This is a genomic window from Actinomadura sp. 9N407, from assembly GCF_044326315.1.
Classification (GTDB): domain Bacteria; phylum Actinomycetota; class Actinomycetes; order Streptosporangiales; family Streptosporangiaceae; genus Spirillospora.
Genome location: NZ_JBIRAW010000037.1, coordinates 1 through 56,190, shown reverse-complemented (window position 1 = coordinate 56,190; position 56,190 = coordinate 1). Strand labels below are relative to the sequence as shown.

57 protein-coding genes and 3 tRNA genes (1 of these 60 only partly in view) are annotated in these 56,190 nt (G+C 69.3%); 35 read left to right on the top strand and 25 right to left on the bottom strand.

The features are described from left to right. Positions 1-715 carry the 5' portion of a ParA family protein gene (locus ACH34Q_RS39465; protein WP_395988304.1) on the bottom strand. 155 nt of this gene lie to the left of the window's left edge, so 715 of the gene's 870 nt are visible here — the first part of the coding sequence; its start codon is at positions 713-715; its stop codon lies off the left edge, out of view. Positions 716-936: 221 nt separating this feature from the next. After that, on the bottom strand, positions 937-1,590 hold the full coding sequence (gene rsmG / locus ACH34Q_RS39460) for a 16S rRNA (guanine(527)-N(7))-methyltransferase RsmG (protein ID WP_395988303.1): 654 nt from the start codon (positions 1,588-1,590) through the stop codon (positions 937-939). A gap of 176 nt (positions 1,591-1,766) precedes the next feature. Between rsmG and ACH34Q_RS39455 the strand changes: the two genes are divergently transcribed. Beyond that, positions 1,767-2,222, top strand: coding sequence for a DUF6458 family protein (locus ACH34Q_RS39455; RefSeq protein ID WP_395988302.1), 456 nt, complete (start codon positions 1,767-1,769; stop codon positions 2,220-2,222). 192 nt (positions 2,223-2,414) lie between these two features. Here ACH34Q_RS39455 and ACH34Q_RS39450 read toward each other — a convergent pair whose 3' ends face one another. The 5 genes from ACH34Q_RS39450 to rpmH form a co-directional block, all read right to left on the bottom strand. Beyond that, positions 2,415-2,900, bottom strand: a complete 486-nt coding sequence (locus tag ACH34Q_RS39450) for a protein jag (protein WP_395988301.1) — start codon at positions 2,898-2,900, stop codon at positions 2,415-2,417. 36 nt (positions 2,901-2,936) lie between these two features. Then, positions 2,937-3,917 carry a membrane protein insertase YidC gene (yidC, locus tag ACH34Q_RS39445; RefSeq protein ID WP_395988300.1) on the bottom strand — a complete coding sequence of 327 codons (981 nt, stop codon included), beginning with the start codon at positions 3,915-3,917 and terminating at the stop codon, positions 2,937-2,939. Next, positions 3,910-4,191, bottom strand: a complete 282-nt coding sequence (gene yidD / locus ACH34Q_RS39440; RefSeq protein WP_395988335.1) for a membrane protein insertion efficiency factor YidD — start codon at positions 4,189-4,191, stop codon at positions 3,910-3,912. The genes yidC and yidD overlap by 8 nt, the downstream gene beginning before the upstream one ends. Before the next feature lie 71 nt (positions 4,192-4,262). Beyond that, positions 4,263-4,631 (bottom strand): ribonuclease P protein component, encoded by a 369-nt coding sequence (rnpA, locus tag ACH34Q_RS39435; RefSeq protein ID WP_395988299.1) that lies wholly within the window; start codon positions 4,629-4,631, stop codon positions 4,263-4,265. Between the two features lie 12 nt (positions 4,632-4,643). Then, positions 4,644-4,781: a 50S ribosomal protein L34 gene (gene rpmH, locus ACH34Q_RS39430; RefSeq protein ID WP_378280534.1), complete on the bottom strand. Its 138-nt coding sequence runs from the start codon at positions 4,779-4,781 to the stop codon at positions 4,644-4,646. 714 nt (positions 4,782-5,495) lie between these two features. Here rpmH and dnaA point away from each other — a divergent pair. The 9 genes from dnaA (at position 5,496) to ACH34Q_RS39385 (ending at position 18,801) form a co-directional block, all read left to right on the top strand. Next, the gene (gene dnaA / locus ACH34Q_RS39425; RefSeq protein WP_395988298.1) at positions 5,496-7,664 is read left to right on the top strand and encodes a chromosomal replication initiator protein DnaA; all 2,169 of its coding nucleotides are present in this window, start codon (positions 5,496-5,498) and stop codon (positions 7,662-7,664) included. 846 nt (positions 7,665-8,510) lie between these two features. Beyond that, the gene (gene dnaN, locus ACH34Q_RS39420) at positions 8,511-9,638 is read left to right on the top strand and encodes a DNA polymerase III subunit beta (RefSeq protein WP_395988297.1); all 1,128 of its coding nucleotides are present in this window, start codon (positions 8,511-8,513) and stop codon (positions 9,636-9,638) included. 157 nt (positions 9,639-9,795) lie between these two features. Continuing rightward, positions 9,796-10,716 carry a phosphogluconate dehydrogenase (NAD(+)-dependent, decarboxylating) gene (gene gnd / locus ACH34Q_RS39415; RefSeq protein WP_395988296.1) on the top strand — a complete coding sequence of 307 codons (921 nt, stop codon included), beginning with the start codon at positions 9,796-9,798 and terminating at the stop codon, positions 10,714-10,716. 63 nt (positions 10,717-10,779) lie between these two features. Further along, complete coding sequence (gene recF, locus ACH34Q_RS39410) at positions 10,780-11,904, top strand: DNA replication/repair protein RecF (RefSeq protein ID WP_395988295.1); 1,125 nt, start codon at positions 10,780-10,782, stop codon at positions 11,902-11,904. 40 nt (positions 11,905-11,944) lie between these two features. Further along, positions 11,945-12,442, top strand: coding sequence for a DUF721 domain-containing protein (locus tag ACH34Q_RS39405; RefSeq protein WP_395988294.1), 498 nt, complete (start codon positions 11,945-11,947; stop codon positions 12,440-12,442). Between the two features lie 490 nt (positions 12,443-12,932). Further along, entirely contained in the window at positions 12,933-14,873 is a 1,941-nt protein-coding gene (gene gyrB / locus ACH34Q_RS39400) for a DNA topoisomerase (ATP-hydrolyzing) subunit B (protein ID WP_395988293.1), read from the top strand. A 106-nt stretch (positions 14,874-14,979) separates the two neighbouring features. Then, the gene (gene gyrA, locus ACH34Q_RS39395) at positions 14,980-17,541 is read left to right on the top strand and encodes a DNA gyrase subunit A (protein ID WP_395988292.1); all 2,562 of its coding nucleotides are present in this window, start codon (positions 14,980-14,982) and stop codon (positions 17,539-17,541) included. Positions 17,542-17,628: 87 nt separating this feature from the next. Further along, on the top strand, positions 17,629-18,636 hold the full coding sequence (locus ACH34Q_RS39390; protein ID WP_395988291.1) for a DUF3566 domain-containing protein: 1,008 nt from the start codon (positions 17,629-17,631) through the stop codon (positions 18,634-18,636). Positions 18,637-18,724: 88 nt separating this feature from the next. Then, positions 18,725-18,801 (top strand) — tRNA-Ile (locus tag ACH34Q_RS39385). A 111-nt stretch (positions 18,802-18,912) separates the two neighbouring features. Here the strand turns inward: ACH34Q_RS39385 and ACH34Q_RS39380 are convergent. Then, positions 18,913-19,497 carry a dihydrofolate reductase family protein gene (locus tag ACH34Q_RS39380; RefSeq protein WP_395988290.1) on the bottom strand — a complete coding sequence of 195 codons (585 nt, stop codon included), beginning with the start codon at positions 19,495-19,497 and terminating at the stop codon, positions 18,913-18,915. 75 nt (positions 19,498-19,572) lie between these two features. Between ACH34Q_RS39380 and ACH34Q_RS39375 the strand changes: the two genes are divergently transcribed. Beyond that, positions 19,573-19,836: a hypothetical protein gene (locus ACH34Q_RS39375; protein WP_395988289.1), complete on the top strand. Its 264-nt coding sequence runs from the start codon at positions 19,573-19,575 to the stop codon at positions 19,834-19,836. A gap of 23 nt (positions 19,837-19,859) precedes the next feature. Next, positions 19,860-20,213, top strand: a complete 354-nt coding sequence (locus ACH34Q_RS39370) for a hypothetical protein (RefSeq protein ID WP_395988288.1) — start codon at positions 19,860-19,862, stop codon at positions 20,211-20,213. A gap of 237 nt (positions 20,214-20,450) precedes the next feature. Here ACH34Q_RS39370 and ACH34Q_RS39365 read toward each other — a convergent pair whose 3' ends face one another. Next, positions 20,451-20,978: a hypothetical protein gene (locus ACH34Q_RS39365; protein ID WP_395988287.1), complete on the bottom strand. Its 528-nt coding sequence runs from the start codon at positions 20,976-20,978 to the stop codon at positions 20,451-20,453. A gap of 31 nt (positions 20,979-21,009) precedes the next feature. Next, entirely contained in the window at positions 21,010-21,576 is a 567-nt protein-coding gene (locus ACH34Q_RS39360) for a hypothetical protein (RefSeq protein ID WP_395988286.1), read from the bottom strand. 212 nt (positions 21,577-21,788) lie between these two features. Here ACH34Q_RS39360 and ACH34Q_RS39355 point away from each other — a divergent pair, with 212 nt between their 5' ends. The 6 genes from ACH34Q_RS39355 (at position 21,789) to ACH34Q_RS39330 (ending at position 27,735) form a co-directional block, all read left to right on the top strand. After that, the gene (locus tag ACH34Q_RS39355) at positions 21,789-22,502 is read left to right on the top strand and encodes a DUF4253 domain-containing protein (RefSeq protein ID WP_395988285.1); all 714 of its coding nucleotides are present in this window, start codon (positions 21,789-21,791) and stop codon (positions 22,500-22,502) included. A gap of 75 nt (positions 22,503-22,577) precedes the next feature. Then, a complete protein-coding gene (locus ACH34Q_RS39350; protein WP_395988284.1) occupies positions 22,578-23,873 on the top strand; it encodes a GDSL-type esterase/lipase family protein in 1,296 nt (431 codons plus the stop codon). Between the two features lie 145 nt (positions 23,874-24,018). After that, positions 24,019-24,735, top strand: a complete 717-nt coding sequence (locus ACH34Q_RS39345; RefSeq protein ID WP_395988283.1) for a hypothetical protein — start codon at positions 24,019-24,021, stop codon at positions 24,733-24,735. Positions 24,736-25,501: 766 nt separating this feature from the next. Further along, positions 25,502-25,735 carry a hypothetical protein gene (locus ACH34Q_RS39340; RefSeq protein ID WP_395988282.1) on the top strand — a complete coding sequence of 78 codons (234 nt, stop codon included), beginning with the start codon at positions 25,502-25,504 and terminating at the stop codon, positions 25,733-25,735. A gap of 124 nt (positions 25,736-25,859) precedes the next feature. Beyond that, positions 25,860-26,702, top strand: coding sequence for an AraC family transcriptional regulator (locus ACH34Q_RS39335; protein ID WP_395988281.1), 843 nt, complete (start codon positions 25,860-25,862; stop codon positions 26,700-26,702). Positions 26,703-26,736: 34 nt separating this feature from the next. Further along, on the top strand, positions 26,737-27,735 hold the full coding sequence (locus tag ACH34Q_RS39330) for a DMT family transporter (protein WP_395988280.1): 999 nt from the start codon (positions 26,737-26,739) through the stop codon (positions 27,733-27,735). Here ACH34Q_RS39330 and ACH34Q_RS39325 read toward each other — a convergent pair. The 4 genes from ACH34Q_RS39325 to ACH34Q_RS39310 all read right to left on the bottom strand — a co-directional run bounded on the left by ACH34Q_RS39325 (position 27,716) and on the right by ACH34Q_RS39310 (position 31,770). Then, positions 27,716-29,587, bottom strand: a complete 1,872-nt coding sequence (locus ACH34Q_RS39325) for a M64 family metallopeptidase (RefSeq protein WP_395988279.1) — start codon at positions 29,585-29,587, stop codon at positions 27,716-27,718. The two genes, ACH34Q_RS39330 and ACH34Q_RS39325, sit on opposite strands and share 20 nt — an antisense overlap. Before the next feature lie 140 nt (positions 29,588-29,727). Continuing rightward, the gene (locus ACH34Q_RS39320) at positions 29,728-30,600 is read right to left on the bottom strand and encodes an aldo/keto reductase (protein ID WP_395988278.1); all 873 of its coding nucleotides are present in this window, start codon (positions 30,598-30,600) and stop codon (positions 29,728-29,730) included. An 83-nt stretch (positions 30,601-30,683) separates the two neighbouring features. Further along, entirely contained in the window at positions 30,684-31,481 is a 798-nt protein-coding gene (locus ACH34Q_RS39315; RefSeq protein WP_395988277.1) for an SDR family NAD(P)-dependent oxidoreductase, read from the bottom strand. 79 nt (positions 31,482-31,560) lie between these two features. Further along, the gene (locus ACH34Q_RS39310) at positions 31,561-31,770 is read right to left on the bottom strand and encodes a hypothetical protein (RefSeq protein ID WP_395988276.1); all 210 of its coding nucleotides are present in this window, start codon (positions 31,768-31,770) and stop codon (positions 31,561-31,563) included. Between the two features lie 211 nt (positions 31,771-31,981). Between ACH34Q_RS39310 and ACH34Q_RS39305 the strand changes: the two genes are divergently transcribed. The 3 genes from ACH34Q_RS39305 to ACH34Q_RS39295 all read left to right on the top strand — a co-directional run bounded on the left by ACH34Q_RS39305 (position 31,982) and on the right by ACH34Q_RS39295 (position 35,015). Then, on the top strand, positions 31,982-32,101 hold the full coding sequence (locus ACH34Q_RS39305) for a DLW-39 family protein (protein WP_211245696.1): 120 nt from the start codon (positions 31,982-31,984) through the stop codon (positions 32,099-32,101). Positions 32,102-32,379: 278 nt separating this feature from the next. Next, positions 32,380-32,452 (top strand) — tRNA-Ala (locus ACH34Q_RS39300). Between the two features lie 1,006 nt (positions 32,453-33,458). Further along, positions 33,459-35,015, top strand: coding sequence for a DEAD/DEAH box helicase (locus ACH34Q_RS39295; RefSeq protein ID WP_395988275.1), 1,557 nt, complete (start codon positions 33,459-33,461; stop codon positions 35,013-35,015). A 66-nt stretch (positions 35,016-35,081) separates the two neighbouring features. Here the strand turns inward: ACH34Q_RS39295 and ACH34Q_RS39290 are convergent, their stop codons facing one another. Continuing rightward, positions 35,082-35,822, bottom strand: a complete 741-nt coding sequence (locus tag ACH34Q_RS39290) for an acyltransferase (RefSeq protein WP_395988274.1) — start codon at positions 35,820-35,822, stop codon at positions 35,082-35,084. 76 nt (positions 35,823-35,898) lie between these two features. Further along, the gene (locus tag ACH34Q_RS39285; protein WP_395988273.1) at positions 35,899-36,216 is read right to left on the bottom strand and encodes a hypothetical protein; all 318 of its coding nucleotides are present in this window, start codon (positions 36,214-36,216) and stop codon (positions 35,899-35,901) included. Positions 36,217-36,430: 214 nt separating this feature from the next. Here ACH34Q_RS39285 and ACH34Q_RS39280 point away from each other — a divergent pair, with 214 nt between their 5' ends. Together ACH34Q_RS39280 and ACH34Q_RS39275 are read left to right on the top strand one after the other, a co-directional pair. Beyond that, complete coding sequence (locus ACH34Q_RS39280) at positions 36,431-36,964, top strand: peptidylprolyl isomerase (RefSeq protein ID WP_395988272.1); 534 nt, start codon at positions 36,431-36,433, stop codon at positions 36,962-36,964. Positions 36,965-37,001: 37 nt separating this feature from the next. After that, positions 37,002-37,883, top strand: a complete 882-nt coding sequence (locus ACH34Q_RS39275; RefSeq protein WP_395988271.1) for a rhomboid family intramembrane serine protease — start codon at positions 37,002-37,004, stop codon at positions 37,881-37,883. Positions 37,884-38,152: 269 nt separating this feature from the next. Here ACH34Q_RS39275 and ACH34Q_RS39270 read toward each other — a convergent pair whose 3' ends face one another. Further along, on the bottom strand, positions 38,153-38,410 hold the full coding sequence (locus tag ACH34Q_RS39270) for a cell division protein CrgA (protein WP_395988270.1): 258 nt from the start codon (positions 38,408-38,410) through the stop codon (positions 38,153-38,155). Between the two features lie 139 nt (positions 38,411-38,549). Between ACH34Q_RS39270 and ACH34Q_RS39265 the strand changes: the two genes are divergently transcribed. Genes ACH34Q_RS39265 through ACH34Q_RS39250 form a run of 4 tightly spaced genes read left to right on the top strand, consistent with a single transcriptional unit; the run spans position 38,550 to position 40,703 of the window. After that, entirely contained in the window at positions 38,550-39,215 is a 666-nt protein-coding gene (locus ACH34Q_RS39265) for a DUF881 domain-containing protein (RefSeq protein WP_395988269.1), read from the top strand. A 15-nt stretch (positions 39,216-39,230) separates the two neighbouring features. Beyond that, positions 39,231-39,863 carry a class E sortase gene (locus ACH34Q_RS39260; RefSeq protein ID WP_395988268.1) on the top strand — a complete coding sequence of 211 codons (633 nt, stop codon included), beginning with the start codon at positions 39,231-39,233 and terminating at the stop codon, positions 39,861-39,863. A gap of 10 nt (positions 39,864-39,873) precedes the next feature. After that, positions 39,874-40,050 (top strand): hypothetical protein, encoded by a 177-nt coding sequence (locus ACH34Q_RS39255; protein ID WP_395988267.1) that lies wholly within the window; start codon positions 39,874-39,876, stop codon positions 40,048-40,050. Between the two features lie 5 nt (positions 40,051-40,055). Next, on the top strand, positions 40,056-40,703 hold the full coding sequence (locus ACH34Q_RS39250; protein WP_395988266.1) for an anthranilate synthase component II: 648 nt from the start codon (positions 40,056-40,058) through the stop codon (positions 40,701-40,703). 130 nt (positions 40,704-40,833) lie between these two features. Here the strand turns inward: ACH34Q_RS39250 and pknB are convergent, their stop codons facing one another. From pknB to ACH34Q_RS39215, 7 genes are all read right to left on the bottom strand, one after another. Then, on the bottom strand, positions 40,834-42,624 hold the full coding sequence (gene pknB, locus ACH34Q_RS39245; RefSeq protein WP_395988265.1) for a Stk1 family PASTA domain-containing Ser/Thr kinase: 1,791 nt from the start codon (positions 42,622-42,624) through the stop codon (positions 40,834-40,836). 22 nt (positions 42,625-42,646) lie between these two features. Further along, positions 42,647-44,242 (bottom strand): serine/threonine-protein kinase, encoded by a 1,596-nt coding sequence (locus ACH34Q_RS39240; RefSeq protein ID WP_395988264.1) that lies wholly within the window; start codon positions 44,240-44,242, stop codon positions 42,647-42,649. After that, entirely contained in the window at positions 44,239-45,714 is a 1,476-nt protein-coding gene (locus ACH34Q_RS39235) for a peptidoglycan D,D-transpeptidase FtsI family protein (protein ID WP_395988263.1), read from the bottom strand. The genes ACH34Q_RS39240 and ACH34Q_RS39235 overlap by 4 nt, the downstream gene beginning before the upstream one ends. 99 nt (positions 45,715-45,813) lie before the next feature. Continuing rightward, complete coding sequence (locus tag ACH34Q_RS39230; protein ID WP_395988262.1) at positions 45,814-47,397, bottom strand: FtsW/RodA/SpoVE family cell cycle protein; 1,584 nt, start codon at positions 47,395-47,397, stop codon at positions 45,814-45,816. Then, positions 47,398-48,978 (bottom strand): protein phosphatase 2C domain-containing protein, encoded by a 1,581-nt coding sequence (locus ACH34Q_RS39225; protein ID WP_395988261.1) that lies wholly within the window; start codon positions 48,976-48,978, stop codon positions 47,398-47,400. Next, positions 48,975-49,451 carry an FHA domain-containing protein gene (locus ACH34Q_RS39220; protein WP_395988260.1) on the bottom strand — a complete coding sequence of 159 codons (477 nt, stop codon included), beginning with the start codon at positions 49,449-49,451 and terminating at the stop codon, positions 48,975-48,977. Before ACH34Q_RS39220 ends, ACH34Q_RS39225 begins: the two co-directional genes overlap by 4 nt. Positions 49,452-49,462: 11 nt before the next feature. Next, on the bottom strand, positions 49,463-50,215 hold the full coding sequence (locus ACH34Q_RS39215; RefSeq protein WP_366618524.1) for a DUF3662 and FHA domain-containing protein: 753 nt from the start codon (positions 50,213-50,215) through the stop codon (positions 49,463-49,465). 127 nt (positions 50,216-50,342) lie between these two features. On the opposite strand from ACH34Q_RS39215, the gene ACH34Q_RS39210 reads away from it, so the two are divergent. Further along, positions 50,343-50,425, top strand: a tRNA-Leu gene (locus tag ACH34Q_RS39210). A gap of 512 nt (positions 50,426-50,937) precedes the next feature. Here the strand turns inward: ACH34Q_RS39210 and ACH34Q_RS39205 are convergent. Then, positions 50,938-51,294, bottom strand: a complete 357-nt coding sequence (locus ACH34Q_RS39205; protein WP_395988259.1) for a winged helix-turn-helix transcriptional regulator — start codon at positions 51,292-51,294, stop codon at positions 50,938-50,940. A 65-nt stretch (positions 51,295-51,359) separates the two neighbouring features. Here ACH34Q_RS39205 and ACH34Q_RS39200 point away from each other — a divergent pair, with 65 nt between their 5' ends. From ACH34Q_RS39200 to ACH34Q_RS39170, 7 genes are all read left to right on the top strand, one after another. Next, positions 51,360-52,259 (top strand): LLM class flavin-dependent oxidoreductase, encoded by a 900-nt coding sequence (locus ACH34Q_RS39200; protein WP_395988258.1) that lies wholly within the window; start codon positions 51,360-51,362, stop codon positions 52,257-52,259. After that, positions 52,256-53,575: an FAD-binding oxidoreductase gene (locus tag ACH34Q_RS39195; protein WP_395988257.1), complete on the top strand. Its 1,320-nt coding sequence runs from the start codon at positions 52,256-52,258 to the stop codon at positions 53,573-53,575. The genes ACH34Q_RS39200 and ACH34Q_RS39195 overlap by 4 nt, the downstream gene beginning before the upstream one ends. A 166-nt stretch (positions 53,576-53,741) precedes the next feature. Continuing rightward, the gene (locus ACH34Q_RS39190) at positions 53,742-53,870 is read left to right on the top strand and encodes a hypothetical protein (RefSeq protein WP_395988256.1); all 129 of its coding nucleotides are present in this window, start codon (positions 53,742-53,744) and stop codon (positions 53,868-53,870) included. Between the two features lie 21 nt (positions 53,871-53,891). Next, complete coding sequence (locus ACH34Q_RS39185) at positions 53,892-54,014, top strand: hypothetical protein (RefSeq protein WP_395988255.1); 123 nt, start codon at positions 53,892-53,894, stop codon at positions 54,012-54,014. 15 nt (positions 54,015-54,029) lie between these two features. Then, the gene (locus tag ACH34Q_RS39180; RefSeq protein WP_395988254.1) at positions 54,030-54,275 is read left to right on the top strand and encodes an alpha/beta fold hydrolase; all 246 of its coding nucleotides are present in this window, start codon (positions 54,030-54,032) and stop codon (positions 54,273-54,275) included. Between the two features lie 160 nt (positions 54,276-54,435). Continuing rightward, positions 54,436-55,071, top strand: a complete 636-nt coding sequence (locus ACH34Q_RS39175) for an SDR family NAD(P)-dependent oxidoreductase (RefSeq protein WP_395988334.1) — start codon at positions 54,436-54,438, stop codon at positions 55,069-55,071. A gap of 36 nt (positions 55,072-55,107) precedes the next feature. Then, positions 55,108-56,037 carry an NADP-dependent oxidoreductase gene (locus ACH34Q_RS39170; protein WP_395988253.1) on the top strand — a complete coding sequence of 310 codons (930 nt, stop codon included), beginning with the start codon at positions 55,108-55,110 and terminating at the stop codon, positions 56,035-56,037. Positions 56,038-56,190 lie beyond the last annotated feature (153 nt).

The window sequence follows — 56,190 nt, the reverse complement described above, 5'->3', positions numbered from 1 at the left end:
CGCCGAAGTGGGTACGGACGTCATCGGCGACCTGGGCCGCCAGGCGGGTACGGGCGTCGTACATCGTGAGCAGGATCGTCGAGACGATCAGGTTCTGGTTGAGGTGCGCCTTGACGAGGTCGACGGTACGGACCAGCTGCCCCAGGCCCTCCAGCGCGTAGTACTCGCACTGGATCGGGATAAGCAGTTCGGCCCCGCCGACGAGGGCGTTCACGGTCAGCAGGCCCAGCGAGGGCGGGCAGTCGATCAGGACGTAGTCGAACTTGTCGGTGTCGTACGCCTCGATCGAGCGGCGCAGCCGGGACTCCCGGGCGACCTTCGACACCAGTTCGATCTCGGCGCCGGCCAGGTTGAGGTTGGCGGGAGCGCAGAACAGGTTGGGGATATCGGGTGCCGGCACCACGATGTCGTCCAGCGGCAGGTCCTCGATCAGGACCTCGTAGATGGACGGAACGTCCGCGTGGTGCTCGACCCCGAGCGCGGTGGAGGCGTTGCCCTGCGGGTCCAGGTCGACGACGAGGACCTGGGCGCCGTGCATCGCCAGCGAAGCGGCCAGATTGACGGACGTGGTGGTCTTGCCCACGCCGCCCTTCTGGTTGGCGATGGTGATGATCCGGCACCCGGCCGGCCGGGGCCACTCCTTCTCGCGCCGGATCGGGCTCGCCCGCCGGCTTGTTTCATGTGAAACCTTCGCGTCCCTCAGCGCTTCACGCACCAGTTCTGACTCCCCCTGAGATGGTCCCTTGCGCGGACCCGGCGGCTCCTGCGTGCCACCGTTCGTCGGTACGTACCCGACGTTCTCCGCGGTTCCGGACGTCGTACTTCCCCACATCGCGTGGCCGGAGGGGAGTGCCTCCCCCTCATCGCCGGCTACGGGCCGTTCTTCTCGGGGGGATTCGTCGGAGCGGTCAGGCCAGCCCAGTCCTGGTCCCGTGCTCATGAAGACCTCTTCTTCCTCGACCCTTGGGCGCGCCGGGGCACGCTTTCGGCGACCACACGGACAAGCGTCGTCGGCGGGTCGACCCTACCGCGCCCGACTTGCAGCAGTTCGGCCGTGCGGACACCGAAGCGCTTCAGGACGGGCTGCGCCTCCTCCAGTTCGACCGCGGCGCGCTCGCCCTTGAGCGCCAGCAGTTCCCCGCCGGGCCGCAGCAGCGGCAGCGCCCACCTGGCCAGGCGTTCGAGCGGTGCGACGGCGCGCGCGGTCACCACGTCGGTGTCGAACTCGTCGACGACCTCCTCGGCGCGGGCCCTGCGCACCTGGACGTTCGGCAGCTCCAGCATCTCCACGCACTCGTCGAGGAAGGTGGTGCGGCGCAGCAGCGGTTCGAGGAGGGTGACCTCGAGGTCCGGCCGTACGATCGCCAGCACGATACCGGGCAGGCCCGCGCCCGAGCCGATGTCGACGACACGCGCCTTGTCCGGGACGGCCTCGGCGACCACGGCACAGTTGATCAGGTGGCGCTCCCAGAGCCGATCGACCTCGCGTGGACCGATCAGGCCACGCTCCACCCCGGCATCCGCGAGGAACACCGCATAACGTTCCGCGACCGGCAGCGCATCCCCGAAAATCTCGCTCTGAATCCCCACCGTACGAATCGTTCCACAAAAGACAGGGGCGGCGCACAGCACACACTGCTCGACGGGCCACAGGAACCTTACGGACCGGCCTGCGGGCAGGGCCGCACGCATACTCCGCGCTGTCCGGGTAAGGGGGAGGCAATGCCGACCGCTCGGAAACGGAAACGGAAGGAGGCTCCGAAACCATGGGGATCGGAGTCAGTCTCGCCTTCATCGCCATCGGCGCGATCCTCGCGTTCGCGCTCCACGTCGATCTCAGCGGGATCAACATCGACCTCGTCGGGTGGATCCTGATCCTGGTGGGCCTCGTCAGCATGTGGTTCACGCACAAGTACACCCGGCCGCGCCGGCGGGCGAACATGATGGCCGGGGCCGACCCCGGTTACGTGGAGGCCGAGGGAGGCGTACCCGAGACCGTCGTCCACGAGGAGCGGATCATCGAGCGTCCGGTGGACGGGCCGGTGGAGCGGGTCGAACGTGTGATCGAACGCCCGGTGTCGCCGCAGGGCCGCGCGGGCCACTCCCAGCCCACCGGACACGCGTCACAGGATCCATCCATAGCTCAGGACCCCGCGATCGCTCAGGACCCCGCTCAGGAGAATCGCTCTCAGCCAAGCCGCCGGCCGCGATTCCGGCGCTGATCTCTCCTCGCGCTCGCCCTCGCGGCCGATTCCGGAGTGGTCGTCGATCGCGTACGCGATGCCTCATGTTCTTCCACAGGCCGGCCCGGCGTGCTGGGCGGCGGCATATTCGGCGCGCCGGACCACGACAGAGGCCCCGCACCCGGTGGGGGTGCGGGGCCTCTGTCACGCTCTCCGGCCGGACGCCCTGCGTCAGGCGGGGTAGACCACCACGTACCGGTCGGGCTCCTCGCCCTCGGACTCGCTGCGGAGGCCGGCGGCCGCGACCGCGTCGTGCACGATCTTGCGCTCGAACGGGGTCATCGGGGCCAGTGGCTTGGCCTCGCCGCCCTGCTTGACCTCGTCCGACACGTCCTGGCCCAGCTTGGTCAGCTCGGCCCGGCGGCGCTCGCGGTAGCCGCCGATGTCGAGCATCAGCCGGGACCGGCCGCCGGTCTGCCGGTGCACGGCCAGGCGGGTCAGCTCCTGGAGCGCCTCCAGGACCTCGCCGCGCTTGCCGACCAGTTCGTCCAGGTCGGCGCCGACCACGGCGACCATCGCGCGCTCGCCCTCGACGTCCATGTCGATGTCGCCGTCGTAGTCGCCGATGTCGAGCAGGCCCTCGATGTAGTCGGCGGCGATGTCGCCTTCCTGCTCCAGGGCCTGGACGTCGACCTCAGTGGTGTCGGTCTGGCTCAACGGGGTCTCCTTCGTCGGCGAGGTCACGGGTCAAAACTAACGCTTCGGGCTGCCGCTTCGCTTGCTCCGCGGCTTGCGCGTCGGCTGGTTGCGAACGACCTTGGCCTTGGGCTCCGGCTCCGGAACGGGCTCCGGCTCCTTGTCCTTCTTGAGCTTGCCCTTGATCCCGTTCGAGCTCGCCGGGGCGGCCTTGGCTCCGCCCTTGCCGACCTTGCCGCCCTTGCCCGGCGGCGTGTCGGCCGCGTCGACGTTGGTGCCCAGCGGCGGGTACTTGGAGTAGATGTAGTGCTGCTGGACGAGGGTCCAGCTGTTGGACGTCACCCAGTAGATGAGGACACCCAGCGGGAAGCCCAGGCCGAAGAGGCCGAACACCGGCGCCAGGAAGACCATCATCTTCTGCGCCTGCATCATCGGGTTGTTCTCGTCGGTGACCGGCTGGCGCTGCATGCTCGCCCGCACCGTGAAGAAGGTCGTGCAGGAGCTGATGACCACCGCGATGGCGGTGACGGTGAGGGCGCTCCAGTTGCGGGGATCGGTGCTCCACGCGTTCAGGAACGTGTCGGGGATGTGCGCGCCGAGGATGTTGGCCTTCTGGGCGCTCTGCACGAGCTCCGCCGACATGGCGAAGACGCTCTCGCCCTCGTTGGCGTCCGAGATCTGGCGCAGCACGTTGAAGAGGCCGATGAAGACCGGCATCTGCACCAGGAGCGGCAGGCAGCCCGACAGCGGGTTGGCGCCGTTCTCCTGGTAGAGCTTCATGACCTCCTGGTTCATGCGCTGCTTGTCGTTCTTGTACTTCTTGCGCAGCGCCTGAACCTTGGGGTTCAGCTCCTGCATCTTCCGCGAGGCGTGGATCTGCTTCACGAACAGCGGCACCATCAGCAGCCGCAGCAGAACGGTCAGCAGGAGGATGGCGCCCGCCCAGGCCCACCCGCTGTCCTTGGGGACGACAGTGCTCAGACCGCTGTGAATCCAGACGATCAGTTGAGCGACGATTCCGTACAGCCAGTCAAGCACCGGGCAGCTCCTTGGGCTCTGCTAGGGCGGGGCCGCTCTCCGCGCGGCCGAAGGTCGTGGAGGGGGCAGCGCCCTTCGCCGGCGGCACGGGATCGTGCCCACCGCGATGGAAGGGGTGGCACCGGCCGATCCGGCGAACGGTCAGCCAGGTGCCGCGCAGCGCGCCGTGGACCTGGAGTGCCTCCAGGCCGTACGCGCTGCAGGTGGGCTGGAAACGGCACTGCTGTCCGAGCAGGGGGCTCAAGAAGCGGCGGTAGGCGCGGACGAGGAGCATCAGCGCGCGTGCCGCGGGACTGATGCCCGCGACCGCGTGCTCCGAGGGGGAACGCCCCTCTGGATGGCTCGTCATCTCCGCCCCTTGGACGTGGGCCGCAGCAGTCGTTCGATCGCCGACTCCAGATCCGCGGCCAGTTCGTCGTGGCGCGCCGTTCCCGAGGCGGGATTGGCGCGCACTACGAGCAGGCTACCCCGCGGCAACCGATGGAGGTGATCCCGCATCAGATGCCTGAGGCGCCTGCGTACCCGGTTGCGGACGACGGCGTTGCCCACCGTGCGCGCCACGATGAAACCGACCAGGGGGCCGGTCTCGTCGCCCGGAACGTCGTCCCGGCGAAGCAGGTGTACGACGACGGTCGGCCGCCCCGCGCGTCGACCGCGCCGGACGGCCAGGGTGAACTCGTCCCGCCGCCGCATCCGATTGCCGGCGGGCAGCATGTAAGGGAGAGGTCAGACCGCGATGCGCGAGCGGCCCTTGCCGCGCCGCGCGGAAATGATGGCGCGCCCGGCACGGGTGCGCATGCGCAGCCGGAAGCCGTGCTTCTTGTGGCGACGACGGTTGTTCGGCTGGAAAGTACGCTTGCTCACTCGAGGCTCCAGTGCTGCGGTCGGCGTGATTGTCAGGCGCGAAAACTCGCATCGAGGGCCGCGTCCGGTCCCCCGCAGCGGGGGCCCACCCGTGTTGGCGTGCTACCTCACGGCGGGCACGCGTCATCTCCGTCGATGCGACTCGACCTCAGAACATTACGGGCGACCAGGGGCCCAGGTCAAACCGAGGACCGCGCACATCGCGGTCGAAAACCCCGGTATCCCTGCTTCCTGGGCCCGGGACCTCAGTTCCTGGGACGCGGCGCTCCCTGTTCCTGGGACGTTTCTGGGACGCGAATCACACATATGCCGACACGGTCCCGTACGCAATGAACACCGCGAACTCGTGTTGCGAGTGGGGTGGGGTGCCGCTAGTGTCTTCCGGGCCAGTCGGTGGACGTTCGACGCGAACGAGCCGGCTCCCACGTCTTCCCCAGTCCCCGCCGCAGCCGCGGGTACCACGCCCCCCTGAAGATCACCCTGAGTCCGAGTGCCACCCCTGGTGGCGCTATTCGCGCCTCCGTCGAGGCGGCGAGTCGACTTATGCACAGGGCCCCGCGTGTTCATGCACAGCATGTGGACAACTCTGTGGACAACTCGTGAGAGAGTGAGTTCTCCGCGGCGCAGCGAGCCCATCGTGGCGGGTCGCGCCCATGGGGAGACCGGGCAGTCAGATGCTCCGGATACGGAGTTGTTGGGGAGGGGACCTTGCGTATGGACGGTCAGGATCTCGCGTCGGTCTGGACCCGCACCCTGACGGCTCTGTCCGAGGGGGAGCTCCCTCCGAGCTACCGGGCCTGGCTGCCGCTGGTCCGGCCGCTGGCCCTGGTGGAGGGCACCGCGCTGCTCGCCGCGCCCAACGAATTCGCCAAGGACGCCCTGGAGACGCGCCTGCGCAGCCTGATCACGCAGGCCCTTTCGCATGAGCTGGGCCGCGAGATCCGGGTCGCGGTGACCGTCCAGCCCGAGCCTCAGGCGACGTCCGGCGGTGACCCGGGCCAGGCCCATCACGACCGGCCTCCCGACGCTTATGGCGAACGGTCTTACCCGGACAAGTCCTATGGCGAGCCGTACGGAGAGGGCCGTCCCTTTGAGGAACGCCCGTACGAGGAACGCCCGTATGAAGAGCGTCCGTACGAGGAACGTCCCTATGGGGAAAAGCAGTACCGTGAGCCGGCTTACGGCGACCGTTCCTATTCGGATCAGGGGTACGGAGGGGCTCCCCAAGGGGGCTCTATCCACAGCCCCGGCGCTCCCGGTGGATATCCTCCTCAGGAAGAGGACAGGGGATGGCCGCAAAGTGAATCCGAGCACGGCGGCGGTTATCCGCCCGCGTCCCGTCCGCCCGCGTACGGTGCGGGCCTCGGTGCGCGGGGCGGTCCCTTTGAAGGGCGTGGCCCTAGGGGCGGTGGCGGTTATCCCGGCCCCGGTATCGGCGGCGGGAACGGTTCAGAGGGTTTCGGTCCCGGAGGCGACTCCCGTGGACGGCCCGGCCAGCAGGCAGGCGGCCCACTCTCGGGTCACGCGCCCTCGCATCTGAACGACCGCACGCTGGGCGCCCCGCGGCCCGGGCGCGGTGAGCCGTCTCAGCCCTTGGGCGGGGAGGGCCAGAACGAGCCTCCGCGAGGACGTACCGAAGACTCCTTTCCACAAGGAGACTCCTACAAGGCCGCCGAATCCTTCCGGGGCGAGGAGCCTCCATATAGAGGAGAGGGCTCGTTCCGCGACGACGATCCCTTTGGCGGCATGCCTGAGACTCGCGGTGGGGGCGGAGGGCCCAAGCCCACCGGTGGTGGCTCCGGAAAGGGCGGGGGAGCCGGGAGCGGGCCCGTTCCTAGTGCGGAGCACGCGCGGCTCAACCCCAAGTACACGTTCGAGACGTTCGTCATCGGATCCTCGAACCGGTTCGCTCACGCTGCGGCCGTGGCGGTGGCGGAGCAGCCGGCCAAGGCGTACAACCCCTTGTTCATCTACGGCGACTCCGGGCTGGGCAAGACCCACCTGCTGCACGCCATCGGCCACTACGCGCAGAGTCTCTTCAATGGGGCGCGGGTCCGGTACGTGAGCTCCGAGGAGTTCACCAACGACTTCATCAACTCGATCCGCGACGGCAAGGCGGACGGTTTCCGCCGCCGGTACCGGGACGTGGACATCCTCCTGGTCGACGACATCCAGTTCCTGGAGGGCAAGGAGCAGACGCAGGAGGAGTTCTTCCACACGTTCAACACCCTGCACAACGCGAGCAAGCAGATCGTGATCTCCAGTGATCGGCCGCCCAAAGAGCTGGTGACGCTGGAGGACCGGCTGCGCAACCGGTTCGAGTGGGGGCTGACCACCGACGTCCAGCCGCCCGAGCTGGAGACCCGGATCGCGATCCTGCAGAAGAAGGCGCGGCAGGAGGGGCTGGCGGCGCCGCCGGACGTCCTGGAGTTCATCGCCTCGCAGATCGCGACGAACATCCGGGAGCTGGAGGGGGCGCTGATCCGGGTGACCGCGTTCGCCAGCCTCAACCGGCAGTCGGTGGACATGAAGCTGGCGGAGATCGTCCTGAAGGACCTGATCCCCAACGACAGCGGGCCGGAGATCACCGCGGCGATGATCATGGCGCAGACGGTGGAGTACTTCGGCACCACGATCGAGGACCTGTGCGGGCCGTCGCGCTCGCGGATGCTCGTCACCGCCCGGCAGATCGCGATGTACCTGTGCCGCGAGCTGACCGAGCTGTCGCTGCCGAAGATCGGCCAGCAGTTCGGCGGCCGCGACCACACGACCGTGATGCACGCCGACCGGAAGATCCGTTCCCTGATGGCCGAGCGCCGCGCGATCTACAACCAGGTCACCGAACTGACCGGCCGGATCAAGCACCAGGCCCGCAAGCGCTGACCGCACGCGGCCGCCGCGCCAGGTCGCCACGCCACAAGCCGCCAGGCCACGACCGCCGGGTCACGTCACGCCGTCATGCCACCACGCCGAGTCGGCCGAAGGCGGCCTGAGTCTGCCTGTCCCGGTCCGCCGGGGCTCCGTCCACCGGTTGAGGCCGCGACGCTCCGGTACGGCCCGTCCACAACGTGGATAACCGCCCGCCAGGCGCCTTTCAGTAGGTGGATAACCGTTCGTCGCCTTGTCCCGGCCTGTGGACGGCGACGACAGGCCTCGGCAGCGCGACACGCCGAGTGGAAGCCCGCTGAGCCCACAACCTGGGGAAAACTCTGGGGATCTCGGTGGATAGCCAGGGGACAACCTGAGGACAACCTGAGGACAGAGGTGGAGGGTTTGTGGACCGGCCGGCCGCGGCTACCGGCATCATGGGGACGCACTCGTGGACAACCTGGGGACGGCCTGGGGACGCGCTGGGGACGGAGCGTACGGTCGGCCCGCCACGACGCACCGGGCCGTGGAAGGCCGGGGACAACCTGCGGACAACTCGTGGATAACCGGGGGATGAGGTGAGGATGACCTGTGGGGACTTTTTCGTCATCCTCAGGCGACGCTCGCCCGTCCACGGCCCATGCACAGCGCCGGTGGACAAAAACATGGCCCCCACCTGGGAGAACACCGGATGTCCACACTATCCACGGCCCCTATGACTAGTACTGCTCTTTGTTTCTACTCAAGAAAAGATCCAGATCAAATCAGGGGCTGGGGATATCCCGTGCGCCTCGCGCCGAGAGCCCCGAGGCCCCGGCCCCAGCTCACCGTTGAACCGAAACCTGCAGGAGGCGGGTCCACGTGAAGTTCCGCATCGACAGAGACGCCCTCGCCGACGCCGTGGCCTGGACCGCCCGGACGCTTCCGGTACGGCCCCCCGTGGCCGTGCTCGCCGGCATGCACATCGAAGCGAGCGACAGGCTCAAGCTCTCCGCGTTCGACTACGAGGTGTCCGCTCAGGTCGCCACCGACATCGACGTGGAGGAGCCGGGCAGCGCGCTGGTGTCCGGACGGCTCCTGGCCGAGATCTCGCGCAGCCTGCCTCCACACCCTGTGGAGGTGACCACGGACGGGGCCAAGGTGATGCTCCGCTGTGGCAGCGCGAAGTTCACACTCCTCACCATGCCTGTGGAGGACTACCCGACGCTGCCGGAGATGCCCCCGGCCGCGGGCTCGGTGGGCAGCGACGAGTTCGCCGCCGCCGTCAACCAGGTCGCGATCGCCGCGGGCAAGGACGACACGATCCCGATGCTCACCGGCGTGCGGGTGGAGATCGAGGGCGAGACCGTCACGCTGGCGGCCACCGACCGCTACCGCCTCGCCGTACGGGAGATGCACTGGAAGCCGGACCGCCCGGACTTCTCCGCCGTCGCCCTGGTGCCCGCCAGGACGCTCGCCGACACCGCCAAGTCGCTGACCACGGGCGCGGAGGTCTCGATCGCGCTGGGCGGCGCGGGCGCGGCCGGCGAGGGCATGATCGGATTCGAGGGCGGCGGCCGCCGGACGACGTCGCGGCTGCTGGACGGCGATTTCGTCAAGTACCGCTCGCTGCTGCCCAGCGAGTACGCGGGCCTGGCGGAGCTGTCGACCGCCGCGTTCATCGAAGCGGTCAAGCGGGTGTCCCTGGTCGCCGAGAGGAATACCCCTGTACGGCTCTCGTTCAGCCAGGGAGAGGTCGTGCTGGAGGCCGGGACCGGGGATGAGGCCCAGGCCGTCGAAGCCCTTGAGGCGACGCTTGAGGGCGACGACATCGACATCGCCTTCAACCCCGGGTTCCTGCTCGACGGGCTGGCCGCGATCGGCTCGGACGTGGCCCGGCTCTCGTTCACGACCCCGACCAAGCCGGCGGTGCTCACCGGCAAGCCCCCGCAGGACGGGGAGAACCCCAACTACCGCTACCTGATCATGCCCGTCCGGCTCTCCGGCTGAGCGCCGAGAGGGTCCGCAGGCGCGTGGGGAGCGGGCGCGTAGGGGGCCGCGCGTCCATGCGTAGGCGTCCGTGCACGGGTACGTGTGCGGGTAGGCCTATGCGCGGACACGCGTGCATGACGTCGACGGTGTACACGGCACGTACAGGGAGTTGAGCATGGAGCTGGGGATCATCGGTCTTGGCAAGATGGGTGCCAACATGGCCGAGCGCCTGCGCCGCGGTGGGCACACCGTCGTGGGGTACGACCGCAACCCTGAGATCAGCGATGTCTCCTCTGTGGAGGAGATGGTCGGACGGCTTTCCACACCCCGCGCGGTGTGGGTGATGGTTCCCGCGGGCGGGCCGACCCAGGAGACCGTCAACAGGCTCGGCGAAGTCCTGGACGCTGGGGACGTCGTCATCGACGGTGGCAACTCCCACTATGTGGACGACCAGAAGCACGGCGAAGAGCTGGCGGAGAAGGGCATCGGCTTCCTCGACTGCGGGGTCAGCGGCGGTGTGTGGGGGCTGGAGAACGGCTACGCCCTGATGGTCGGCGGCGACGAGGAGATCGTGAAGCGGCTGATGCCGATCTTCGAGACGCTCAAGCCCGAGGGCGAGTTCGGCTTCGTGCACTCGGGCAAGGTCGGCGCCGGCCACTTCGTCAAGATGGTCCACAACGGCATCGAGTACGCGATGATGCAGGCCTTCGGCGAGGGCTGGGAACTGATCGAGGCCAGCGACGTGGTGACCAACGTCGCCGAGACGTTCCGCAGCTGGGAGGAGGGCACGGTCATCCGCTCCTGGCTCCTGGACCTGATGAACCGCGCACTCGGCGACGATCCACAGCTCGACGACATCCGTGGATACGCCAACGACTCCGGTGAGGGCCGCTGGACCGTCCAGGCTGCGGTCGACCACGCCGTTCCCCTGCCGGCCATCACCGCGTCGCTGTACGCGCGGTTCGCCTCCCGCCAGGAGGACTCCCCTGCGATGAAGGTGGTGGCGGCGCTGCGCAACCAGTTCGGCGGCCACGCGGTGGAGTCCGCCAAGGGTGCCGACTCCCCCGGCGCCGATGTGGAGCCCCCAGCCGTGTAGCGGGTGGTCACCGGTACAGGGGGCTGGTCACGCGGCGGCCGGAAGGCTCTACCCTCGTGTCTCGTGCACGTCGCCCACCTGTCGCTCCAGGACTTCCGCTCGTACGCCACCGCAGAGGTCGCGCTTGAGCCGGGGGCCACCGCGTTCGTGGGCCCGAACGGCCAGGGCAAGACCAACCTGGTGGAGGCGATCGCGTACGTGGCCACGCACGGCAGCCACCGTGCGGCCACGGACACCCCGCTGGTACGCCAGGGGGCCCCGCGGGCGATCGTGCGCGCGGGGGTGGTGAAGGACGACCGCAAGGCCCTGATCGAGCTGGAGATCAACCCGGGCAAGGCGAACCGGGCGCGGCTCAACCGTTCGCCCGTCCCCAGGCCGCGCGAGATCCTGGGGATGCTCCGTACCGTGCTGTTCGCCCCTGAGGACCTCTCCCTGGTGAAGGGCGACCCGGGGGAGCGCCGCCGTTTCATGGACGAGCTGCTGACGGCGCGCGCGCCACGGTTCGCAGGCGTGCGGTCCGATTACGACCGTGTCCTCAAGCAGCGCAACGCGCTGCTCAAGTCGGCGGCCGCCCACCGGCGCGCGCCAGGCACGGAAGTGCTGGCCACGCTCGACGTGTGGGACTCCCATCTGGCCCGTACAGGGGCGGAGCTTCTGGCGGCCCGGCTGGAACTCGTCGCGGCGCTTCGCCCACTTGTCGCGCGCTCGTACGCGGCGCTCGCTCCGGACAGCGGCATCGCCGATCTCATCTACAAGAGCTCGCTGGGTGACATCGAGTTGTCCACAGACCGTGCACAGTTGGCCGAGCAACTGCTCGGCGCTGTGGCCGAGGCGCGCCGCCAGGAAATGGAACGAGGGATCAGCCTCGTGGGGCCGCACCGGGACGAGCTCGTCCTGCGCCTGGGGAACCTGCCCGCCCGCGGATACGCCAGCCATGGCGAATCGTGGTCGTTCGCCCTGGGACTGCGTCTCGCCGCCTACGACCTGCTACGCGCCGACGGCGACGACCCCGTTCTCATCCTGGACGACGTGTTCGCCGAGCTCGACACGGGCCGGCGCAGCCGCCTGGCCGAGATGGTCTCGCCGGCGGAACAGGTGCTCATCACCGCCGCCGTTCCCGCCGATGTCCCTGCCGAACTGACCGGCGGCTCCTATACCGTCTCGGACGGGCAGGTGACTCGTGAGTGACAATGACGATCCACAGGGTGTGCATAACTCCCCCGAGCCGGTGAATTCCGCTCCGGAACCACCGGCGGAACCACCCGCCAAGTCCGGTATCGAGCTGGCCCGCGAGGCGCTGGCCCAGGCCAAGGCGGATGCCCGCAAGCGCGGTTCCGTACCGGGGCAGGGGAAGCGCAAGGGGCCGCGCCCCATAGGGGTACGAGACCCCGGGCGTGGGGGCGACCCCAAGGCGTTCGGTGCCGCCATACGCGAGCTGATGGCCACGCGCGGGTGGGAGCAGCGCGCCGCCGTCGGCGGCGTCTTCGGCAACTGGGCGGGCATCGTGGGCCCAGAACTGGCCGAGCACACCCGTCCCGAACGGTTCGAGGACGGCGAACTCACGGTCGTCGCCGACTCCACGACTTGGGCGACCCAGCTGCGCCTGCTCGCGTCCACCCTGGTCAGGCGCCTGAACGAGGAGCTCGGGCACGGGACCGTCCGGAAGGTGAAGGTCGTCGGCCCGTCCTCCGGCCCGCGCCGTACCGGCGCCTGGCGCGTTCGCTGACCCGCCCGCCGGCGGCGCGGGCACCCTGGGTGACCGGATCGGCACTCGCCGACCACGAAGTGTCAGTGCCATGTGACAGCGTTCGTTCGCAAGAGGCCCGCGGAGCGAACCAGCACAAGGGAAGGCATGGACCAGCACCGGAACGTGATCATTCGGCTACGGCAGGTGGCCGCCGCGTGGGAACATCTGTTCGGTGTGGCGCCAGATGAATTTCGCTGCGAGCGCGCCGTAGGCCTCAGAACCCCCCAGGGGCTGTGGGGGGATGCATCTCCAGGCCTCCCCGCCCGCCACACGCGCACACAGCGCCCGTCAGTGCCACTTTTTGGTCCGCGACCCGGTAGAATGTTCAGTGGGTTCAGGATGCTGCGCCGCCATGGGTCGCCCGGGTCTCTGGCCGTTGGACCAGAGGCGCGAGGGCGCCCTTATGTGTGTTACGGGGCACGCCGCGTTCGCGCGCGGGCGACGGGCATCCCCGGCAGGAGGATCTCCTTTGGCGTACGACGCTAGTTCGATCACTGTCCTTGAAGGTCTCGAGGCGGTGCGCAAGCGCCCGGGCATGTACATCGGCTCGACCAGCGAAAGGGGCCTGCACCACCTCGTCTATGAGATCGTCGACAACTCCGTCGACGAGGCGCTGGCCGGGTACGCCGACAAGATCGTGGTGACCCTGCGCGCCGACGGCGGCGTCCGCGTGGAGGACAACGGCCGCGGCATCCCGGTGGGCGAGCATCCGGTCGAGAAGCGCCCGGCCATCGAGCTGGTGCTGACCACGCTGCACGCGGGAGGCAAGTTCGACGGCAAGTCGTACGCGGTCTCCGGCGGTCTGCACGGCGTCGGCTCCGCGGTCGTGAACGCGCTGTCCTCCAAGCTCGAGGCCGAGGTCAGGGTGGACGGCCACGTCTGGCGGCAGACCTACAACTGGGAGGGCCCCCAGACCAAGCTGGCCAAGGGCGAGCCGACCGACGAGACCGGCACGATCATCACGTTCTGGCCGGACGCGACCATCTTCGAGACCACCGAGTGGAACTTCGAGACGCTCTCGCGCCGGATGCAGGAGATGGCGTTCCTCAACCGCGGCCTGTCCATCACGCTGCGGGACGAGCGGCCCGACCACATCAACGGTGAGCCGCGTGTCGTCGCCTACCTCTACGAGGGCGGCATCGAGGACTTCGTCCGCTACCTCAACAGCAAGCGCGACGCGGTGCACGACTCGGTCGTCTATTTCGGTGACGACACCGAGGGCATGTCGCTCGAGATCGCGATGCAGTGGAACGGCTCGTACGCCGAGTCCGTCCACACCTTCGCCAACACCATCAACACGGCCGAGGGCGGCACCCACGAGGAGGGCTTCCGGGCGGCGCTGACGAGCATCGTCAACCGCTACGCCCGCGAGCAGAAGCTCCTCAAGGAGGGCAAGGACGAGAACCTCAGCGGCGAGGACGTCCGCGAGGGCCTGACCGCGATCATCTCGATCAAGCTGGCCGACCCGCAGTTCGAGGGCCAGACCAAGACCAAGCTGGGCAACACCGAGGCCAAGTCGTTCGTGCAGAAGACCTGCCACGAGCATCTGCGCGACTGGTTCGATCGCAACCCCGGCGAGGCCAAGGAGATCATCAACAAGGCCACGCAGGCGGCGCGGGCCCGGATAGCGGCCCGCCAGGCCCGCGACCTGACCCGGCGCAAGAGCCTGCTGGAGTCGACCTCGCTGCCGGGCAAGCTGTCGGACTGCCAGTCGACCGACCCGTCCCGGACCGAGCTCTACATCGTCGAGGGCGACTCGGCGGGCGGCTCGGCCAAGGGCGGCCGCGACCCCCACTTCCAGGCGATCCTGCCGATCCGCGGCAAGATCCTCAACGTGGAGAAGGCGCGGATCGACCGCATCCTCAAGAACAACGAGGTGCAGGCGATCATCACCGCGCTGGGCACCGGGGTGCACGACGAGTTCGACATCGCCAAGCTCCGCTATCACAAGATCATCCTGATGTCGGACGCCGACGTCGACGGACACCACATCAACACGCTGCTGCTGACCCTGCTGTTCAGGTTCATGAAGCCGTTGATAGAAGCCGGCCACGTCTACCTGTCCCAGCCCCCGCTCTACAAGATCAAGTGGGATTCCCGGGGCTCGGAGTCCGACTACGCCTACTCCGACCGGGAGCGCGACGCGATCATCCAGGCCGGTGTCACGGCCGGCAAGCGCGACCCCCGCCCCCGCGACCTGGTGCAGCGCTTCAAGGGCCTGGGCGAGATGAACGCCAACGAGCTGTGGGACACCACGATGGACCCCGACCACCGGGTCCTGCTCCAGGTCACGCTGGACGACGCGGCCCAGGCCGACGAGCTGTTCAGCGTGCTCATGGGCGAAGAGGTCGAACCGCGCCGCGAGTTCATCCAGCGCAACGCCAAGGACGTGCGGTTCCTGGACATCTGACGACGCCCGCGCCCCGGCCGGCGCGGGTGCGGCTCCCGGTACGGGCGGGCACCGCTATGGCGGCGCGGTCGAGCTTCCTACCACTACGTAGAAGAGGTCTTTCAGAGTGACGGACGTGTCCACAGAGGGTCTGTACCCCGGTCAACGTATCGAACCGGTCGACATCCAGGTCGAGATGCAGCGCAGCTACCTCGACTACGCGATGTCGGTCATCGTGGCGCGCGCTCTGCCCGAGGTACGCGACGGCCTCAAGCCGGTGCACCGCCGGGTGCTGTACGCGATGTACGACGGCGGCTACCGTCCCGACCGGGGCTACTTCAAGTGCGCCCGCGTCGTCGGCGACGTCATGGGCAACTACCACCCGCACGGCGACTCGGCCATCTACGACGCGCTCGTCCGGCTGGCCCAGCCCTGGGCGATGCGCTACCCGCTGGTCGACGGCAACGGCAACTTCGGTTCGCGCGGCAACGACCCCGCCGCGGCCATGCGCTACACCGAGTGCCGGATGGCCCCCCTGGCGATGGAGCTGCTGCGCGACATCGACAAGGAGACCGTCGACTTCTCGTCCAACTACGACGGCCGTTCGCAGGAACCCGACGTCATGCCGTCGCGCTATCCCAACCTGCTGATCAACGGCTCTGCCGGCATCGCGGTCGGGATGGCGACCAACATCCCGCCACACAACCTGCGCGAGGTCGCCGAGGGCGTCCGCTGGTTCCTGGACAACTACGGCGCCGACGACGAGGAGCTCCTCGAGGCCCTGATCGAACGGGTCAAGGGCCCCGACTTCCCGACCTCCGGCCTGATCGTCGGCCGCAAGGGGATCGAGGAGGCCTACCGGACCGGCCGCGGCTCGATCACCATGCGGGCCGTCGTCGAGGTCGAGGAGATCCAGGGCCGTACCTGCCTGGTCGTCACCGAGCTGCCGTACCAGGTCAACCCCGACAACCTCGCGCTGAAGATCGCCGAGCTGGTCAAGGACGGCAAGCTCGACGGCGTCGCCGACGTCCGGGACGAGACCTCCGGCCGTACCGGTCAGCGGCTGGTGATCGTGCTCAAGCGCGACGCCGTCGCCAAGGTCGTCCTCAACAACCTCTACAAGCAGACCCAGCTGCAGGAGACGTTCGGCGCCAACATGCTGGCGCTGGTCGACGGCGTGCCGCGCACGCTGCGGATCGACCAGTTCGTCCGGTACTGGGTGGCGCACCAGATCGACGTCATCGTCCGCCGCACCCGGTTCCTGCTCCGCAAGGCCGAGGAGCGCGCCCACATCCTGCGCGCGCTGCTCAAGGCGCTGGACCGGATCGACGAGGTCATCGCCCTGATCCGGCGCTCGCCGTCGGCGCAGGAGGCGCAGCGCGGCCTGATGGGGCTGCTGGAGATCGACCAGATCCAGGCGCAGGCCATCCTGGACATGCAGCTGCGCAAGCTGGCCGCCCTGGAGCGCCAGCAGATCACCGACGAGTACGACAAGCTCATGGCGGAGATCTCCGACTACAACGACATCCTCGGCTCGCCCGACCGGCAGCGCCGGATCGTCGGCGAGGAGCTGGCCCCGATCGTCGAGAAGTTCGGCGACGAGCGGCGCACCCAGATCATCCCGTTCGACGGTGACGTCTCCTACGAGGACCTCATCGCCGAAGAGGACGTCGTCGTCACCATCACCCGCGGCGGCTACGCCAAGCGCACCAAGACCGACCTCTACCGGGCGCAGCGGCGCGGCGGCAAGGGCGTGCGCGGCGCGCAGCTCAAGCAGGACGACATCGTCGACCAGTTCTTCGTCACCTCGACGCACAACTGGATCCTGTTCTTCACCAACAAGGGCCGGGTCTACCGCGCCAAGGCGTACGAGCTGCCCGACTCCGCGCGCGACTCCCGCGGCCAGCACGTCGCCAACCTGCTGGCCTTCCAGCCGGACGAGCACATCGCCCAGGTGCTGGCCCTGCGCAACTACGAGGTCGCTCCGTACCTCGTGCTGGCCACCAAGAGGGGCCGGGTCAAGAAGACCGCCCTGGGCGACTTCGACTCGCCCCGTACCGGCGGGATCATCGCCATCAACCTGGTCGACGACGACGAGGTGATCGCCGCCCGGCTGGTCTCGCCGGACGACTACCTGCTGATGGTCTCCACCGGTGCCCAGGCGATCCGGTTCCGCGCCGACGACGAGTCGCTGCGTCCGATGGGTCGCGCGACCAGCGGCGTCATCGGAATGCGGTTCGACGAGGGCGACGTCCTGAACATGCTGGTCGCCCAGCCCGGCGAGCGCGATGTCCTGGTCGCCACCGAGGGCGGCTACGCCAAGCGCACCCCGGTCGACCAGTACCCCGCCCAGGGACGTGGGGGTAAGGGCGTACTCACCGCTAAGATCGTGCAAAATCGCGGCAACTTGGTAGGGGCACTGATGGTCGGCCCCGACGACGAGGTGTTCGCGATGACGTCCAACGGGGGAGTCATCCGTACCACCGCGGCGGAGATCAAGCAGTCCGGCCGGCAGACCATGGGGGTCCGCCTGATGAACCTCGCCGAGGGAGACAGCGTGGTCGCCATCGCCCGGAACGTAGAGTCCATCGTGGACACGGAGACCGCCGTGGACGCCGAGACCGACGTGGACACCGAGACGGTAGTGGACACGGAGACCGAGGCGGGCGAGGGGAACGTCGGTGAATGACGGCCCCGTGCCCGTCCCCGAGCCGCCGGGCCGTGATCCCCGGGTCCTGATCGGACCCGGGCGTCACGGCCTGCGCCAGGAGGACACGTGAGCACCCAGTCCGGCAAGAACAAGGGCAGTGCCGGCAAGGGTTCCGGCGACTCTGCCGGGGGCGGCAAGCCGAAGAGGTCCGTGGCCGCCTCCGCCGCCAAGCCGGGCCGCGACGAGGCCACCGTGGAGATCACTCCGGCCGAGGAGACCAAGACCGATCTGCCCGCGATCAAGTCGGCGGACAAACCCGCAGGCAAGCCCGCGGACAAGCCCGCGGACAAACCCGCGGACAAGGTGGACGCCCCGGCCGACCCGCCGGCCGAGGCGGAGCCGGAAGCACCGGTGATAGCCCCGGTCAAGGACACGGCCGGTTCGGAGCCGAGCTGGACCACGCCCGCTGAGCCCGGCGGCTCGGTCTCCAGCCGCCGGGTGGCGAGCGAGACCCCGTCAGCACCGGCCCCCGGCCCGTCCGGCGCCTCGTCCAACGGCCCGGCCCCGTCGGGCCGCGCCACGCCCGGCCCGGGTGCCCCGGGCTCCGCGCCTTCCGGTCCTGGCTCGCAGGGCTCCGCTCCCTCGGGCCCGAGCTTCGCCGAGCCGCCCCCCTCGGGCCCGGCGCAGGCCGCCTCGGGCTTCGCCCGCGCCGTCCTCAAGAACAGCAAGCCCACGAAGACGTCGTCATCGGGCAAGGGCGCGCGCAAGGCCCAGCTGCAGCTGGCCCGGCTCGAGCCGTGGTCGGTGATGAAGTTCAGCTTCGTGATGTCGCTGGTCTGCTTCGTCGTCCTGCTGGTCGCGGTGATCGTCCTGTACTCGATCCTGTCCGGCCTCGGCGTCTTCTCGGCGATCAGCGACACGGTCTCCGACCTCACCCGCCGCCAGGGCGAGACCAGCGGCGGCCTGGACGCCGGAAGCTGGTTCTCCTTCTTCCGCGTCTTCGGCTACACGATCCTGGTCGGCGCCCTCAACGTCCTGCTCATCACCGCCCTGTCCACGGTCGGTTCGGTCATCTACAACCTCGCCGCCGACCTGGTCGGAGGTATCGAGGTCACCCTCAAGGAGGCCGAGTGACCCCTGGCCGCCGCCCTGGCGCAATCGATTACCGATCGCCCTGCCTGATGGGGTAATCTCTCGTTGCGCCGCAAGGCGACGGCACAGCGGGCGTATAGCTCAGTCGGTTAGAGCGCATCCCTGATAAGGATGAGGCCGGAGGTTCAAGTCCTCCTACGCCCACCACACCAAAAGCCCCCACCCGGCGTCGGGTGGGGGCTTTTGCAGCAGTAGTGACAGCAACACCCGGCGCGCATCCGTCGGCTTAGGCTCGCATGGTGTGGCCGTTCTGGGGCGTCAGGCGAGTTGGTAGGTGAGGGTGAGGTTGCCCTTGCTCGTCGTTCTGGAGTCGATGAGCCGCAGCCTTCTCATCTGCTGGTCGTCGGGGAACAGCCGCTTGCCGCCGCCCAGCAGGAGCGGGTGGACGAGCAGGGTGAACCGGTCGACGAGGTCGTGGCTCATGAGGGTCTGAACGAGCATGCCGCTGCCGAGCACCACGATGTCCCCGCCCTGCTCGTGCTTGAGTTCCGTGACCGCCTTCGGTACGTCGCCTTCGAGCAGGGTCGTGTTCTGCCAGGACACCTCTCGCAGCGTGGTCGAGGCCACGTACTTCGGGGAGTTGTTGAGGTGCGAGGTGAACGGGACGTCGCTCGGCCCGGTCGGCCAGAAGGCGGCCATCTTCTCGTACGTTCGGCGCCCGAACAGGTAGGCGCTGTCGGCGGACAGGCTCTCGGCATTGGCCGCCATGAGCTCTTCGTCGGCCGCGTAGTCGGCCGCCCAGCCTCCGTGCCTGAACCCGCCTGAGGGGTCCTCGTCGGGCGAGCCGTAGCCCTGCATGACGCCGTCCACGGACAGGAACTCGATGGCCGTCAGTTTCCGCATGGTGGTGCTCCTTCCTCTCACCCCCTACACGAACGGCCGCGGGTGAAATCGACAGTGCCCGCCTAGACTCCTCGCATGAATCTCACCCATGCGGCACGCATGATCCTGGCGGAGTCCGCGGCCTTTCCTGAGCTGATGAGGGTGTCGCGCGAAGCCCATGACGCGCTGGCCGCTGGACGCCAGGTTTCGCACACGACCCTCAGTTGGATGGTGCGGGAGGCCAGTCGCAAGGACCTCTACGGCGTCCTCATCGGCAAGCACGGCAACGAGGCGTTCGAAGAGATGATCACTGTTCTCTGCCGCGAGATCGATCGGCAGGCGCCGGTGCCGTCCCGCTGACGGCGGCCGCGGAGCGGCGGACCGTGGTCACGCCCGGGCCGGCGGGCCCCCTCTACCTGATCGCGCTCAGCGTGCTGGCGGAGATCGCGGCCGTGCTCACGCTCGGGCTGGTGTATCGCTGGGGCGAGGTGGTGCCGCGGTGGGTTCCGAGGGCCGGTGGACGGACGATCCCGGTGAAGGCCGTGGTGATCCCCGCGTGGATCGCCGTCGGAGTGCACGCGGTCCTGTGGACCCAGCTCCTCTTCTGGTGGGCGATCCCCCACCCGGACATGACCGAGGTGGGGAGCCTGCTGGTCGGCTTCACGTATCTGCCGCTGGTGGCTTGGGCCCCGCTGATGGCGGCTGCGACCGTCGCGTACCGGCGACGCCGGCGCTGACCTGGGGACGACCGTTCACGGTGACTGTGGAAGATGGTTATCCACAGTCTGTGGACGGTTGTTGACCGTTCGACGTTAGGGCAGGTCAGCCGCGTGACTGCGGCCGACCTGCCCTGCGGGACCGGGGGATGAGCGGTGGATTGCGGCCGACCCTGGGGCTTCGGATCTGGGGATGAACCTCATCCACATGTGGATATTCCGCGACCTCGGGGCCCTGCGGACGGCAGGGCCATCGCGTCACTTCTTGTACGGGACGAGCTGCCGGCGCAGTTCGCTCATCGTGCCGCCGAGCAGCCCGCTGAGGCGCTCGCGGCTCGCCGGGTCGGCGCCGAGAAGCTCGTCGATGTCCACGATCTGCTTCTTCGTCGCCGTCACGGAGTTGAGCTGGTGGTCCAGCTTGACGTCGCCCAGCCACGGGTTGCGGAAGAGGTTGGCCATGTCGGTCTTGAACATCGCGACCAGGTCGTCCGGGTCGGCGAGGAGGTTCTTGACCTCGGCCACGAACGTCAGCGTGGCCTTGCTCCCGATGACGGCCTGCTGCAGGACGCTGTCACCGGTCTTGCGGTCGAGGATCACGGTCATGCTGTAGAGGACGTCGTCCTTGACCGGCTTGAACCGTACGTACTGCAGGTCGGTTCCGGCGCTGAAGCCGATGGCGGGGCAGCCGAGGTGCGCCATCGCGAACACCATCTCGCCGATGAGGTTCTCGTCCTTGCTCTCCCGGGCCTCGGCGTTGTTCTTGAACTTGGAAATCATCGACAGCATCTGGACCTCCGTGGATCGCGTGCGGTTCCGGTCAGCCGGTGACGGCCAGGCGCCCGTGCAGGTACTTGGCGAGCGCCTGCCGGACCGCCGAGAGATGCTGCTGCAGCAGCGGGTACCTGACGGTGTAGTGGTCGGCGAAGTACGGTTCGAGGTCGAGCAGCAGCTCCACCTGCACGTACACGTAGCCGGTCGTGAGATCGGCGTCCACGGTGATCACACCGGGCTCGCCGACGTCCAGGAAGCCGCTCTTGACCTCCGACTTCAGGGCCTGCCAGACCGTACGGGTGTCCTTGACGTGCTCGCCGTACCCCATCTGGACCGAGGCGTAGTGGCCGAGTGTCTTGGCGGCCGTGACGTTCCCGGTGGCATGGCCGAGCTGGAACAGCAGGCGATGCTTGTCGCGGGGGTTCTCGAAACGCAGATGGTGATGACTGCCGTTGGAGTTCAGGTCGATGAGGGAGTTGCCCTCCGCCACCATCGCGGTCACCACGGCACCGACCAGCAGATCGTCGATCTCCTGGGTCATCCGCTGCTCGTCGAACCGCTGCCAGCTGCGCTTCACCAACTGGCCGAACACGTGATCCAGCTCTTCGCTCAACGCCGTCCCTCCCGTTCGGATCCGTTCCGTTCACGAGGCACGGCGATGGCACCGTCCCCGTAACGGCGCACCCTACCGATGCGACATCACCCGTTTCCGCCCCTTCCCGTTCAGAACGCCGCGCTGCTCGCGAGGTGGGCGTTAGATTGCTCGGCATGTCTCGTGGATCCGCGTTTGAGAACCTCCCTGGTGGATTGCCCTCCGGTGCCCTGGTGGGGCCCGACCCGGACTACTTCGACGATCCGACGTGGTCGCGGGAGGCGCTCTGGGTGTCGGACGAACGGCTTCCGGACGCGGGACGCCACTGGCTCCAGGCGTTCGGGAGCCGGACCGGGACGGGGCTCTATCCGCTGCTTCTCGACACGCTCGACGGCGAGCCGGGACGGCCGTGGCATGGGGGCGAGCTGAGCCCGGCACCGAAGGGGACGATCGATGTCCTGAGCGGGAACGGGGTGCTGCGCCGGCTCTGGGACGACGCGGCCGCGGAGGAGGACGGGCCGTGGCCGGGCCTCGCGGCGGCGGGCGAGGGTGAGGACGGGAGCGACGCCGATGAGGTCGCGCGGGAGCTCGTGGAGTCGCTGGCGCGGGAGCGGGACTGGCTGCTGGGGCTGGTGCCGGCGACCCGTGGCGCGGACGCGCTGACGCTGGCGGGGTGGGACGGTCCGTGCAACCACACCAACCACACGCAGGAGATCTCGGCCGTGCTGCGGTCCTGGGAGGACCGTTTCGGGGTACGGGTCGTCGCGGTCGGCTTCGCGACGCTGCAGGTCTCCGTGGCCAGGCCCCCGGTCACGTTCGAGCACGCCTGCCAGGTGGCGGCCGAGCATTTCGCGTTCTCGCCGGACAACTGGCTGGATCACGGAACGCTGGAGGAGTACGCCGAGACGATCGTGAAGGCCGATCGGTGGTCGTTCTGGTGGGACTGAGGTGGGGATAGCCCCACCTGAAGTGTGGAGCTTGCCCTGCTGTCCTGGGGCGAGTTAAACGGTGGAATCAGTTGTATGAGCCCTTCTCCGCCACGCTTCGTTCAGATCGCAGTGGGCACCCTGGTGGCCGCGGTACTGGTCGTCGGAATGGTGCGTACCTCGCCCGCGCGCTCGACGGTGTCGGCGGCGTTGCGGGACGCCTCGACGTCCACTCCTTGGGCGGGCGCGTGGGGTACGGCCGTGCAGCCTCCTCTGGGAGGGCCCAACTGGTCGAAGTCGGGTTTCGAGGACCAGACCGTTCGGCAGGTCATCAGGCTCAGTACGGGTGGCGCGCAGGTACGGATCCGCTTGTCCAACCTGTACGGGACGAGGCCCTTGCATGTGGACGGGGCGACCTTGGGCAGGTCCGCAGGCGGGGGGATGGTGTGGCCCAAGACGCTGCGGAATCTGACGTTCGACGAGAAGGCGAGCGTCGTCATCCCGGCGGGCCGTGAGGCGGTCAGCGATTCTCTCGCGTTGCCTACCTCGCCCCTAGAGCGGCTGACGATTTCGCTCCAGCTGACGGAACGTACGGGCCAGGCCACGTTCCACCGCCACGCGATGGCGCCGTCGTACCGCGCCCAGGGGAACCACCTGTCGGACCAGGGGGCGGACGCTTTCACCCAGACGAGCAACTCCTGGTACTACCTCAGTGGGGTCGAGGTTGCGGGCGCTCCGGTGGCACGCGATCGGAACACGGTCGTGGCGTTCGGTGACGCGCTGGTGGACGGGGTCGGTTCCACTGCGGGGGCGGACAGGCGGTTCCCTGACCACCTTGCGGAACGGCTCGCGGCCGCGCACCGTACGCTCGCGGTCACCAACGCGGGGATCGGTGACGCCAGGCTGCTCAACGACTCGGACTGCGGTGGCGAGAAGGGGCTCACGCGGTTCCGCCGGGACGTGCTCGACCGGCCCGGGGTGCGCTCGGTCATCGTGTCGCTCGGTGCCAACGACATCGGCGCCGTGCGGTCCGGAGAGCCCTGCATGCGGCCGAACCCGCCGGTGTCGTCCGAGCAGCTCATCGCCGGGCACCGGGCGCTCGTCCGGGCCGCGCGCGCGGAGGGCGTCAAGGCGATCGGCGTGACGATCCCGCCGATGAAGGGCGCGCTGGTCCCGTACTGGAGCCCGGAGGGGGAGAAGGTCCGCCAGGAGGTCAACCACTGGATCAGGACCAGCGGTACGTACGACTCGGTCGCGGACGCCGATCACGCCATGGCCGCTCAGGCCGACGCGCAGATGCCGCGGTCGGGCTACGTCTACATGGACGGCGCGCACCCGAACGACGCCGGCCATCTCGCCATCGCCGGAACGGTCGATCTCGACGCCCTGTAGCCGTTCAAGGATGTAGCCGTTCACGGCCTGTGGTCATCCGAGGCCTGTGGCCATCCGAGGCCGGCGGTCATCCGAGGCGCAAGCCGTTCACGGCCTTAGCTATTCAAGTTTGACTAGTGAGCCCGGCGAGCCTACGCTCCCGGGCATGGGCGAGAACACGATCCCGATCTTCCCGTGCCGATCGATCGACCAGACCTGGGAGTTCTACGAGGCCCTCGGCTTCGAGCTGCTCCTGCGGCAGACCCGTCCCAACCACTTCCTCTCCGTCGGGCGGGGTGATCTGCAGCTCCAGTTCTACGGCTGGAAGCGCCACGATCCCGCCGGCTCCATGCACATGTGCTACGTGAGCACCACGAACGTCGACGAGATGTACGAGGCGTTCCGCAGCGGGCTCAAGGCCTCCCTCGGCCGCGTCCCCACCCGCGGGCTGCCCCGGCTCGGCCCGCTGAAGGACATGTCGTACGGCGTCCGCCAGTTCCTGATGAGCGACCCCGACGGCATCCAGCTCCGGGTGGGGCAGGCCATCTCCGACAACTTCGAGCACACCGAGCCGCCCAAGGAGAAGTTCGCGCGGGCCATGCACAACGCCGCTCTCTTGGGCGACTCCAAGGAGGACCCGAAGGCGGCGGCAAAGGTGCTCGACCACATCCTGAAGGCACAGGACGTACCGAAGACCCCTCCGCAGCTCGTACAGGCCCTCGTCATGCGCGCCGACATGGCCATCCGTATGGAGGACTGGCCTCGCGCAAGGGAGTCGGTGTCGGAGGCCCGCGCCGTCGGCCTTTCCGATGAAGAGAGCGCTGCCGTACGCGACGAGCTCCTTCGCTTGGACGACCTGGAGAACTCGCTGCCGCCCTTGTAGGAGGCGGCCCGCGCACTGGTCACGCCCGGACGTCGCGTCGCGGTGTGTCGGCTGGAGTGGTGGGCGGGCTGCCGGGAGGGTGTTCTCCACAATGTGGACGCTGTTGACACTGCTGGGGATGAACGGTGGGCGACGGTCGTCCACCGTTCCGTGAGGTTGTGGACCTCCGTTGCCCACAGGCTGTGAACGGGATGTGGGAACCGGTGCCGATCAGGCCACGTCCGCGCTGGTCACAAGGTTCTCCACCGAGTGGACGACCGGCCGGCATGGCTGGGGGACGGCCGGTGGACGAACGGGGCGGCCCGTGACCCACACCTTGTGCACAGAAGTTATCCACAGGGTGTGGACGGTGTGCGGCGACCACGGGGACGATCATGAAGCCGGGGGTGCCGGGGGAAGAGTCCGGAAAGCCCGTTCTTCCTGGGGATTTCGCTGTGGAATCCCCTCCCCGAAAGGCCCTTCCAGCAGGGCTTTTCGGCTGTGCATGACGTTGCCCCCAGCCTGTGGATCGTCGAGTGACATCCGCCACAGTCGAGGGTGAGTGGCGGTGATCCGGGCGTTCGGTCGACCCTGGACATAGCCCGGAACGGTGCGACTTAATGGCGACATGAAGCCATGGTCCGCGCCACGCCCGTACGGCGGAATTCCCGGCGCGGCCGAGCGGCCGGGCCTACCGTGAGGGCCTGGGCCGCCGTCCGTTCCGGGGCCCGGGAGAAGCCCCCCACCTGCGAACATCAGTTCGAATCGGTGCTAGGGTCGCGGAACTATGGGGCACCTTCTCAACGAGCCGATCCGAGCCGTGCACGACCCGGCCGGCAGGCTCACCGCGTACGAGTGGCGAGGGTCGCGCTACGCCGTGGACGAGATCCTGAAGACGTACGGGACGTCGCGGGAGGCACGGGTCTACCGGGTCAGGATCAACGGGGACGACGGGGTCGCGATCGCGGAGCTGAGCCGTGACGCCGACCGCTGGCGGATCCGCCATATCTTCTCCGCCTGAGCCGCCTGCACGGCCCGGACCGTCCGCACGGCCGGAACCCGAGCCCGGATCCAGTTCCGAGCCCAGGCCCGAATCCGACAGGCCCGAACCCGAGCCCGCGCCAGGACCCAAGCCGGACCGTGCCGTGTGGACCCGGGTCGACGGTATCGGGGACGCGCCGCTGGATCTGATGACCGCCCGCATCGGCCGCCGGCACTACGCGCCGCACTCCCACGAGGAGTTCTCGATCGGCGTGTGCACGGACGGCCGGGAGGTCATCGACTACCGGGGCGAGCGGCACCATACCGGGCCTGGCGGTGTGGTGATGCTGGAGCCCGGCGAGGCGCACACCGGCGGGCCCGCGGATGACGGGGGCTTCGCGTACCGCGTGCTGTATCCCCCGCCCGCCCTGTTCGCGGGGCCGCCGCCGCGCTTCCGCGAGCCGATCGTCCGGGACCAGCCGCTCGCCCGGGGCATCTGGGCGGCGCACCGGCTGCTGAGCAAGCCCGGCCTGGTGGAGCCGCTCGAAGGCGAGTCGCTGGTGCTGGGGCTGCTCGGCGGCCTCGTCCACCGGCACGCCGAACATCCCCTCCAAACCGGCGGCGCGCGGGACGAGTCGCGGTACGGGGCGCCGCACGACCCGGCGGCGTCCTGGATCGCCCGAGCGGTCGCTGAACGACTCGCGGACGAGCTCACCGCCCCGCCCTCGCTCGGCGAGATGGCCGCCGAGTTGGAGATCTCGCGTTACCGGCTGGTGCGCGCGTTCCGGCAGGTCATGGGCATGCCGCCGTACGCGTGGCTGGCCCAGCACCGGGTCGCGCGGGCGCGCCCGCTGCTGGAGGGGTACCGTCCGGCGCAGGTGGCGGCCATGGTCGGGTTCGCCGATCAGGCCCATCTCAACCGGTGGTTCCGCCGCGTTCTCGGGATCACGCCGGGCGCGTACCGCAACAGCGTTCAAGACAGCGTCCACCTCCCGCGACGAGGCTGAGGGGGAATCGGAAAGACCGGAGCGGAGGTCGGCGTTGACGCGTCGCGGCTGGGTGTTGTTCGCGCTCATGAGCGTGCTGTGGGGAATCCCCTACCTACTGATCAAGGTGGCGGTCGAGGACGGCGTCTCGGTGCCCGTCCTGGTCTTCGTGCGGACCGCGCTGGGCGCCATCGTTCTGCTCCCCCTGGCCTTGTGGGGAATGCGCGGTGTCGGGTTCGGCCTGCTGCGCCGGCATTGGAAGCCCATCCTGGCGTTCGCCGCGCTGGAGATCCTCGGCCCCTGGGCGCTGCTCTCGGAAGCCGAGCGCCATCTGTCCAGCTCCATGACCGGGCTGCTGATCGCGGCGGTACCGATCGTCGGGGTGATCCTGGCCCGGCTGACCGGGGACGCCGAACGGCTCGGCCCGGCCCGCTGGTTCGGGCTGCTGCTCGGGCTGGCCGGGGTGGCGGTGCTCGCCGCGCCGCATCTGGGCGACGGCGGCGCCAGCGCCTGGGCGATCGGCGAGATCGCGCTGGTCGTGCTCGGTTACTCGATCGCCCCGATGATCGCGGCGCGGCGGCTGGGGGAGGTACCGGGCCTGCAGATGAGCACGGCCTGCCTGATCATCGCGGCGCTGGTCTACGCGGCCCCGGCCGCCGCCACCTGGCCGGCCGAGCTTCCGGACCCGAACGTCCTGGCCGCGCTCGCCGCGCTCGGTGTCATCTGCACCGCGCTGGGGTTCCTGGTCTTCTTCGCGCTGATCCGGGAGGCCGGGACGTCCAGGGCCATGGTGTTCACGTACGTGAGCCCGGCCGTGGCGGTCACCGCCGGGGTCATCTTCCTGAACGAGCCGCTCAGCGGCACGATCCTGGCGGCGTTCGCGCTGATCCTCTGCGGCTCCGTCCTCGCCACCGTCCGCCGCCCCGTCAAGCCGGCCCAGGCGGAGTCTGAGCCGGCCCCCGGGGCGCCTGAGCCGATGGCAGGGAAGCCAGGAGCGGCTCCCGCGGCCCCGGCACCGGCTCCGGAGGCGCCGTTCAGCGCAGAGTCGCGATGAACCGCTTCGGCTTGCCCGGGTTCCCCGCCGCGTCGATGGCCCGGTACTCGATGGTGTGCCGGCCCTTCCCGATCCCGCCGTACGAGAGGTGGTCGATCACCGTCCCCCGCTCGGTGAACCGGAACGGCGCGGTGGAGTCGGTCGGCCAGCCGAAGTAGTGGTACCAGCCGTCCCCGTCCACCCGGAACTCGCCGACCACGGTGCCGGGACGGTCGTCGGACGGCGCCAGCCGCATCGTGAGCGGCCCGTCGAAGACGTACTCCGGCGGCCGTCCGGGCCGCTGCCGGGTCTCGGTCGCCTCGGACAGCTCGTACGACACCGTGGGCTGCCGCGCGTCGATCGTCCACTCGCGCGTCTTGCCGCCGCCGTCGCCGTCCTCACCGGCACGGCTCACGCGGGCGACGAGGCGGTGCGTACCGGGGGAGAGCTTGGTACGGCTCAGGTCGATGGTTCGTTCGCCGCCGCGAACTGGACGCCCGTCGATCTCCCACCGCACCCGCGGGATCTCCCGTACGGGATGCGTCGTGTCGGCGTGGACGACGTCGTCTGCGCCTACGGCCCGATCGTTCGGGGTCGTACCGGTGAAGTCCACGGGAACGTCGACCGGCGGGGTCTTCACCCGGGTGTCGACCGCCCAGGTACGCGTCTGCGTCAGCGCTGCGGAAGCGCGGACGGCCGGATCGCGGACGAACCCCGTGGGGTCGGTGGCAGTGGCTGTGACCGTGTGCGTCCCTGGCTTGAGGCGCAGGCGCGGTAGGTCGAGATTGCGGTCGCCGCGCGCGTGCCGTACCGGCTTGCCGTCGACCGTCCAGCTGACCGAAAGCTCGTGACGGTTCGGGTGCAGGGTCTCCAGCCACAGAACGCGGTCCGCGCCCACCGGTTCGTTGCTCGGGGTGGCGGCCTGGATGAGGTTCACCTTGGACGAGATGCGCTGCGTCATGCGCTCGCGGGCGGGCTGGTCGAAGTAGTAGCCGAGCGTCTTCATCATCGAGTGCCGGCTAGGACGCCAGACGCCCTTGGTGTAGTAGAGACCGCCTTCGTAGCGTCCGATCGTTCCGCCGGATTCGCTTCGCTCCCCTAGCCAGCGCCACCACTTCAGCTTCTGGTCCTTCATCTGCTGCTCGGTCAGCAGGGTGTGGTGCAGGGACTCTGGCTCGGGTCCTGTGTAAGTGCCTCCGGGGACACCGCGCTGGTAATAGTCGTACTCGTCGTCCAGGCCACCGAGCGAGTGCCCCAACTCATGCGGGGTGATGAGGGCGGACAATGCGTTGCCGCCGGAAGCCGTCGCGTACGCGCCGCCCGCGCCGCCGTAGGTGTCGCTGTTGGCGAGCGCGAGGATCTGCCGGTTGGCGGTCGTCGTCCCGGTCACCATGTCGGCGTAATTCTTGGCCGCACCGGAGTCCATCGTCAGCAGGCGCTGCGGGCCCGCCTCCTTGCAGCCGCCCCAGAACGCCATCTTCAGCGGCGTCGTACGGCGCGGGGACGACAGGGCGGGATCGCAGCTGACGCCCGACTCGTCCGAGGTGATCTCGACGGCGTACACGTTCACGTAGTTGCGGTACGACTTGAACGGCTCGATCGTCCACAGCGCGTTCAGGTGCCGGTCGACGTGGGCCCGGAACGCCGGCAGGTCGGCGCCGCCGTAGCCGTCCCCCATGATCACGAGGTTGAACCGCCTGGCCGGATCCCCGGTGACCTGGATCGGCACGACCTTCGCGTCCGCCGAGGCCGTGCTCGGCGCGACCTGCTCCGCCGAGGCCGTTCCCGCGATCGCCGACACGAACGCGACGGGCAGCGTGAGGGCGGCGAGGGCCGCGGCCGTCCGGGCCGTCCTCAGATGGCAGGGCCTCATGCGCGGACCTCCTCGCGAAGGGGCGCGCGCGAACGGGATCGGCCCGGCAACGGCGCGCCGGCTCAGCCCGCTGATCAAGTGGGCTGAGCCGGATTATCGCTAGCGAATCGCGATTTGTCGCCGTTCCCGCGGCGTAAATCTCAGGCGAGCTTCTCGAGCTCGGCCACTTCGTCATCGGTCAGCGAGATGCCGGCCGCCGCGTTGTTGTCCTCCAGATGGGCGACCTTGGACGTGCCCGGGATGGGCAGCATCACCGGCGAGCGGTGCAGCAGCCAGGCCAGCGCGAGCTGCGCGGGCGTGGCGCCGTGCCGTTCGGCCGCCTCGGCCAGCGTGCCGCCCGGCTTCACCAGGTGGCCGGTCGCCAGCGGGAACCACGGGATGAACGCGATTCCCTCGCCGGTGCAGACCTCCAGCACGTCCTCGGCGTTGCGGCGGCTGAGGTTGTACATGTTCTGAACGGAGACGATCTCCACCTGCTCGCGGGCCGCCGCCAGCTCGGCCACCGAGACCTCCGACAGCCCGATGTGCCGGATCTTTCCTTCGCTCTGCATGTCCTTCAGCAGCCCGAGCTGCTCCTCCAGCGGCACCTTCGGGTCGATGCGGTGCAGCTGGTAGAGGTCGATCCGGTCCAGCTTCAGCCGGCGCAGGCTCATCTCGACGCACTGCCGCAGGTACTCGGGTCGCCCGACCGGCAGCCACTCGTCCGGACCCGGCCGGGTCAGCCCGCCCTTGGTGGCGATCACCAGATCGTCCGGGTACGGGTACAGCGCCTCGGCGATCAGGTCCTCGCTGACGAACGGCCCGTACGAGTCGGCCGTGTCGATCAGGTTGACGCCCATCTCCACGGCGCGGCGCAGCACCCGCAGGCACTCGGCCCGGTCGGTGGGCTCCGCCCAGATGCCCGGACCCGTGATCTGCATGGCGCCGTACCCGAGCCGGTGCACCGGCATGTCGCCGCCGATCCGGAACGTGCCACTGTCCGCCACGGAACGCCCGGTGGCCGTTTCGCTCATGCTCACATCACTCCCACGAAGACACCCTCACGATCCCTCCCATTGGATCACTGACCGGGAGGAGGTTCGGGCGCGGGAGTGGGTCAGCGCTTGCCGCGCTGGCCTCGGGCGAACGCCTGAGTGATCTTGTCGCCGCCGGCCCGGCGCTGGACGGCGGCGGCCAGCACGGGCGCGGCGCCGCCGAAAAGGGCGCCCCAGCGCAGCCCGAGGGGCGCCACATCGATCTCCGCGACGTTCTTCTCGACGGCCCGTACGGTCGCGCGGGCCACGTCGGCCGGTGAACGGGTACCGACGCCGCGCGGCAGCGTCACCCCGGCCTCGGCGAACATCCCCGCGTCCCGGATGAACCCGGGGAAGACGGTCGAGACCCCGACGCCGTGCGGCCGCATGTCCTCGCGCATGGCCAGCGCGAACCCGCGCATCCCGAACTTGGTGGCGTTGTAGAGGGACGTGCTCCCGGACGCCGTCTTGCCCGACAGCGACGACATGAACACCAGATGCCCCCGCCCCTTGGCCGCCATGCTCGCGGCGGCGAGCTTGGCCATCACGATGGGGGCGCGCAGGTTCACGTCCAACGCGCGGTCGATCTCATCGATGGAGTAGTCCGCCAGCAGGCCGGAGCCGGGGAGCGCCGCGTTCGCCACCAGGATGTCGATGTCCCCGGCCCGTTCCAGCAGTTCCTCCTGCGCGGCACGGTCGGCGAGGTCGGCAGGCAGCGCCGTCGCACGCGCACCGATCCGTTTCGCCAGGGACTCGAGCACGTCGGCCCGCCGCCCGGTGAGCACCACCTCGGCGCCACGCGCCGCGAAGGCCAGGGCCAGCGCCTGCCCGATGCCGCCGGTGGCGCCCGTCAGCAGGACCCTCGTCCCTCGGATCTCCATGGCGGCGATGATCGCACGTACCCTGCGCGGTCCAGGGCACCGCCCGGGGACGCCGTCGAGGCTGGCCGGATTCGGCCGGTCACATCCCGGCACGCCACAGCAGCAGGATGACCGAGGACAGCACGAGCCCGGCCGCGCCGAGCGGTGCCTGCCCCATCGAGATGAGCGCCGCGCAGCCGGCCGCCGTCAGCGCGGCGACCAGCAGCATCCCGCGGCCGCTCCCCCTGGCGTCGGACGGCCCGTGGTCCAGCTCCCGCTCCCAGAGGCCGAAGTCGTCCTCCTTGCCCATGGCCCGGATTATCCGCCGTTCCGCGGGCCGGTGAGATGGCGCCACGGCCATAGCATCCGCACCGGCTGAATTGGACGATCAGTCCGATAACCCGGACGGGGTGCGGAACGTGCGGCATCGGTTGCTAGGCTGCGGAGAGCCTGGGGGAGCATCACCTGATCCGAAAACCCCCCGGGCTTGGCTTCATAGTCGAGGTGAAGGGGTCCCCACCGTGAAGAAGCTTCTTGTACTCGCTGTTGTCGCTCTCGGTGGCTTCGTTGTCTGGCGTCGGCTGCAGCAGGACCGCGCCGAGCTCGACCTGTGGACCGAGGCGACGTCCACCGACAGCTGAGACGCGTCTTCATTGCGTTTCGCGAGTCGCGGGGCTCGCCTGGCGGTTCGCTCGCGGTCGCGGCGAGCACTGGTATCGCTCCGCGTCGATGACGCCTTCGGCGGATGAGACGCGGAGCGATCGGCAGTGCGACCCACGGCCCGTACCTGTACCCGGCGGATCGTTCGCCGGGGTCGGTCGTGATGCCTGAGGTCCGTACCGCCCGCCGTGGCGGAAGCACCGCAGGCTTCACACCCGTGCCGTTCTCAGGGGTGCGATAACCTCTAGAGGGCATTCCCGGGGTCATAGCTCAGTTGGTAGAGCGCCGCCCTTGCAAGGCGGAGGTCTGGGGTTCGAATCCCCATGGCTCCACTGTGTTCATTGGCTGTGCGAGCTGCGCTTCTCGCCTGGCGGCTCGGCGCTTGTCGCACAAGCGGCTCGCGCTTGCATCGCTTCGCGATCAGCCCTCGATCTCGCCTTCGGCTTTGATCTCGTGCTGGACCTTCGGACGCGCTCGCACGCCCCGGGGTCCGTCCCAGTTGAGGTGCCTGCTGAGCCTGTCGCGCCTGTGAGGTTGGTGGACCTTGCGGTTGGGCGTGGGCGCTTGGGTCGTGCGGGCACCCTGATTCGTTTTTGATCTGTCGCTCGGCGGACCTTGGGTCTGATCCGTCCCTCGGATCTTCGGCGCTGGATCGCCGAGCGGGCGCCGGGTCTGATCGGCGGCTTCGAGTACTGGGCGCGCGAGGGGCTTCCGGTCGAACTCGGGGACGGTCGTGTCGCCCGCCGCTCCCCCGACCCGCTGACCGTGGCCTGCGGATGTTGATGGTGTGAGTATGGTCACGAATGTGGCGGTGCGGCACTGGACGCGTGATCGGCGGCGATCATTGTAGATCGTGTTGTGATCAGGGTGCGGTCGGTACGGTGTGCGGCCGGCGTTCGGCGTGGACCGGGCCGGCGGGGGATGGTCGCGCGGGAGACGGTCGAGAGCCCAGGTGGGACCGTGGCTTCGGACTAATCCACGAACTCGGAGCGTTACATCGGATGCGGCCGTTCCCGAACGCCGGATCGGCCCGGAGAGTCACCATCCGCCGCAGGTCTGCGGATGGGGCGGAACCGTGGCGTCACGCCCCGCGACCGCGGCGAGGTGAGGGGGCCAATCGCGCTCCGTAGCCCGCCGAAGCAATAAACACAGTCCCTCCGACGTTAGACTTAGCGAATCACTCTTACGACGCCGTACGCGTCAGGCTCGTCCTTGCAGCCCACTGATCTGATCGTGGTGCCTCCCGAGACGTGCCCCCCTCTCGGAAGGTAATGCGTGTCATCTGTGCCTGCTGGTAATGCCCTGCCCGCGACGGACTCCGTGTCCGAAGCTGCTCCCGTGAGCGACGCCGCTCTCGTCGCCGAAGCCGCTCCCGAAATCGAAGTCGAAGTCGGCCCCGAAATCGAAGCCGGCCCCACGTTCGCCGAGCTCGGCCTCCCCTCGGAGCTCGTGACCGCCCTCGCGCGCGGTGGCATCGAGTCGCCGTTCCCGATCCAGTCCGCCGCGATCCCCGACATCATGAACGGTCATGACGTCCTCGGCCGCGGCCAGACCGGGTCCGGCAAGACCCTCGCCTTCGGCCTGCCGATGCTGGCCCTGCTGTCCGGCCGCCGCGCCGCGCCCAAGCGCCCGCTCGGCCTCATCCTCGTCCCGACCCGCGAGCTGGCCCAGCAGGTCCAGACCAACCTGGAGCCGCTCGGCCGTTCGCTCGGCCTGCACTTCAAGACGGTCATCGGCCAGACCTCGATGTACAAGCAGATCGACGCGCTGCGCCGCGGCGTCGAGATCGTCGTCGCCACGCCCGGCCGGCTCAAGGACCTGATGCGGCAGGGCGCCTGCGACCTCAGCGACGTCGAGATCGTCGTGCTGGACGAGGCCGACCACATGGCCGACATGGGCTTCCTGCCCGACGTCACCGACATCCTCGACCAGGCCCGGCGCGGCGGCCAGCGGCTGCTGTTCTCGGCGACCCTGGACCGCGACGTCGACGTCCTGGTCAAGCGTTACCTGAAGGACCCGGTCACGCACTCCATCGGCTCGGTCGACGTGTCCGTCGACACGATGGAGCACCACCTGCTGCTGGTGGCGCCCAAGGAGAAGGGCGCCGTCACCGCCGAGATCGCCAACCGTGAGGGCCGGACGATCCTGTTCGCCCGGACCAAGCACGGTGTCGACCGGCTGGCCCAGCAGCTCACCGATGTCGGCGTCCGCGCGGCGGGCCTGCACGGCGGCAAGAGCCAGGGGCTGCGCACGCGCACGCTGGCCGAGTTCCGTGAGGGCACGATCAGCGTCCTGGTCGCCACCGACGTCGCCGCCCGCGGCATCCACGTGGACGACGTCACGCTGGTCATGCACGTCGACCCGCCGGCCGACCACAAGGACTACATGCACCGGGCCGGCCGTACGGCACGCGCCGGCGAGCGCGGCACCGTCGTCACCCTGGTGCTGCCGCACCAGGTGCGCGCGACGTCCGCGATGACCCGCCGGGCCGGCATCAACGCGCCGCGCACCCGGGTCGCGGTCGGCGAGGCCGAGCTGGCCAAGCTGACCGGCGCCCGTCCCGTGTCGGGCATCCCGATCGAGGGCCCGCTCATCCCCGAGCGCCCGCGTCGCGAAGGCGGCCGCGGTGGCCGTCCCGGCGGCGGTGGCCGGCGTGGTGGCAGCAGCGGCGGCGGCCGTGGCTTCAACAGCCGTGGGCCCCGTTCGTACGACCGCCAGGAGAGCGGCGGCGCCCGTCCCCCGCGTAGCGAGGGCAGTGGCGGCGGCGAGCGGCGCGGTTCGTCGTACGGCGAGCGTCACACTGGGACGGGGCACGCCAGCCGACACGGTGGTGGCTCGTTCAACGGTGCGCAGCGCCAGGGCGGCGGAGAGCACCGCGCGGCCCGTTACAACTGATCCAAGGGCCTGAGGCCTGACGGAGAGCATTGAGGCCCTCGCCCCCATTGGGGGCGGGGGCCTTCGTCATCCGGCTTCTTCGCGGAGCTTGTCCTGCAGGATCTGCAGGCCGTCGAGCCCGTCCACCGACAGCGCGGCCAGCTCGTCCAGCGACATGAGCGGTGCCGAGCGCAGCGGCGGCTGCCAGCCCTCTTCGGCGTCGTAGGTCCGCAGCACCTTGGCGGGCACGCCGCCGATCACCGAGTGGTCGGGGAACTCGCCGCGGACGACCGCGCCGCCGGCCACCGCCACGTTCCGGCCCAGCCGGGTGCCCGGCAGGATGATCGCGCCGGTACCGATCCAGCAGCCGTCCCCGATCACCACCGGGTTGTTCTCCGGCCACTGCCGCCCGATCGGCATATCGGTGTCGCCGTAGGTGTGGTTCTGGTCGGTGATGTAGACGTTCGGGCCGGTGAAGACGTCGTCGCCGATCTCGACCGACTGGTGCGCGACGATGTGCGTGCCGCGGCCGAGCGAGCAGCTCCGGCCGATCGTCACGATGACGTCCGGGCCGAGGTCCAGCCCCGGCACGAACCCGGCCGAGATCGTGCAGTGCGTGCCGATCAGCGTGTGCGCGCCGATGGAGATCCACGGCTCGTTGTAGATCGCGCCCACCGGGAAGCCGATGCAGACCCCCTCGCCCAGATGCGCGAACTTCCGCTTGCCGGGCGTCTGCGGGGTGATCTCACCCTGCCGCTGGATCCACTCCCAGCCCCGATGCACGACCGCGTGCAGGCTCCGGCGGATCAGGCTGGTCTTCGGCGACATGGCGTTACCGTACCGGTAGGTAGATACCGGGCCATACGAAAGGGCCCGGTCATATCGACCGGGCCCTTCCTGGTGGTCAGGGCGTTCGTACCTCGATACGTTCCGACTCCACCTCGTCCTGCGACGACCGCGCGTTGCCGCGTCGTGTCAGCAACGCTCCGGCCAGGCTCACGGCCATGACGCCGACCAGCGTCGTCATCGCGACGTTCCGGCGTTGCCCGTCGGTCTTGGGCGGTTCGACCCGGCGCGCGGCGTCCGACAGCATCGAGCCCACCCGCGGCCCGAGTTCGCCTTCCACGAACCTGGAGGCCCGCAGCAGCCGGGGCGCACCCCAGCCACGTGCGACCAGAAGGCGATCGGCGGCGGCATCACGGCCGCGCTGCGCCGCCGGCATGATCCGCTCAGCCGCGCCCGACGTGCCCTGTCTGCACGCCATCTGAACACGGCCCATCCGCGAAAGTGCCTCGTCTCGCGGCTTCCGGCGGATACTCATCGTTAGGGACACGCTAACCTCCCTGTTTGCGAGGTCCTGTCCCAGCACCCTTCCCATGGAGGGACGGGCGAACCCCGCCGCAAAGGATCATCGACCACGTCAACGAGGAGGCACCGTGGCCCAGGAGATGTTCGCGACCCTGAACACCAACCAAGGCAAGATCGTCGTACAGCTCTACCCGGACCATGCGCCGGTCACCGTCGAGAACTTCGTCTCGCTGGCCGAGGGCACCCGCCCCTGGACGCATCCGGAGACCGGCGAGAAGAAGCAGGAGCCGCTCTACAACGGGACGATCTTCCACCGGGTGATCGACAACTTCATGATCCAGGGCGGCGACCCGCTCGGCCGCGGCACCGGCGGCCCCGGCTACGAGTTCCAGGACGAGTTCCACCCGGACCTGAAGTTCGACAAGCCGTACCTGCTGGCCATGGCCAACGCGGGCCCCGGCACCAACGGCTCGCAGTTCTTCATCACCACCAACGTCCAGAACACCCGGCACCTCTCCGGCAAGCACACCATCTTCGGCAAGGTGATCGAGGGCACCAACGTGGTGGACGCGATCTCCGCGCTGCCCAAGGGCCGCAACGACCGTCCCGCCAACGATGTCGTCATCGAATCGGTGACGATCGAGCGCCGCCAGTCGTCGTAGAAGGTAGAGAGAACCGCCAGGCCGACGGAGCCGCCGCATGAGCACAGCCGATCCCTCCTCGCCCCCGGTGCCGACCTGCTACCGGCATCCGGGACGGGAGACGTACGTCCGCTGCACCCGCTGTGACCGGAGCATCTGCCCGGAGTGCATGCAGGAGGCGTCGGTCGGGCACCAGTGCCCCGAATGCGTGGCCGAGGGCCGCAAGAGCATCAGGCAGCCCCGCACGGCCCTGGGAGCCCGGGTGGGCTCCGGCGTGCCGGTGGTGACGTACACGCTCATCGGCATCTGCGTCCTGGCCTACCTGGGCGAACTGGCGTCCGACAAGGTCGTCCAAGACTTCATGATGGTCGGCCTCGCCCAGGGCCGGGACGGTGCACTGGTCGGCGTGGTCGAGGGGCAGTGGTACCGCCTCTTCACGTCCATGTTCCTGCACCAGCCGCCGCGCGGCGGCTCGTTCGGCATCACCCACATCCTCTTCAACATGTGGGCGCTGTGGGCGATCGGCCCAGCGCTGGAACAGGCGCTGGGCCGCTGGCGTTTCCTGAGCCTCTACCTGCTGGCCGGCCTCGGCGGCTCGGTCCTGCTCTACCTGCTCGACCCGCTCAGCGGCGCCGTGGGCGCCTCCGGAGCCATCTTCGGCCTCTTCGGCGCCTTCTTCGTCATCGGCAAGAAGCTGGGCGGCCAGACCGGCCCGATCGTGTTCCTGCTGGTGATCAACCTGGTCATCACGTTCGCGGTCCCCGGGATCTCCTGGCAGGGCCACGTGGGCGGCCTGATCGTCGGATCCGCCCTGGCCGTCGCCTACGCGTACGCGCCGAAGAAGAGCCGCGAAGCGATCCACATCGCCGCGACCGTCGCGATGCTGATCCTGCTCATCGCGCTGATCCTGGTGAAGACCGCCTCGATCACCCCGTACTGACCGCACCTCGGGGTCCGGAAAGTCCGCACCCATGCCGGTTGCTCGCCACTCGTCTGTGGAAAACCTGGGGACAAGCCAGGTGGGGGATCCACAGCCTGTGGATAATTCCCGTGGATTGACCGGCCGGAAACGGGGTACCGCGCCCCTCAGGGCGCGCTCAGGCCCTCGGGCATGCCCACGGCACGCCCGGCACGGCCCTGCCCGTTCCCGTGCGCGTCACGTCTCCTGAGCGCCGCAGCGCGAACCGCCCAGGCGATCGCGAAGGGATATCAGCGCCATTTGGTCGACAGGATGACTCCCGCGATGATGGCGGTGAAGCCGATCCCCAGGTTCCAGTTTCCGAGGTCGCTCATGAACGGGACGTTGGTGCCGGTGCTGGCGGTCACGTAGAACGTCGCGATCCAGGCCAGGCCGACGAGCCACAGGGTGCACATCGTCGGGACCAGCCAGCGGGGGCTGACCTGGGGTCCCGTGGACTTCTGCGGCGGCGTGTAGACGGCCTTCTTGCGCACTTTGGACTTGGCCACGTTGCTTCGGTCTCCTTGGGCGGCCGGGGCGCCGGTCCGCGCATGGGTGGTTTGTCGGCTAGCGTAGTCGCTGGTGAGCAGCGTACGGCGTTCGGCGTGGGGAAGCATTATCCCAGCCCTCACGCTTCTTGCGGGAACGTTGTTCGCGGCGAGCGCGAGCACGGCCCGCGGTACCGACCTGCGCGAGGAGGGACGGACCCGGCTCACCGAGCTGATCGGCGCCGAGCAGCGCCGTGCACGCCATACGCGGGCAGACTACCGGCGGCTCCGGAGTGAGGTCGACGCGAAGGCGCGGCAGGCCGGGCGGCACGACGCGCGGGTGGCGGAGGCGCGGGGCCGGGCGGACGCCCTGGCGGTACGGGCCGGGTTCGCTCCGCTCAAGGGCTCGGCGGTACGGGTCACGCTCGACGATGCTTCGCGGCGGCCCCCCGGGGCGAATCCCGATGACCTGGTGGTGCACGAGGTGGACGTGCAGGCTGTCGTGAACGCCTTGTGGGCGGGCGGTGCGACCGGTATGCAGATCATGGACCAGCGGGTGATCTCGACCAGCGCGGTGCGGTGTGTGGGGAATACGCTGATCTTGCAGGGGGTCGTCTACTCGCCGCCGTTCAAGATCACCGCGGTCGGGGACCCGGAACGGCTGCGCGGCGCGCTGCGGGCCTCTCCCGGGATCTCGGTCTACAAGAGGTACGTGCGCGAGTACGGGCTCGGCTACGCGGTACGCACCGCGGACCGGGCGACGCTGCCGGCGTACACCGCGAACGTGACGATGAAGTACGCGACGGTGCCGGACGAGGGTGCCTGACAGGGAGGACGCGCGGTGCGGGTGGTCATCCGTGGCCTGGGCGAGCTGTGCATCACGGCCGGGCTCGTCCTGCTCCTGTTCGTGACCTACGGGCTGTGGGGGACCGGCCGGTACACGCAGGCGCAGCAGGATCAGCTGAGCGAGGACCTCACGAAGGCGTGGCAGTCGTCCAAGGTCACGAACGAGAAGGTGAACCTGGGCGAGGGGCTCGCCACGATCCGTATCCCCCGGTTCGGGAAGAAGTACCGGTACGTGGTGGTCGAGGGCGTCAAGCAGTCGGATCTGCGCAAGGGGCCGGGCCACTACCCGGGCAGTGCGATGCCGGGCCAGGTCGGCAACTTCGTGGTGTCGGGGCACCGGACGACCTATTCGGCGCCCTTCAACCGGGTCGGCGAGCTGCGCAAGGGTGACGAGATCCTCATCGACACCCGCGAGAAGCAGTACGTCTACCGGGTCACCGGACGCAAGATCGTCGAGCCGACGGCGGTCGAGGTGACCGCGCCCGTCCCGATGCGGATCAAGGCCGAGCCCACCGAGCCGCTGATCACCCTGACGACCTGCCACCCCGAGTACTCCGCGGCGGAACGGCTCGTCGTCTTCGGAGAGCTGTCGTCCGCGATCCCCCGCGCCGGCAGCGTCAAGAGCTAGGAGACCCCCCATGTACGCGTGGATATGGCGCCGGCTGCCCGGCGGCCCGCCGGTCAAGGCCGCGGTGGCCGTCGGCCTCGCGCTGGCCGTCGTCGCCCTGCTCTGGTACGGGGTCTTCCCGTGGCTGGAGCCCAAGATGCAGTTCGATCACGGCGTGGTCGACTCGCCGTCCCCCGGCCGAAGCTGACCGGCATGCGCGTCCTGGTCGTGGACAACCACGACAGCTTCGTGTTCACGATCGTCCAGTACCTGCGGGAGCTGGGCGCCGACTGCGTGGTCAGGGACCGGTCGGACGTCGTGGCCGCCCGCGACGTCCCGGGCGTGGACGGCATCCTGGTGAGCCCCGGCCCAGGGCATCCGGCCGACGCGGGGGTCTGCCTGGATCTCGTACGGGACGCGACCCTGCCGGTGCTCGGCGTCTGCCTCGGCCACCAGGTCCTGGGGCACGTGTACGGGGCGGCCGTGGCCCGGGCACCGGAGATCGTGCACGGGTCCACGAGCCCGATCCACCATGACGGCCGCGGCGTCTTCGCGGGGCTGCCCGTACCGTTCACGGCGACGCGCTACCACTCGCTCGCCGTGCTGCCGGAGACCGTCCCGCCGGTCCTGGAGGTCACCGCCCGTACCGAGGACGGGGTGGTGATGGGGCTGCGGCACCGCTTCCGCCCGCTGGAGGGGGTTCAGTTCCACCCCGAATCCGTCTTGTCGGACCACGGGCACGCATTGCTCCAGAACTGGCTCATGACCTGCGCTTCTACGGTACGGGAGGGCTCGTGGCGGCCCGTTCGCCGGACCGCCACGAAAAAACTTGGTGGAACACGTAACACTTTCGCTCCATGATCCGAAGTTCATTGTGAGGGCTTCCGCCATTGCCCCCGAGTGGCGGAGGCCCTCTTTCATGCCCTGAAGCCGAAACGGGCCCCGGCTCTCCTCGCGAGAGTCGGGGCCCGTTCGTTCGTTCAGGTGGGGATCAGCCGTTGTCCGGGAATCCGGGGATGCTGGGAGTCGGCGGGCTCGGCGTGGGCGAGGGCTTCTGCGCGACCTGGATGGTGATCGTGTCGCCGGGCGCGACGGTCGCGTCCGGGCCGGGCTGCTGGGCGAAGACCTGGCCGGGAGAGACCATCTTGTCGGGCGGCGCCAGACCGCGCTGCACGTTGCACTTGAGCCCGAGCTGGTTGAGCTGGCCGCAGGCCGAGCGCTGGCTGGTGTTGAACAGGTCGGGCACCTTGATGGTGCTGGGCCCGCTCGACACCACGATCGTCACGTCCGAGCCCTTGGTGACCTTCTGGCCGCCGCCCGGGTCGCTGCGGATGACGGTGTTGCGCGGCACGTTGTCGTCGGTCTGCGTATCGCGCTTGACGTCGAATCCCCTGGCCTCCAGCAGTTGCTTGGCCACGGCGTAGGGCTTGCCGGTCACGTTCGGGACCTCGACCAGAGCCGGTGGCTTCTTGCCCTTGGAGACGACGAGTTTGACCGCGGTCCCCTTGGCGACACTGGCACCGGGTGCCGGGTCGGTGCTGATGACGTGGCCTTCCTTGACCTCGTCGTTCCAGTCCTCGGTCACGCCGCCGACCTCGAGCCCGACCTTCTGCAGCTCGGCACGGGCATCGTCCTGTGACACGTTCACGATCGCGCTGGGAACGGCGACCTTGTCGTCGCCGCCGCCGCCCGACATGGCCCAGCCGATCAGGCCGGCGCCGCCGATGAACAGCACGGCGAGCGCCACCCAGAGGGCGGCCTTCTTGCCGTTGCCGCCGCCGCGACGCTCGGGCATCCGGTCGTCATAGTGGACCGGCGGCAGGTCGTAGCCGTTGCCGCCGGGACGCTGCATCGTCCGGCCCGGAACGGAGCCCATGACCTGGGTGCCCTGCGGCTGCCCGCCGCCCATCAGCATGGTCGAGGCCGCTGTGGACGACACCGGCTGGCCCTGCAGGACCCGCTGGATGTCCTGCCGGAACTCGGTGGAGTTCTGGTAGCGGTGGTCGGCGTCCTTGGCCATCGCCTTCAGCACCATGGCGTCGGCCCAGTGCGGGATCTCCGGATCCACCTGGGACGGCGGGACCGGCTCCTCCCGGACGTGCTGGTAGGCGATCGCCACCGGGGAGTCGCCGGTGAACGGCGGCTGCCCGGTCAGCAGTTCGTACAGCACGCAGCCGGTGGAGTAGATGTCGCTGCGGGCGTCCACCCGCTCGCCCCTGGCCTGCTCGGGCGAGAGGTACTGGGCGGTGCCGATCACCTGGGCGGTCTGCGTCATGGTCGCGGCGGAGTCGGCCATCGCCCGCGCGATGCCGAAGTCCATGACCTTGACCTCGTGATTGCGGGTCAGCATCACGTTCGCGGGCTTGATGTCGCGGTGCACGATGCCGCCGCGATGGCTGTAGTCCAGCGCCAGCAGGATCCCGTCGGTGATCTCCAGGGCCTTGTCCGGCATCAGCGCGCGGTTCTCCCGGAGAAGATCGCGCAGCGTGCTGCCGTCCACGTACTCCATGACGATGTACGGGATCGGGGTGTCGCCGACGACGTCCTCGCCGGTGTCGTACACGGCGATGACGGAGGGGTGGTTCAGCGAGGCCGCGGACTGCGCCTCCCGCCGGAACCGGGCTTGGAACGTGGGGTCGCGCGCCAGGTCGGAACGCAGGGTCTTGACCGCGACCACGCGATCGAGGCGCAGGTCACGGGCACGGTAGACCTCGGCCATGCCGCCGCGCCCGATCACGATATCGAGCTCGTAGCGGCCGCCGAGCAGCCGAGGTTGACTCATATGTGCACTTTCCCTCGTACCTCTACACCTTGTCCTCTGAACCTAGTTCCCCGCTGTCGGTGGGCGAGGGATCCGGGGTCGGAGTTGACGGAGTCGTGGTGCTCTCCGTCGGGCTCGGTGTTGGATCTGGGGCGCTGGGGGTGGCCCTGGGCGGTTTCCTGGTTGGCTTCTGTGAAGGGGACGCACGGGGGTACCGGGGCGTTGACGTGCGACGGTCGCGAGTAGGGGAGGGCCTGGTCTCCCGGTCGCGGCGCTCGATGGAACGCGTCGCCGGATCGGCCGGGAGGTGCCGGGCGCGGTCCTCCTCGCCCGGTTGTACGGCCGGGAGCCTCTCCTGGTTCTCCCGGAGGGGCTCGGTGGTGCCGAGGCCCCGCCACATTGTGCCCACCACGATGACGCCGAGCAATAGTGTCCCGGCCGCTACCGAAGCATAGGTGAGTGCCGTGCGCCGTCGCGCGGTCCCGTCCCCGGCGGGGGTCCCTTGGGTGGGATCCTCCGAAGCGAGGCTATCCGCACTGCGTTTCACGTCAAATTCCGGCAATTCGCCCGGAGATTCGCCGGCGGCCCCGGAAGGCCCGCCCGTGCCGGGATCGTTATGTTCTGAACGGCCCGGTATCGGCAGCCGTTCGGTCATCGCCACCGGTGAGGCGTCCGCCAGGCTCCCCCCGGAAGCCCACCAACGCCCTTGACCGGAATTTTGCCTCTCGCCCGGCTCGGCGGGCCGGCCGCCGGCGGGAAGGCCCGGGATGGGCCTGCCGCCGATCCGGCTCGTCCAGCGGCGCAGGCCGGGACCGACTATTCCGGCCTTGTCCCGGATGTCCAGCGCCCGTTCGGCGGTCTCCACCGCGTCGGCGGGCCGTCCGTCGGGAAGCTTGGCCAGCAGCTCGTACACCAGATCACGGACCGGGGCCGGGACCTGCTCGGGCAGCGGCGCCGGTGCCTCCCGGACGTGCCGCAGCGCCACCGCCACCGGGGTGTCGCCGTCGAACGGGACGTGCCCGGTCAGGCACTCGTACGCCACCACGCCCAGCGAGTAGAGATCGGCGGAGGAGGTGATGTCCTGGCCGGAGGCCTGCTCGGGCGAGATGTAGTAGGCCGTGCCCATGACCATGCCGGTCTGGGTCTGCGACACGGCCGCCGCCAGCCGGCGCGCGATCCCGAAGTCGGTGATCTTGACGGTACCGCCGCCGGTCACCATCAGGTTGGCGGGCTTGACGTCGCGGTGCACGATGCCCGCCTCGTGCGCGGCGGCCAGGGCCCGCCCGGCCTGGGCGATCAGGTCCAGCACCGCCGCCGGCGGCAGCGCGCCCGCCCGGGCGATGATCTCCTCCAGCGGCTCGCCCTCGACCAGCTCCATCACCAGGTACGACCGGCCCTCCTGGGCCCCGACGTCGTACACCTGGGCGATGCCCTCGTGCCGCAGCGCCGCGGCGAACCTGGCCTCGGAACGGAACCGTTCGCAGGCCGCGGCGTCCGACATCAGCTCGGGCCGCAGCAGCTTCACCGCGACGGCCCGCGCCAGCGCCTGGTCGGCGGCCCGCCAGACCTCGCCCATCCCGCCGGTGGCCAGCCGTTCCACCAGCCGGTACCGGTCGTTCAGGACGAGGCCATGGCTCACTTGCGCAGCACCGCCTGCATGATCGCGCCGGCCACCGGGCCGGCGGCCTCGCCACCGCTGCCCGCGCCCTCGGTCACGACGGCGAACGCGTACTTCGGCTTGTCCATCGGCGCGAACCCGGCGAACCAGCGGGCGTTGGGGTTGCCGGGGCCCTGCTCGGCGGTACCGGTCTTACCGGCGATGTTGAACTGCGCCAGGTTCTTGGCGGTGCCCTCGGTGACCACGGCCCGCATCATGTCGGCCAGCTGGTCGGCGGTGTCCTGCTTGATCGCCTGCGAGAACTGGACCGGATCGGCGTTGTAGAGCTCGCTCTGGTCCTGGGCCCTGACCTTCTGCACGAGGTACGGCTTCATGATCTTGCCGTCGTTGGCGACCGCCGAGGCGACCATCGCCATCTGCAGCGGGGTGGAGCGCACGTTCTCCTGGCCGATACCGGAACGGGCGGTGCCGTCCTGGCCGGTCTCGACGGTCTCGCCCTGGGCGTTCTTGATCGAGACCGGGACGTCGCTCTCGGCGGCGAACAGGTCGGGCTCGACCTCCACCCGCTTGTTGAAACCGAACTTGCTGGCGCCCTGGTTGAGCCGCTCGATGCCCATGTCCATCGCCAGCTTGGCGAACGTGGTGTTGCAGGACTCGGCGAACGCGCCGCGCAGCGGGGCCTGACCGGCGCACTGGCCGGTGTCGTGCGAGTTGGGCAGCGGCCGGTTGGACTCGGGCAGGACCAGCGCGCCGGTGTTGACCGTGCTGCCGCTGGTGAGGTTCATCTGCTCCATCGCGATGGCGGCCGTCACCGTCTTGAACGTCGAGCCGGGCGGGAACGTCTGGCTCATCGCGTTGTCGATCAGCGGCTTGATCACGCCGGGCTTGTTCTCCAGCTCCTCGAGCCGCTTGCCGCCCTTGAGCCCCGTCTGCGGGGCGACCTCGTTCGGGTCGAACGAGGGGAAGGACGCCAGCACCACGATCGCGCCGGTCTCGATGTCGATCACCGCGGCACCGGCGCGCCGGGACGTGCTGCCCTTGAGCCGGGAGTACGCGAGCGCCTGCGCCTTCGGGTTGAGCGCCAGCTCGACGTTGGCGCCCTCGGCCTTCTTACCGATGAACGAGTCGAACCAGCGCTGCTGGGTGATCCGCTTGTCCTTGCCGCCGAGCAGCGAGTTGTAGGCCATCTCGACCTTGGAGGCGCCGCCGTTGAAGAACCCGGTGGCGGGCGAGTAGATCAGCCCGTCCTTGTACGAACGGCCGTACTTGGGGTTGTCCTTGCCGGTCAGGTCCGACTTGGCCAGCACCTGCCCACCGGCGGTGATCTGACCGCGCGGCGAGTTGAACACGTCGGCGTACTGCCGGGCGTTGTTGTCGTCGGTTCGCAGCGCCTCCGCCTGGCTGCCCTGCACGTAGTTCACCTGGGCCATCAGCCCGAAGAACAGCAGGAGTGCGAAGATCGCGACCCGGCGCAGCGGCTTGTCCATGTTCATGGTGTCTCGCTCCCCTCGGCGCCCATGGTCATGTCTGGAGAACGCGTCGTTCGGTCGCGCTCGGTTCGGTGGCGCGCCGCTCGGTCGCGCGTCGGCGGGTCATCGCAGGCTCACGACCTGCGTCATGCCCTCGTCCTGGATGGCCTGCGGCGCCGGCTTGCGCGCGTCGTGGCTCATCCGTACCAGGATCGCGATGAGGATCCAGTTCGCCATCAGCGAGGAACCGCCCTGGGACAGGAACGGTGTCGTCAGGCCGGTGAGCGGGATCAGCTTGGTGACACCTCCGACGATGACGAACACCTGCAGCGCGAGGACGAACGACACACCCCCCGCGAACAGTTTCAGGAACGGATCTCGTGCGGCGATGGCGGTCTTCATGCCGCGCTGCACGATCAGCGCGTATATCAGCAGCAACGCCATCAACCCGGTGAGCCCGAGTTCCTCGCCTATCGAGTCGAAGATGAAGTCGCTGAACGACAGCGGGGTCTTCCACGGCTCGCCCTGGCCGAGCCCCGTACCGAGCACGCCGCCCTGGCCGAGCGCGTACAGGCCCTTCATCAGCTGGGCGCTGTCGGAGTACTCGCCGCCGAGCTCGGCACACGCCGACAGGCCGGGCGAGAGCTTGCCCGCGGCGGCCATCCGCTTGAAGATCTCGGTGTCGGGGTTGACCGGGACGACCCGGCCGCTCTCCAGCAGGCAGCCGCCGTCGAAGTACGGCTTTGGGTTCTGCCAGATGTCGATCCGCTGGTTGACGTGGCCCATGAACGGCAGCAGCGTGGCGACGAAGATGCCGACCGCCAGCAGGCCGACCCCGATCAGGACCCACGAGACCCGCTGGGTGGCGATATAGAGCATCGACACGAACAGGCCGAAGTACAGCAGCGCGGTGCCCAGGTCCTTCTGGACGAACAGCACGCCGAGGCAGAAGATCCAGATGATCATGATCGGGCCGAGGTCGCGGCCCCGGGGCAGGCTGAACGGGCCGATCTTCTTGCCGATCAGCGACATCGCCTGCCGCTTGTTGACCAGGTAGCCGGCGAAGAACACCACCAGCAGCAGCTTGGCGAACTCGCCCGGCTGCACCGAGAACCCGCCGATCGAGATCCATACCCGGGCGCCGTTGATCTGCCGGCCGATGCCGGGCACGATCGGCAGCAGCAGCAGGATGATCGCGCCCAGCCCGATCAGGTAGGTGTAGCGCTGCGCGGTCTTGGGCGTGAACGACAGCTTGGCGTCGGTCTTGTCGGTCTCGCGCATGATGAACACCGCGGCGACGAACAGCATGATCCCGACGAAGGTCCACATCAGCTGGGACGGCGCGTCGGCGGCGTCCTTGGCCGCGGTGCCGTCCAGCAGCGCGGGCTGCTTGTCCACGCTGGTGTCCAGGTCCAGCCGGTAGATCGTGGCCAGGCCGATGCCGTTCAGCGCCACCGCCAGCGGCAGCAGCAGCGGATCGGCGTACGGGGCGAACCTCGTCTGCGCGAAGAACGCGATGAACGACAGCACGGCCAGGCCGCCGCCGTAGACGAACAGCCCGGCCGGGATCTTGCCGTCACGGGCCAGCCCGACCTCGGCGATCGCCGCCAGCGTCAGCACCATCGCGAAGATCAGCAACGCCAGCGAGGCCGCGTTTCGCCGCTGGAACGGAATCTGCGCCCGGATCTGCTCCCCGACCGAACTCACTTACGATCGCCCCCCAGCGGATGGGCAGTCCTTGATCTCCGTCTGGTCGCCCTTGCACGCGTCCCTGCGCTGGCCGAGCTTGGCGAGTTCGGCCTCGGCCGCCGGCAGCCCGATGAACGCCCGCTTGCCGTCCTGGATGGCGGCAGCGTCGCTGTCGGGCAGCTCGGCCAGCGCGAGATCGCTCTCCTTGGCCTTGCCCTGCTTGCAGTCCTGCCGGTCCTTGCCCTTGACGACGACGACCTTGCCGCGCTCGGGGGTGAGGACGTACCTGCAGACGACCCCGTTCAGTTCCTTGATCTTGTCCTTGGACGACACCGTGTAGGTGTCCTTGACCCGCCGCTGGCTGGTCTCCGGTAGATCGGCCACCAGGATCGGAGGGTTGAGCTGCTCCGCGGCCGGGGCCGGCTCGGACATGTCGAGCAGCGGGATCTCCTGCGTGGTGCCGCGGAAGAGGACGACCTTGCCGCCCTCCGCGCCGACGTAGTAGCCGCTCTTCATGCTCTGCACCGTGAAGACCCCGACGGCGGCCACACCGACCACCACCACCCCGACGACACCGATCAGCCATGCCCACTTGCGGACACCGCCGCCCGCCTGGCGCGGCGCGGCGGCGGGCTGGGCCATCGCCCCCGGCTGCGGCGGCGCGGACCGCGGATCGTTCATCGGGTACGGCTGCGGCGGCGGCATCTCGTCGACCACCACCGGCGGCTGCGGCATCGTGTCGCGCAGCTGCGCGGCCCGTCCGGCCGGGGTGTCGGCGGGAACGGCCGCGGCGCCCGGGCCACCGGGCGAGTCGGCCGGACGCGAGTTGGCCGCCGCGCCCACCGCGTGCCCGGGGGGCGCCGCGGGAGGCTGCTGGCCGAGCTCGACGACGTCGGCCACCACGCACGTGATGTTGTCGGGACCGCCGCCCCGGTTGGCCAGGTCGATCAGCTGCCGGACCGCCTGCTCGGGATCGTCGATGTCGGTCAGCACCTGGAAGATCGTCTCCGCGGTGACCACACCGGACAGCCCGTCTGAGCACAGCAGGTAGCGATCGCCCGCCTTGCCCTCGCGCAGCGACAGGTCGGGATCGACCTCGCCGCGCCCGTCGAGGGCGCGCAGCAGCAGCGAGCGCTGCGGATGCGAGGCGGCCTCGTCGGGGCTGATCCGTCCCTCGTCCACCAGCGACTGCACCAGCGTGTGGTCGTGGGTGATCTGGAACAGGCTGCCGTCGCGCAGCAGATAGGCGCGCGAGTCGCCGATGTGGACCAGCGCGACCTGGTTGCCCGCCCACAGCATCGCGGTCAGGGTCGTGCCCATGCCCTGCAGCGCCGGATCCGACTCCACGATCCGGTGCAGGTTGTCATTGGCCGCCTTGACCGTGTGCTCCAGTGCGGCGAGCAGTTCGGGCGCGGGCAGGTCATGGTCGAGCTTGCGGAGTTCGGAGATGGCGGCGGCGCTGGCGATCTCGCCGCCGACATGGCCGCCCATCCCGTCGGCGACCGCGAGCAGATGCGCGCCCGCGTACGCCGAGTCCTCGTTTCCCTCGCGCAGCATGCCGACATCGGAGCGCGCGGCGTAGCGGATTCCCAGAGTCATTTGCGCAGCTCGATCACGGTCTTACCGATGCGGACCGGTACTCCCGGGGGCACCGGCATGGGGCGGGACACCTTCGTACGGCCCAGGAACGTCCCGTTGGTGGAGCCGAGATCTTCCACGATCCACTGACCGTCCTGCGCGTAAATGCGGGCATGCCGGGTCGAAGCGTAGTCGTCGGTCACCACCAGCGTGGAATCGTTCGCACGACCCACGGTGATCGGGACCCCGGTGAGGTCGATGACGGTGCCCGCCCGTTCGCCCTGGACGACCACCAGCTTGGTCGGGGCGCTGCGCTGCGGTGCCCGCTGCGCCTTTGGCTGTTTGCCCGCCTTGGCGGGCTTCGGCTGGGCCGCGCGGCCGGCGGCCTTCGAGCCGAACATGTCGGCCCTGATCACGCCGACGGCCGCGATGACGAAGAGCCAGAGCACCGCGAGGAACGCCAGCTTGATCAGCGTGAGGGTGAATGGGGACATCGGAGTCGGGGTTACTCCCTATCGCGGCGGAAGACGAGTGTCGTCCGGCCCATCGTGACCCGGGAACCGTCGACGAGGGTGACCCGCCTGATCGGTTGACCGTTCACGAATGAGCCGTTGGTCGACCCTAGATCGACGAGAGCGATTTCGGGACCTTCTACGCGGATCTCGGCATGATGCCGGGAGACGCCCGGGTCGACAAGTCGCAGGTCGCAGTCCGTCCCGCGGCCGAGCAGCGTGACGGGGGTATTGATCTCATAGGTGCGTTGCGTCGCGTCGCCTCCTTCGACCGCCGTCGTGACCAGCAGTCGCGGATGGCCGCCGAACACGCCGCCCCGGCTCTGCGGAACGTCGCTGACCGGCTGGCGGATCTCCCCGCCCTCGACCGTCGACCCGCGGATCACACCGGACCGGATACGGAACATGCCCGTGGCCAGATCGCCGGCGTTCTCGAACCGAACGCGCACCGGCCCGACGAAGGAGTACCCCTGTTCCTTCGCGTACTCCCGCGCGAGATTCGCCAGCTCCTGGCTCAGGCTGTCGGCGTACACCTGCAGCCGCTGCCCGTCCTGCTGGGAGATCTCGACGACGAAGTCGTTCGGCACCAGGGTGCGTCCCTGCGCAACGATCGCGGCCCGGTCATCCATCTCGCGCTGCACAGCACTGGCCACCTCGACCGGCTGCAGCTCCGACTTGAAGGCCCGGGCGAAGGCTCCTTCGACCATGCCTTCGAGCCGTCGCTCGAAGCGCTGAATGACGCCCACGGGCACCTCCCTTCCCCACTGGTAGACGATCGTATCGGTGCGAAGGTTCGTTCGGAGTATCTGGCCACCTAACCACTGCTCCGACCGTGCTAGCCTTTTTGAGCACCCCGAGAGGGGACGCTCACCCGGGCGGGTGGCGGAACGGCAGACGCGCACGGTTCAGGTCCGTGTGTCCGAAAGGACGTGAGGGTTCAAATCCCTCCTCGCCCACTTCGGGGTAGTGACGCAAGTCCTCCTCTAACAGTGACGGAATCAGCCCCCATGCGACAAGCATGGGGGCTGATCTGCGTTCGGGGTGGCCTGGGCGGGCCATGATCGCATCTGCGCCGGCCCCGTCCATAGTGAAACCGGGCATCTTGGGGGCGGGTGGGCATACGAACGCCGATGTTGAGGCGCGGTGCAACCGGCGCTGGGCGTGCGGATGCTGGTTACTGGTCAGGCGACGTTGTTGAGTTGGCGTTTGGGCGTCCGGGAGCCCAGGGGCATCCGCCCACACCGCGAGGGTCTGCGCGACCATGGCGTCGCCCTGGCGGGTGAGGGTGAGGAACGCCGTCAGTTCCTGCGGGCTGCCCTCGTCGTCACCCGTTCGGCGGCCGCGCGGTGCGCGTTCCGCCAACGCCAGGCTGAAGGTATCTGGATCATTTCCGGTCTCCAGGGGTGCCGCGCTGCCGCGCAGACCTGTTCAGGTCTGAGTGGCCCCGGGACCGGTGAGGCTGGCGGTGTCAGTTGGGGGTGGCGGAGCCGTCGTCCGCGCCGGGCGCGCTGTGACGGTAGCTCCAGTCCACCAAGGGCTGCAGGACCGACATCAGCTCCTGCCCGTCGGCGGAGAGCTCATAGCGGATCTGCACCGGGGTGGAAGGAATCACCGTGCGCGAGATCAGGCCCGCGGTCTGGAGCTCCTTGAGGCGCTGGGCCAGCAGCCGGTCAGAGACCCCCGGCACCGACAGGCGGTACTCGCCGAAACGGCGGGCACCACGCAGCCCGACCAGCTCGAGGATCCCCTGGAAGCTACGGCAGCTCGGTTCATGGATGGTCAGGCCGCCGGGTCGACCAACAGGACGCAACGATTCGATAGCCACTTACTAAGTATAAGCGACTAATACGGCGTTTGCTTGTTTTGTCCGCTCTGCGGAGGATTGATGTCATGACCGACTACGGAAAACCGATCACTTTCGGGCTGAGTCTGGACCCCGGCGCTGACCGGCTGGCCGAGACCAGGCGGCAGGCCTCGGCCGCGGCCGCCGGCGGCCTGGACTACCTGGCCGTGCAGGACCACCCCTACCAGCCCGGGCACCTGGACGCATGGACGCTGATCACCCATCTGGCCACCGAGACTGAGCGCATCTCCCTGTTCACCGACGTCGCCGACCTCCAGTTGCGCCCGCCGACCATGCTGGCCAAGGCCGCCGCCTCCCTCGATGCGATCACCGGCGGCCGGATCGTGCTCGGGGTGGGAGGCGGAGCGTTCTCGGACGGTATCGCCAGCATGGGCGGTATCCGCCGCGACGGCCGCGCAATGGTCGACTACACCCGGGAGGCGCTGCAGGTCATGCATGCCGCTCTGCGCGGCGGCGCGGTACGCCTGCAAAGCGACCAGTACGCGATCGAGGGCTACACAGCCGGGCCAGTGCCTGCCGCACCGGTTCCGCTGTGGCTGGGCGCTCAGGGCCCTCGGATGCTCGCGGTCACCGGAGCCTTCAGCGACGGCTGGATCTCCCCGCTCAACATCTACGTCCCCCCGGCCGAGGTCCCCGCCAAGCAGAAGAGCATCGACGAGGCGGCGCGCGCGGCCGGGCGCGAGCCGGGCGACATCCGCCGCATCTACAACGTGATCGGCGGCATCGGTGCCGCGCACGGGGTCCCTGGCCTGGCGGGCGACGTACGGCACTGGGCCGACACCCTTACCGAATGGGCGGTGGAGCTGGGTTTCGACACCTTCGTGTTCTGGCCGGTGGCCGCGCACCACACTCAGCTGCAACTGTTCATGAACGAAGTCGTTCCCGCCGTGCGGGAGCAGGTCGACCAGATCCGGGGGCGGCGATGACCGCGCAATTGTCCACGCCCCCGTGCGAGCTCCAAGACAAGATCGTTCTTCCTGGGGACCGGCGGTACGGGCTGCTGCGCTCCACCTACACCACCGCGGCCCGCCCGGCGGCGGTGCTGCTGCCCGAGACTCCCGCCGAGGTGGCCACCGCGGTGCGCTTCGCCCGCGAGTCGGGCCTGCCTTTGGCGGTGCGCAGCGGCGGGCACGGCCTGTCGGGACGTTCCTCCAACGATGACGGCGTGGTCATCGACCTGTCGGCCCTGGACCGCGTCGAGGTTTTGGACCGCCGCACCCGCATCGTGCGGGTGGAGACCGGTGCGCGCTGGGCCCAGGTCGCCCAAGCGCTGGCCCCCCACGGTCTGGCGATCAGCTCCGGCGACCACGGCAACGTCGGCGTCGGCGGCCTGGCCTCCGCGGGCGGCATCGGCTGGCTGGTCCGCCGCTACGGCCTGACCATCGACCACATCCGCGCCGCCGAGGTGGTGCTGGCCGACGGGACACTCGTCCGCGCCGACGCCGACCACGAGCCGGACCTGCTGTGGGCCGTGCGCGGCGCCGGCGCCGGAGTGGGCATCGTGGTGGCCTTGGAGATCGAGGCATTGGAGCTCGGCGACGTCGGATTCGCCCAGATCGCCGTGCAGGTCGACCCGGAGGGCCGGGCGCTGCGGCAGTGGGCCGACCACATGGCCGCCGCCCCGCGCGAACTGTCCACCGCCGTCACCCTGCTGCCCTACGGGTCCTCGCTGGTCGCGTCCATCACCGCGGTGGTCGCCGACGACAGCGAGCCCCTGATCCGCCGGGCCATCGAGCCGCTCCTGACCATCGGCGACTGCCTCCTGCAGCAACAGGCACAACTGGTCCCCTACCCCGCGCTGGTCCCCACCGCACACCTGCACGCCAACACCGGACAGCAGCCCAGCATCACCACCAACGGCCTGCTCACCACCATGACCGCCGAGACCGCGGCGGCGCTCACCGCCGCCGCGACCGGACCGCAGCAGACCTTGATCCAGCTGCGGTCCCTGGGCGGAGCGGTCAACGACATGCCCGCCGAGGGCACCGCCTTCGCACACCGCCACCACAGCACCCTGGTCGTCGCCTCGGTGTTCCCGCCCCAACACGGCGCCGAACTCGACGCGGCCTGGAAGCCCCTCGCCGGACGGATCGAAGGCGCCTACCTCGGGTTCGAAAGCCGCCCCGATGACCAGACTTTCGCACGCATCTACCCCGGGGAGACAGGCCACCGCGTCACCCGACTCTGGAAGCACTACGACCCCGAAGGCACCTTCCAAGCCCTGTGGACTCCAGTCCCGTAGCCGCCCCGCCGACCCAGGCCGCATAAGGCAGGCCACCGACTCCCAGGTGCTCGAACCGGCCGCCGGTACAGGGCCGCCCACACGCTCATCATCGACGGCGCCGATTTAGACCCGCGCCACCGGATGGCACACCCTCCTCGACGCACCTCAATGCCTCACAGCTTCGGTGCCCACCTCTCAGATCACCACCTCTTTTCGACATGCCCAAGGACTGTCCATGTTCATCGCCCCCATCGTCGTGTCCGCCGCCCTCGCCGCGCTCCTGGTGTTCTCGGCCACCGGCAAGCTCCGCTAGGACCCCGCCCAGATCAGGGTCATGCAGACCGCAGGATTCCCTGTTGACAGGCTCTGGCTGCTGGCCACCGCCGAACTGGCCGGCGCCGCGGTGTTCGCCGCGGACCTGCCCGACCGTTTCACCGCGGTGGCGGCTGTGGCATAGCGCCCCATCGCCGCCGTGGCGTTCGAGGAGAGCTCCCCTGACGCGGGCTGGAAGACCCTGCCGTCCTGGTACGTCGTAGCGACCGCCGACCAGGCGATCCACCCCGCCGCCCAGCGTCACATGGCCCAGCGCGCCGGCGCGGACACCATCGAGGTCGACGGGTCACACGCGGTCGCGCTGTCGCAACCGGCAGCCGTCGCCGGCCACATCCGTACCGCCGCGACCGCGACCCAGGCGGTCAAGCACATCACCCGGTCATGACCAGCCGCATCCCGTACACCCACGAGCGACAGGAGCGACCGATGACCACACCGACCACTCCCGTCATCTCCGAGCTGATCCGGACACCCATCAATCCAACGGAGTGATCGTGGGAAAGCTCGATGGCAGGGTAGCGGTGATCACCGGCGGGTCCACCGGGATGGCGTTGGCCGGGGCCAAGCTGTTCGTGGAGGAGGGAGCGTACGTCTTCATCCTGGCCCGGCGGCAGGAGCAGTTCCACCGCGCCTTCTGGCTCAACGCGCGCGGCACCCTGTTCACCGTGCAGAAGGCACTGCCGCTGATCAACGACAACGGCTCGGTCTTCATGACCGGATCCAACGCCTCCCTCGGCGCCTTTCCCGGCTGGAGCCTGTACGCGGGAAGCAAGGCCGTCCAGCAGGCCTGGGCCCGCGTCTGGCTCAACGAGCTGCGCGAACGCAGGATCCGGGTCAATGTCCTGACCCCGGGCCAGGTTGGCACCGCCAAGCAGGAAGAACTGTTCGACGAGGCGACCAGGTCCGCGTTCGAGTCCCTCATCCCCCGCGGAACGATGGGCCGCCCCGAAGAGATAGGGCGAGCTCTGGGACGTGACCCGGTGGGGCACGAACCCGTTCGGATGACCAATGACGGCGTGACCCTCTCGCACGTTCGATGTGATTCCGCAGCGGGCGGTCCCGGGGTCGAGCGGATTGAGCCGGTGGCTTCGCCGCGCGGCCGGCTGATCACCTTTCGACGCGTGCCGGGCACGATCAATCACACCAATCAGGTGACCCCCGCTCACACGACTGGTGCCTAGCGTTCGGTCGTAGGCAAACGTGAGGAGACCACGGATATGAAGGCAGTGCGATACAACCAGTACGGCGGCGTTGACGTCCTGCGGGTAGAGGACGTCCCGTCCCCGTCACCCGGCCCCGGCCAGGCGCTGGTGCGAGTCAAGGCGGCAGGCCTCAACCCCGGCGAGGCTCACACCCGGGAAGGCCTCATGCAGGCGGTGTATCCCGTGACGTTCCCGACGGGGCAGGGCCACGACCTGGCCGGGATAGTGGCGTCGGTGGGCGAGGGCGTTACCGAGGTCGCCGCTGGCGATGAGGTGATCGGCTGGGTGGATCCGCTGTCGAGCCAGGCGCAGTACGTGGTCGCGGAGGCGGACCACCTGATCCCGAAGCCCGCCGGTGTGACGTGGGAAGCCGCAGGCGCGCTCGCGTCCGCGGGGCTCACCGCCTGGGCGGCCGTCCGTGCCGTGGAGCCGGCCGCAGGGGACACGGTGGTCGTGGCGGGGGCGGCCGGCGGGGTCGGCTCGATCGCGGTCCAGCTCGCCGTGCGGGCCGGGGCGACTGTGATCGGCCTCGCGAGCGAGTACAACCACGACTGGCTGACTGCGCACGGCGTGACCCCGGTGACCTACGGACCGGGCGTGGCCGACCGGATCCGGGCCGCGGCGGTGTACGGCAGGATCGACGCGTTCATCGACACTCAGGGCGCGGACTACGTCGAGATTGCGCTCGACGACCTGGGCGTCGCACCCGGGCGGTTCAACACGATCGTACGGTTCGACGCGGTGCAGACGCACGGCGTCAAGTTCGAGGCTTACGAGGCCGGCGTCAGCTCCGGCGCTGCGGTGCTTGCCGAACTGGCCGACCTGATCGCCGCCGGCGACCTGGAGATCCCGATCGCCGCGACCTACCCGCTGGCCGAGGTCCACAAGGCCTTCGATCAGCTTGCGGGCGGCCATGTCCGGGGCAAGATCGTCCTGGTCCCTTGAAGGCAGCGCCGTGCCGGTCGTCGCCCAGTACGGGGATGCACTGGCCGGCAAGTTCATCATCGACATCTCCAACACGTTCAACGCCGATGCCACCGGGCTCGTCACCGCTGAAGGCATGTCCGGTGCGCAGGAGATCGCCAAGGCGGTCCCGGC

What these genes read in the sequence shown, in the direction of transcription:
- ACH34Q_RS39455 (WP_395988302.1), top strand. Translation starts at nt 1,767, where the DNA reads ATGGGGATCGGAGTCAGTCTCGCCTTCATCGCCATCGGCGCGATCCTC.
- yidD (WP_395988335.1), bottom strand. Translation starts at nt 4,191, where the DNA reads ATGCTCCTCGTCCGCGCCTACCGCCGCTTCTTGAGCCCCCTGCTCGGA.
- rnpA (WP_395988299.1), bottom strand. Translation starts at nt 4,631, where the DNA reads ATGCTGCCCGCCGGCAATCGGATGCGGCGGCGGGACGAGTTCACCCTG.
- dnaA (WP_395988298.1), top strand. Translation starts at nt 5,496, where the DNA reads ATGGACGGTCAGGATCTCGCGTCGGTCTGGACCCGCACCCTGACGGCT.
- gnd (WP_395988296.1), top strand. Translation starts at nt 9,796, where the DNA reads ATGGAGCTGGGGATCATCGGTCTTGGCAAGATGGGTGCCAACATGGCC.
- ACH34Q_RS39380 (WP_395988290.1), bottom strand. Translation starts at nt 19,497, where the DNA reads ATGCGGAAACTGACGGCCATCGAGTTCCTGTCCGTGGACGGCGTCATG.
- ACH34Q_RS39375 (WP_395988289.1), top strand. Translation starts at nt 19,573, where the DNA reads ATGAATCTCACCCATGCGGCACGCATGATCCTGGCGGAGTCCGCGGCC.
- ACH34Q_RS39365 (WP_395988287.1), bottom strand. Translation starts at nt 20,978, where the DNA reads ATGCTGTCGATGATTTCCAAGTTCAAGAACAACGCCGAGGCCCGGGAG.
- ACH34Q_RS39350 (WP_395988284.1), top strand. Translation starts at nt 22,578, where the DNA reads ATGAGCCCTTCTCCGCCACGCTTCGTTCAGATCGCAGTGGGCACCCTG.
- ACH34Q_RS39345 (WP_395988283.1), top strand. Translation starts at nt 24,019, where the DNA reads ATGGGCGAGAACACGATCCCGATCTTCCCGTGCCGATCGATCGACCAG.
- ACH34Q_RS39340 (WP_395988282.1), top strand. Translation starts at nt 25,502, where the DNA reads ATGGGGCACCTTCTCAACGAGCCGATCCGAGCCGTGCACGACCCGGCC.
- ACH34Q_RS39325 (WP_395988279.1), bottom strand. Translation starts at nt 29,587, where the DNA reads ATGAGGCCCTGCCATCTGAGGACGGCCCGGACGGCCGCGGCCCTCGCC.
- ACH34Q_RS39320 (WP_395988278.1), bottom strand. Translation starts at nt 30,600, where the DNA reads ATGAGCGAAACGGCCACCGGGCGTTCCGTGGCGGACAGTGGCACGTTC.
- ACH34Q_RS39315 (WP_395988277.1), bottom strand. Translation starts at nt 31,481, where the DNA reads ATGGAGATCCGAGGGACGAGGGTCCTGCTGACGGGCGCCACCGGCGGC.
- ACH34Q_RS39310 (WP_395988276.1), bottom strand. Translation starts at nt 31,770, where the DNA reads ATGGGCAAGGAGGACGACTTCGGCCTCTGGGAGCGGGAGCTGGACCAC.
- ACH34Q_RS39290 (WP_395988274.1), bottom strand. Translation starts at nt 35,822, where the DNA reads ATGTCGCCGAAGACCAGCCTGATCCGCCGGAGCCTGCACGCGGTCGTG.
- ACH34Q_RS39285 (WP_395988273.1), bottom strand. Translation starts at nt 36,216, where the DNA reads ATGCCGGCGGCGCAGCGCGGCCGTGATGCCGCCGCCGATCGCCTTCTG.
- ACH34Q_RS39275 (WP_395988271.1), top strand. Translation starts at nt 37,002, where the DNA reads ATGAGCACAGCCGATCCCTCCTCGCCCCCGGTGCCGACCTGCTACCGG.
- ACH34Q_RS39255 (WP_395988267.1), top strand. Translation starts at nt 39,874, where the DNA reads ATGTACGCGTGGATATGGCGCCGGCTGCCCGGCGGCCCGCCGGTCAAG.
- ACH34Q_RS39250 (WP_395988266.1), top strand. Translation starts at nt 40,056, where the DNA reads ATGCGCGTCCTGGTCGTGGACAACCACGACAGCTTCGTGTTCACGATC.
- pknB (WP_395988265.1), bottom strand. Translation starts at nt 42,624, where the DNA reads ATGAGTCAACCTCGGCTGCTCGGCGGCCGCTACGAGCTCGATATCGTG.
- ACH34Q_RS39235 (WP_395988263.1), bottom strand. Translation starts at nt 45,714, where the DNA reads ATGAACATGGACAAGCCGCTGCGCCGGGTCGCGATCTTCGCACTCCTG.
- ACH34Q_RS39225 (WP_395988261.1), bottom strand. Translation starts at nt 48,978, where the DNA reads ATGACTCTGGGAATCCGCTACGCCGCGCGCTCCGATGTCGGCATGCTG.
- ACH34Q_RS39220 (WP_395988260.1), bottom strand. Translation starts at nt 49,451, where the DNA reads ATGTCCCCATTCACCCTCACGCTGATCAAGCTGGCGTTCCTCGCGGTG.
- ACH34Q_RS39200 (WP_395988258.1), top strand. Translation starts at nt 51,360, where the DNA reads ATGACCGACTACGGAAAACCGATCACTTTCGGGCTGAGTCTGGACCCC.
- ACH34Q_RS39195 (WP_395988257.1), top strand. Translation starts at nt 52,256, where the DNA reads ATGACCGCGCAATTGTCCACGCCCCCGTGCGAGCTCCAAGACAAGATC.
- ACH34Q_RS39185 (WP_395988255.1), top strand. Translation starts at nt 53,892, where the DNA reads ATGCAGACCGCAGGATTCCCTGTTGACAGGCTCTGGCTGCTGGCCACC.
- ACH34Q_RS39175 (WP_395988334.1), top strand. Translation starts at nt 54,436, where the DNA reads ATGGCGTTGGCCGGGGCCAAGCTGTTCGTGGAGGAGGGAGCGTACGTC.
- ACH34Q_RS39170 (WP_395988253.1), top strand. Translation starts at nt 55,108, where the DNA reads ATGAAGGCAGTGCGATACAACCAGTACGGCGGCGTTGACGTCCTGCGG.